The following is a 57671-nucleotide window of genomic DNA, read 5'->3' as shown; positions in this document are numbered from 1 at the left end:
GACCATTACTTTTTGCTTTATACATAGCCTGATCGGCTGCCTTTAAAAGCTGTTCAGTATTTTCACCATCATTAGGAGCGCAAGCAATGCCTATGCTTGCACTAATAAATAACTCTTCGTTTTCAAGATGCAAAGCTGACGATAGACTAAGTAAAATATTACTCGCAATTTGATTAATATGGCGCGTACTTTTAATGTGACTAAATACAATAACAAACTCATCTCCCCCAATTCGTGCCACAAACTCAGCGTTTTTTGCCGACTGGACTATACGCTGAGATACGAGTTTTAATAAGTTATCGCCATAGTGATGGCCTAATGTGTCATTAATATCTTTAAAGTGATCAATATCTAAAAGCATGACAACCAATTGATTATCTGGAGTAACAACATTTGAAAACCGTTGATTTAATCGCTCCTTTAACTCTAAACGATTTGGTAAGTCAGTTAGGTGATCAAAATGAGCTTGTCGCCAAATGGTTTCATCAGCTTGTTTTTTTTCTGTGAGGTCTGTGAATATCGCGATACGACGAATAGGTGCGTTGTTTGTATCATAAATAGTATCGATTGTGAGCCACTCAGAGTAAAGCTGCCCGTTCTTTTTACGGTTAATAACCTCGCCTTGCCAGCGGCCTGTTTGCTGTAATTCAGACCACATTTTATTGTAAAAATTCTTATCATGTTTTCCTGATGAAAGAATTGAAGAGGACCGGCCAATAACTTCTTCTTTACTATATAAAGTCGTTTTACAAAACGCAGGATTTACATCAAATATAATGCCCGTTGGATCGGTGATTGCCATGCCTTCACTACTGTTGTTATACACTAGTGAGGCAAGGTGGAGTGCTTCTTCATTTACTTTTCGTTGTGTTATATCTCGTAGCACAACAACGTATTCATTTTTACTTTGCATTGCGCTAATACGTGCTTCAAAGCTGCGTTTAGGATCTGATTTTTCGAGTGTGAATTCTAAATTGCTCGAAACATCAAGTTTAGATAACTGCGATAACAAAAGCTGAACATTGCTGTGTGAAAGTATTGATGATAAATGAGGTACTACAGTGCTGTTAGGATTTACTTGAGGCTTAAACTGTCCTGTTATGTTGAGAATATCGCCATGGATGTTAATTCTAACGTAACTATCGGGCAGAGTATTAAGCAAGCTAGTAAGCTCATCATGCTTGTTTTTTAAATTAGCCTCAGCTGTTAACCGAGTTTGCGCCATTGATTTAAAACGCTGATAGAGAGTATTTAGCTCTGGATTATTGGGTTGTATTTTTTGTGCGGGCATCTCGCCCTTAGCCAATACGTTTGTTGCATTTGTTAGATTATTAATTGGGTCAATAATGCTGGTTTTAAGTAGTTTACGTGCAATTAAAGACAGTATCAGCAGCGATAAAATAAACACACCAATCGCTATAAAAAAATTATTATTTATTTGCTTTAAAGCATGCGTGACAGGAAGTGCGATATGTATATTTAAGCTGTTATTACTCGGATCCCTGTAAATAACAGAGTGGTGAAGCATTCGTGCTTCACCTTCAATAGATTTTATTTTTGTTGATGCCTCATTATCAATCGAAGAATCAGTTGCTAATAAAGTCTGTGCAATATTATCGCCAAGCGCGGCCGTTGTAGGTGGATAACGCGCTAAAATTTTTCCGTTAGAATCAGCAATTGCAGCAATAGAGCCTGGCGGAAGTTCAATGTCATTAAAAGCATTGTTCCACCAGTCAAGCGCAACAACGATAACTACAACGCCCTGAATTACATTTTTTTTATTAATAATAGGTAACGCAAAATTAAGAGTGTTTTTTTGCAGACTTCGGTCGTGCTGAAAATAACCTACCGACAATTGGTTACTTTTTAAGGCGTTTTGGAAATACGCCCGATCGGCAATATTAATTGTTTTGGCTAACCCGCTTGTTGTACATATAACAATGCCATTTGGATCTATAATCCCGATATTGGCAACATGTGCGTAAATAGATCTAAATTGATTAAAATAATTAGGGCAGGTCGTTGCTAGATTTTCTTTCTTACTTTCCTCTTTAGCCAAATAACGCGCTAAACGGTCAATATCATCAACTAAGTGCTTTTGCTGTAAAATTAATTGCTTAGCAATATTTTCTACTTTTTTTTCGCTTTGCTCAATAGAGTGATCGCGTTCAAGCAGCAGTGTAAAAATAATTACAGCGGTGCCCGGAATACTTAGCAATATAAGTAAACGATAAAGCTGATGTTTGAGAGAATAAGTAAAAATAACCATTCCTTAGTTTTGTATTTTGCAATAACAATTGTAGCCAAATTCACTCCAAATAACCATAGTAATTATAAGGTTGAAAATGTAACCAATGAATCATTATAGTTCTATTTTTTGGAATGTTAAGGTCGATTTAAAGACATAGTTGTTTTGTTTAATGAATGATTTAATAGCCTCATAAACTTATTCTTTAGAGTGAATTAAAAAATGAAAATATCAAAAATACTTACAGCTTATGCAACTCAAGATGGCGACGGCGTAAGCATTAGCCGCATACCAGGGTTTGATGGTAAATATTTAGATCCATTTTTAATGATTGATGAACTTAAGTCAGACGACAAAAAAGATTATATGGGAGGCTTTCCTGAGCATCCGCACCGAGGTATTGAAACGTTTACTTATATTCTAAAAGGTGGCTTTGAACATCGTGACCAAATGGGTAACAGAGAAGCAATTAAAGCAGGTGATGTGCAATGGATGAGTACAGGGCGCGGCGTCATGCACAGTGAAATGCCACTCGCGGATGCTGTAGATGGACTGCATGGCTTTCAAATTTGGATCAACATGCCAAGCGCAGAAAAAATGCGTGATTCACGTTATCAAGATACTACTAAAAACCCAGCTCCGAGTTTTACAAATACGCAAGGTGTGACGTTAAAAGCACTTGCGGGATCGTGGCAGTTCGAAAGTGAAACGCTTACAAGCGCTCTGCAAAGTTTAGCTGCTAATGCGGCGCTCGCTGATATTACATTACCCGCTGGTAAAAGCATGAATTTAGAACCTATTAGCCAACAAAAAGTAATGCTTTATATTCATAGCGGCTCACTAATAATGAGCGACAATCAAACAATACCAACGGGCAAGTTACTTATTTTAGAACCAGGTAGTGATATTAATATTAGCTCTGAACAAGGCGCTGGTGTATTGGTTTTAGCCGGCGATCCACTCAATCAACCGATTGCTCATATGGGGCCGTTTGTAATGACGACTCAAGCTGAAGTACAGCAAGCAGTGCGTGATTATCAAAACGGCGAGTTTGGCAAAATTTAACGGTATTTTTAGGAGAGTTTTATGGGATTATTAGTTAACGGTCAATGGCAAGATAAATGGTACGACACCGATTCAAGTAACGGTAAGTTTGAGCGCGAGGCGGCGCAGTTACGTCACTGGGTAACTGTTGATGGTAGCGCTGGAATAACGGGCGAGGCCGGTTTTAAAGCACAAGCGAACAGGTATCATTTATATGTATCACTTGCGTGTCCTTGGGCGCATCGAACGCTTATATTTAGAGCGTTAAAAGGGTTACAAGATTTAATTACGGTGTCGGTTGTTAGCCCTGATATGCTTGATAGTGGTTGGGCTTTTGATACGCAAAACCACAGTACTGGTGATGCTTTATTTAATAGTAACTACTTACATCAAGTGTATACAAAAAATAATCCTAAGTATTCCGGGCGAGTCACCGTACCTGTATTGTGGGATAAAAAGTTAAATAAAATTGTCAGTAATGAGTCTGCCGATATTATACGTATGTTCAATAGTGCATTTAATGAATTAACAGGTAATAAAGATGATTACTATCCTGAGACGCTGCAACCAAAAATTGATGAATTAAACGCGTTGATTTATCCAAGTATAAATAATGGTGTTTATCGTACGGGGTTCGCAACAACTCAGGATGCGTATGAAGAGGCATTTAATGATGTATTTAAAGCACTCGATACAGTAGAGGGGATACTGAGCAAGCAGCGGTATTTAACAGGGGATAACCTCACAGAGGCAGATTGGCGATTATTCACCACTCTCATTCGGTTTGATAGTGTGTACGTTGGTCACTTTAAATGTAATTTACGCACAATTGAAAGCTATCCTGCTTTGAGCGGATACCTTAGAGAGTTATATCAGGTTAAGGGAGTAGCAGAGACAGTTGATTTTTACCACATTAAACGTCATTACTATTTTAGCCATACAATGATCAATCCAACACAAGTTGTGCCAAGTGGCCCAAGTGTTGGTTACTTATCTGATCACGGTAGAAATGTTTAACGTTTAAGCAAACAACCTAACAAGCCAGCCGTATTTTCTTACCAAGCTGGTTTCGCCTTTTCCTGCTTGTACAGCTGCACCGGCTAAAAAGGCACTTGTTAGTCCCACTTTAGTTGCGGCAAAACGCTTTAGTCTATATTGAAACGCTGCATGATGTTGGCGTTTTAACTCACTGCGCGTATCCGTTTGCTTACTCAGAGCATCAACGTTTTCATTAGGTGCTTTAATTAAGTAGTTAACTAACATAGTAATTTCCTTATAAGTTAAACAGTTGTTTTAAGCTTTTAAGTGTTTTACTAAAGCCAATTTTATTGCTTAGGTAAACCGTATTTTTCCAAAGCCATGCTAAACAAGCAACTTGCAGCAAAGTAGCTGTTGCAATACTTAGCCATACTGACCCAAAAAGATCATATACACCGTATCCAACAGCACCTAGAAATCCTGCCCACAACAAAACCAAACCACTGGCAAAACAGCCTAAGAATATAGTGATCAATGCAAGCGATCTAAGCGATAACCGCCATTCAGCTTTAGCAAGCTGATGGGTGATCTTTCCTTGAGTTTGGTAATCATCCTTGAGCTGCTTAGAGTACTCTAAAAGCTTTGCAATATGATCTTGCCAATCGTCCTTTTGGCTCTGCTGCTCAGTTGTTTGGTTTTGCGCTTCACCATCCTTGGCTGCGCTTGTTTGTGGGTTATTCATCACTTATTACTTACGACGAAATAGTGATGTAATCAGCATACCCGCAGCAAAAGCAATACCCGCGGTTGCTAATGGATTTTCAGAAGCAAATGCACGGGTTTTAGCTGTACATTCACTTAACTTTTCGCGTGCAATAAGCTGTTTTTCGCTTAGTGCTTCTGCTGAACTCGAAGCGCCTTTACGAACACTGCTTTCAGCTGTTGCTGCTTTGCTAGAAAGTGCATCTACAGCATCGTGCGCCGCTGATGTTGCTTTCTCTGTAAGAGGTGATTCAGTATTTGTTAGTTTAACGTCAGGCTTAACATCTGAAGTTGTGTTTGGTTTCGTATTTGTTGCAGTAGCCATAATCAATCCTTAATAAGTTAAAAATTTAAATAGTGATTTAGATGATGCAATGATTAAACCAAACTTGTTATTTGTTTTAACCTATTGATTTTATTGGTTTTTGTTGTTTATATATAACTTTTCATATTTGGTAATTTAAAGCAAACAGTAACTATTACTACACGGTTAGGTAAATTTTACAAAGGGAGTGAAAATGCTTAAAAAGTTGTAAATATTCATTGGTTATTCAGTAAGCAAAGCGTGTAAACAGAAAGTTATAAAAAACAGAATAGATATTTTTTTCATCACAATCCCACTTTTTCCCACGTAATTCAAACGCTTCGCTTGAGCCCTTATTTTTTCTAGCTTTGGGACTTACTAAAGCTGGTCAGCTTACTTGACAAAATGGCTTGTCAAGCCCTAAACTGGAGCACTGTGGTAAAAAGTGGTTTTTAGTGGATCACACTGGATAAAAATAAACAAAAGTTGAATAAAACAATTTTAAAGTAGGTTTTTTATGTTTCGTGGCGCGAGTTCACTGAGTTTGGATGATAAGGGGCGTTTTGCGGTACCGACTAAGTACCGAGAATCTCTATTGTCTGAAGATCAGGGAACGGTTATTTGTACCGTCGCATTAAATGAGCCGTGTTTATGGTTGTATCCGCTGGCTGAGTGGCTCGAAATAGAAAGCCGTTTATCTAAAATCTCCAATATGAACCCACGAGCCCGTCGAATGCAGCGTATGTTGCTCGGGAATGCTACTGAATATCAACTTGATAAAAATGGTCGAATTTTGCTTGCGCCGTCACTGAGGGCTCATGCATCACTTGGCAAAAAAATCATGCTAGTTGGTTTGATGAATAAATTTGAAATTTGGGATGAGGCGCGTTGGCACGAGCAAATGCAGCAAGATACTGAGCTTGAAAGGCTTGGCGATTTTGAACCTAACCAAGATTTAGATAATTTTACACTCTAACAGCACAAAAAAAGGCAAATAATAGCTAATGACAGCGCAATTTGAACACGTATCCGTATTAATGGACGAAACCATCGATGCCCTCGCAATTAAGCCAGACGGTATATACATGGATGGTACGTTTGGACGTGGCGGCCACTCTGGACAAATTTTAGCACGCCTAGGTGATGAAGGTCGCCTGCAAGCAATTGACCAAGATCCACAAGCGATACAATCAGCCGAAAAATTTGCTGATGATCCACGTTTTGCGATTGCACATACTCGTTTTTCAAATTTATACGAAGTAGCAGAGCAGAACGATCTCATTGGTAAAGTGGATGGCATTTTATTAGACATTGGTGTCTCGTCGCCACAACTGGATGACGCTGCGCGTGGTTTTAGTTTTATGAAAGATGGGCCACTTGATATGCGCATGGACCCAACAACAGGTCGCAGTGCTGCACAGTGGTTAGCAGAAGCCGAGTTAGATGATATTACCCACGTAATAAAAAAACTGGGCGAAGAAAAGTTTGGTAAACGCATTGCACACAAAGTACTCGAAGTTCGTGAGCACACGCCAATCACAACAACCAAGCAACTTGCTGACCTTGTTGATGAAGCAGTACCGGTAAAAGATAAGTTTAAGCACCCTGCAACACGTACTTTTCAGGCGATTCGTATTTATATCAATAGCGAGCTTGAAGAGATTCAAACAGCGCTACAGTCTGCAGTTAAAGTGCTAAAGCCAGGCGGACGTTTAGTGGTGATTTCGTTTCACTCACTAGAGGATCGTATTGTAAAACAGTTTATTAGAAAACAGAGTAGGGGAGAAGTGTTACCCAGAGGTCTGCCTTTAACTGATGCGCAAATAAATAAAAACCTGACGTTAAAAGCAGTGGGTAAGGCTATTAAGCCAAGTACTGTTGAAGTAGAACGTAATCCACGTTCTCGTAGTTCTGTACTTAGGATTGCACAGAGGTTGGGATGAGTAAAAAAGCGAGCTATCGTCAACCCAATTTATTCTTTGAAATATTAAAAGGCCTAGGTGCTAACAAGCTAACCTCGGCCTTGTTGGTTGTGATATTCGCTTCTAGTTTAGCTGTTGTGCAAACAACACATTTAGCTCGTGGGCAACTTATAAAGCAAGATCAATTATTACAAGAACGTGATGAACTCGATTTAGAGTGGCGCTACTTACTTGTTGAAGAAGAATTTTATTCGCAACATGCGCGCATTGAAGAAGTTGCTATATCACAATTAAAAATGAAACGACCTACGAGTCAAGATGAGCAGGTAATAATAGTACAATGAGAAATAGAGGCAAAAAACCAGTCACTAATTTAATCACATGGCGCTTTATGCTGGTGTGTACAGTTGTGTTTATGGTGTTTGTAACACTCGTATCTCGCGCTGCTTATTTACAAGTGATAGAACCCGATAAAGCACGTTCAGAAAGTGATAAACGTACGGTACGTGTTGAAAAACTGCATGTGCAACGCGGAATGATTTTTGACCGCAATGGTAAAGAATTAGCGGTAAGTGTGCCTGTGGTAAGTGTATATGCTGATCCTAAAGCATTACATAAATCGCTTGTTTCTAAAGTAATCAAACAAGCACGCAAAAGCGGCGAAGATCACTTATCTTTAACTGAAAACACTGTTGAGCTTGATAAACGTACTGCACTTTATTATAAAAACGATTTACGCTGGCGTGAGCTTGCAGATGTGCTGCGTATTGATCCTAAAAAGATTAATTCTCGACTCTTAAACGATCCTTCGCGTCGCTTTGTGTATTTAAAGCGCCAAGTTACTCCTGCTGTAGCAAATTATATTGGTGATTTACGCCTCCCTGGTATCCATTTACTAGATGAATCTAAACGCTACTACCCTGCAGGTGAAGTTACCGCGCATGTTATTGGTTTTACCAATATCGATGGCAAAGGCATTGAAGGTATTGAAAAACTATACGAAAACGCTTTAACGGGCGAGGAAGGCCGCCGTACCATTCGTAAAGACGCACAAGGGCGTGAGGTAGAAGTACTTGACGAGCGTGAACGTGTAGAGCCAGAAAGTATAGAACTAAGTATTGATCAACGAATTCAAGCCATTGCGTACAAGGCCGTAAAATCAGCTGTACTGACTTATAAAGCCACATCGGGCTCAGCTATGGTAGTTGATGTTAAAACCGGTGAAGTACTGGCAATGGTAAATAGCCCTTCATTTAATCCAAACAACTTAAGCGATGCTGCACCTCATAAACGTCGTAACCGCGCAATTACAGATTTGTTTGAACCAGGCTCAACTGTTAAGCCTCTAGCCATTTTGGCTGGGCTAGACTACGGCGCCATTCAGGCAGATGACACGATTGATACCTACCCAGGTTGGATGCGTTTAGGTGGTAGTTTAGTTAGAGATACCCGCAATCACGGCGAACTAACACTGCGCGAAATACTAAAGTACTCCTCAAACATGGGAGTTGCGAAGGTTACTCAGTTAGTGCCTAAAGATTATCTTGTTGGCTTATACCAAAAAGTAGGCTTTGGCAGTGATACTGGTACTGGAATGGTAGGTGAAAGCAGCGGTTTGTTTTATCCAAACCGTCGTTGGTCTGACTTTGAAATTGCCACTTTATCATTTGGTTATGCAATTTCGGTAAGTACTGCGCAAATGGCGCGCTTTTATACCATGTTAGGCGCTGGTGGAGTTAATCGACCACTGACTATTTTAAAGCAAGACAATATACCTGAAGGCGAGCGTATTTTTAAACAAAAAGACGTAGAAGCCGTAGTGCACATGATGGAAAGTGTATTTGAAAAAGACGGTACTGCTCGCAACATAAAAGTTGATGGGTATCGTGCAGCTGGTAAAACAGGTACATCTAAAAAAGCCGTAGCAGGTGGTTATGGTGATGAATATGTAGGTTATTTTGCAGGTGTAGCGCCGGCAAGTAATCCTCGCTTAGCCGTGGTAGTTATGATTAATGAACCAGGTGGTGATGTGTACTATGGAGGTGCCACCGCTGGCCCTGCATTTGCAGAAATCATCTCTAACGCATTAAGAATATTAAACGTAGCGCCTGACAAGGAAGAGGTTGCGTACGTACAAGGTAAAGATAACGATGCGTGATTTAAAGGATATTTTAAAATACATCGAAATAGATGCGCCCTCGCAACTGGTAAAACATTTACGCCTTGATAGCCGTGAAGTAACGCCAGGTGATGTATTTGTTGCTATTAAAGGCCATGCACTTGATGGCAGTCAATTTATTAATAAAGCAATTGAAAATGGCGCAACAGCTATTATTGCTGACAGATTATGTGAATTTGAAACAAGTTTTGAGCCGCTATATTTAGTTTCGGAGCTTGATAAAAAGCTTCCAGAATTAGCAAGTCGCTTTTATAGCCAGCCAAGTCAGGCTCTTGATTTAATTGGTGTGACAGGTACAAACGGTAAATCGACAACCACAGCAATGATTGCCCACTTAGCGCAATTTTGCAGTACTGATTCGGCTATTATTGGCACTTTAGGTTATGGTCATCCTGATAACTTAATTCCACTGATTAATACCACACCTTCAACGGTTGATTTACAGCATATTTTGAGCGATTTAAATTCGCAGCATAAAAAGCTGGTAGCCATGGAAGTGTCATCTCATGGATTAGTGCAGCAGCGTGTTGCTAAATGCGCGTTTAAAGCGGCTGTGTTTACTAATCTTTCGCGCGATCACTTAGATTACCATGGGGATATGGCAAGTTACGGTGATGCGAAACTAATGCTTTTCCGTGATTTTGAGCCGCAAGTTGTAGTGCTTAATCAAGATGATTCTCAAGCTGAGCAATGGCTTGAAAAGTATGATTTTAATAACCTAATCTGTTATGGCCGCAAAAACTTAGCCCCTAAGAATGCTCAGTACGTTTATTTTTCTGATGTTGAATATTCAAGTGAAGGTATTTCGGCGCAGTTATCGACTAGTTGGGGTGATATGTCGATTAAATCGCCTCTGTTTGGCGAATTTAATTTATATAACTTAACGGCCGCGATCGCTACATTACTAGGGCTTGATTATCCGCTTGAGCAATTAGTTGCAGGTTGTGCGCAGTTACAGCCAGTAGCAGGGCGAATGCAAGCATTTAGCCAAGCAGGCATGCCGACGTGTGTTGTTGATTACGCACATACACCCGATGCACTTGCACTTGCATTACAAGCATTGCAGCTGCATGTGCCAGGTGGTGTAAGTTGTGTATTTGGTTGCGGTGGTGACAGAGATAAAGGTAAACGCGCATTAATGGCGCAAGCTGCAGAGCAAAACGCTAATAAAGTTATTATTACCAGTGATAATCCTCGCTCAGAAAATCCTGATGACATTATTGCAGATGTAGCAGGTGGTTTAACCCATCCTCAAAATGCACATTTAGAGGCTGATAGAGCAACTGCAATTCGTTTTGCTATAGAAAATGCTACAGCTGATGACGTTATTTTGATTGCAGGTAAAGGCCACGAAGATTATCAAATTATAGGCGATAAGCGAATCGACTTTTGCGATCGCCGGTATGTACAAGAACAACTAAAAAAAGCAGTAAGAGGGATAACACAATGATCCCAATGGATTTTGATTGGTTAGCTAATGTGCTAACAACCGATTATCAAGGTGATAATCAACACGTGCTTAATATAAATACTGATACTCGCACAGTGTGCGATGGCGAAGTGTTTTTAGCACTGAAAGGGCCAAATTTTGATGGGCATAAATTTATAGCTGAGGCTAAACAAAAAGGCGCTATTGGCGTTATTGTTCAGCACAAAGTTGATGTAGATATTCCACAATTTATAGTAAGCGATACACGTATTGCACTAGGTGCAATTGGCACCGCTGTTATGGCGCAAGTGGCGCCTAAAACAATAGCAATTACAGGGAGTGTAGGCAAAACCACCGTAAAGGAAATGTGTGCGGCAATTTTGTCGGTTCACGGTGATGTATTAGCTACTAAAGGTAATTTTAATAACGATATTGGCGTCCCACTTACGTTATTGCGCTTAGAGCCTCAACATCGTTTTGCGGTTATTGAACTGGGTGCAAATCACTTAGGTGAAATTGCTTACACCACTGCAATGACAAAACCAGATGTAGCCGTTGTATGTAATGTTGCAGCAGCCCACTTAGAAGGTTTTGGTAGTTTAATGGGCGTCGCAAAAGCTAAAGGTGAGATTTTTGATGGCCTTAAAGATGACGGCGTTGCGATTGTTAACTGCGATAGTGAATTTAGCCAATATTGGTTAGATAAGCTTGAAGGGCTTAATGTTAAACGTTTTTCTACAACTGAAAAACTAGATATTTGGGCAGAGAACATCACACTTGATGCCAATGCGCGTGCAAGCTTTACGCTCTGCACTAAAAACAAGCAAGTACCTGTTACTTTGGCACTTCCGGGTAAGCACAATATTAGTAATGCACTTATCGCTGCTGCACTGACCAGTGAATTTAATGTAACCCTTGAAGAAATAGCCAATGCACTTGCCACAATGGGGGATGTAAAAGGGCGCGTTAATTTAATTGAAGTGTCTGATTTACTCACCGTGGTTGATGATACCTATAATGCCAATGTTAAGTCGGTAAAGGCTGCGATTGACTTGTTAAGTGATATGCAAGGTCACCGCATTTTAGCGCTGGGAGATATGGGTGAGCTAGGTGAAGATGCACGTAAGTACCATCAAGAAGTTGGCGAGTATGCACTTGAGCAAGGGATTGATGAGTTATTTACATTAGGTGTATTAAGTAAATACGCAAGTGATGTGTTTGAACTCCCTAATCGCCACTTTTCGAGCCGCGAACAGATGCAGCAAAAAATTCAAGAAAGTATTAATAAAGTGAATACTAAAACAACAATAGTAGTGAAAGGATCGCGCAGTTCTCGCATGGAATTATTAGTAACCGATTTAGTTAATGGCCAGCAACAAGCCATCAATGGAGTATCATAATGTTAGTTTGGCTGGCAGAGTATTTAACACAGTATTTTAGTGGTTTTCATGTTTTTTCGTATTTAACGCTACGTGCCATTTTAGGTATTTTAACTGCGCTAATTATGTCTCTTTATTTAGGACCTAAGTTAATTCGTGGTTTGCAACGTATGCAAATAGGTCAAACAGTACGCGACGATGGTCCGCAATCGCATTTGTCTAAGTCGGGTACACCGACTATGGGCGGCTTACTTATTTTAGCGGCCATTTTTACCAGCACGCTACTTTGGGCCGATTTATCAAATAAATACGTATGGGCAACACTGTTTGTAATTGGCTCTTTAGGTATTGTTGGCTTTGTTGATGATTACCGTAAAGTTATTCGTAAAGATCCAAAAGGCTTAATTGCTAAGTGGAAGTACTTTTGGCAGTCGGTCATTGCATTAGTTGTAGCTACCGCTTTGTATTTTACCAGTGCACAAGCATCTGAAACATCACTTGTTGTTCCATTTTTTAAAGACGTATTACCGCAATTAGGTTTGTTTTATATCGTGCTTACGTATTTTGCCATAGTAGGTACATCAAACGCGGTAAACCTGACCGATGGTTTAGATGGCTTGGCGATTGTGCCAATTATTTTAGTGGCTTCGGCACTGGCAATTATTGCTTATTTAACAGGTAATATTAACTTTTCGGCTTACTTACATATTCCACATTTACCGCTGGCGAGTGAGCTTGTGGTTGTATGTACTGCCATTGTGGGCGCAGGGCTTGGTTTTTTATGGTTTAACACTTACCCAGCACAAGTATTTATGGGCGATGTTGGTTCATTAGCACTTGGTGGTGCATTAGGTATTATTGCTGTTTTAGTACGCCAAGAGTTACTGCTTATTATTATGGGCGGTGTATTTGTAATGGAAGCACTATCGGTGATATTACAAGTGGGGTCGTATAAATTACGCGGTCAACGTATTTTTAGAATGGCGCCGATTCATCATCATTATGAATTAAAAGGTTGGCCAGAGCCTCGCGTTATTGTGCGCTTTTGGATTATTTCTGTTGTGCTAGTGCTTGCTGGCTTAGCTACTTTAAAGATTCGATAAATGCAGTATTTAAACGAGATAAAAAACAAACAAATAACAGTGCTCGGACTCGGTGTAACCGGTCTGGGCATTGTGCGTTTTCTATTATCTCATGGCCTCACACCAAAGGTCGTTGATAGCCGAGTAACCCCGCCGGGGATTGATTGGTTAAAAGAGCACGCTCCAACTCTAGATACCCACTTTGGTAATTTAGATGACGCAGAGCTCTGTTCAAGCGATATGATTATTATAAGCCCTGGGCTTAGCTTAAAAATACCAGCTGTTGCAGATGCAATTAACGCAGGTGTTGAAGTGATTGGCGACGTTGAGTTATTTGCACGTATTAATACAAAACCTGTTGTTGCAGTAACGGGCTCTAACGGTAAATCAACCGTGGTTACGCTCGCTTATGAAGTGTTAAAAGAAGCCGGCTATAAAGTTGCTTTGGGTGGGAATATTGGCACAGCGGTACTTGATTTACTCAATGATGATTTTGATGTGTATGTGCTTGAGTTATCGAGTTTTCAGTTAGATACCACAACGAGTTTAAAACCAGTAAGTGCAACGGTATTAAATGTGTCAGAAGATCACCTTGACCGCTACGACAGTTACCAAGCTTATATAGACTCAAAGCTAAGTATTTATAATTTCGCAGAGCTTATTGTTGTCAACGCAGACGATAGTCAAACACATCCAGTTGAACGCGGTACAACCCCTTTAATTAGCTTTGGTGCTCAACAAGGTGATTACCATTTAGCGCAGCACAATGGCGAAACTCACTTTATGGTTAAAGGCGATGCCTTTTTACCTGTTGATACGCTTGCGGTAGTGGGTAAGCACAATTATTTAAATGCGCTTGCAGTAATGGCGCTCTTAAGTCCGTTTGAAGTCAGCAAAGAGCAATATAAAAATGCGTTAGGTCAATTTAATGGATTGGCTCATCGCTGCCAATTTGTAGCTGAGCTTAACGGTGTAAAGTATTTTAACGATTCAAAGGCAACTAATGTTGGAGCGACCATTGCTGCAATAGATAGTTTAGCTAGTGACGGTGAAAATCTGATTGTTATTGCTGGTGGCGATGCCAAAGGTGCTGATTTAAATGCGCTTAAACCCTACATAGAACAGCATGTAAAAGCATTAATTTGTTTTGGTAAAGATGCAAGTGACTTAGCTGCGATTACCAATAAGAGTTATTTAACTAACAATATGGAAGAAGCCGTTACTTTGGCCAAAGTACTTAGTAGTACAGGCAATATTGTTTTATTAGCACCCGCATGTGCCAGCATTGATATGTATAACAACTATATGCAACGCGGTGATGACTTTGTTCAGTGTGTAATGGCAGGGGCGTTATGATTGCTTTTGCCGATATAAGAGACGCATTAACACCTAAGCCTTCGGCGCAGTTATACGATGTACCGCTATTGTACTGCGTAATAATGCTAATTGGTGTTGGTTTTATCATGGTGACCAGCGCATCAATGCCTACCGCAGAGCGGTTATTTGATGACCCGTACCATATTACCATTCGCCACAGCATGTTTTTAGCAATGGCTTTTGTGCTTTTTTGGATAAGCGTTTGTGTGCCAATGGAGTGGTGGAAACGATCAAACCCTTATCTATTAATACTAGGCATGGTGCTATTAATAGCGGTATTGATTATTGGGCGTGAAGTAAACGGCGCTAAACGATGGATACCTATTGGACCTGTTGGTTTTCAGGTGGCTGAGGCCGCTAAGTTGTACTTTTTTAGTTATATTGCGGGTTATTTGGTAAGAAAACGCGAAGAAGTACAAGAAAATATTAAAGGCTTTGCAAAGCCAATTGCTGTATTTGCAGTGTATGCACTGCTTATTCTGCTGCAGCCAGATTTAGGCACAGTGGTTGTTATGTTTGTAACAACGGTTGGTTTACTGTTTTTAGCTGGCGCTAAATTATGGCAGTTCTTTGTACTTATTCTAACTGGCGTCGGTTTGGTTGTATTACTGATTATTGTTGAACCATATCGAATGGCGCGTGTTGTCGGCTTTTTAGACCCTTGGGATGATCCTTTTGGAAAGGGTTACCAATTGGTTCAATCGCTAATGGCTTATAGCCAAGGTGGTTGGTTTGGTCAAGGCTTAGGTAACAGTGTACAAAAACTACAATATTTACCTGAAGCACATAACGATTTTATTTTTGCCGTTATAGGTGAAGAACTTGGCTTAATAGGCGTTGTAAGTATTTTAACGGTATTAGCTACTTTAGTATTTAGAGCCTTATTAATAGGCCAACAAGCCCTTAAGTGCGGCAAGGAATACGAAGGCTACTTTTCATTTGCCATTGGTATTTGGTTTGCATTTCAAACCATGGTGAATGTAGGTGCGAGCGCGGGTATTTTACCGACGAAGGGTTTAACCCTGCCGTTTATTTCTTATGGCGGCTCAAGCTTATTAATTATGACTATTGCCACGGGTATTTTATTACGCGTAGATTTTGAAACCAAAATGGCAACCAAACAAGCCACCTCACGCGGAGGTAAGCGATGAGTAAAAAATTAGTAGTAGTGGCTGGTGGAACTGGCGGACACATTTTTCCCGGTATTGCAGTGGCCGATTATTTAAAACAGCAGGGCTGGCAAGTTAGCTGGATCGGCACACCAGATCGAATGGAAGCGAGCGTTGTACCTAAGCACAATATAGATATTGATTTTATTAACGTTAAAGGTGTTCGTGGTAACGGATTAAAGCGTCTTATTAAAGCCCCATTCATGGTAATTAATGCAGTATTGCAGGCGCGTAAGGTATTGAAAGAGCAGCGTCCTGATGTAGTACTTGCAATGGGCGGTTATGTTACGGGTCCAACGGGAATTGCAGCAAAAAGTTTAGGTATCCCGCTGGTTATTCACGAGCAAAACGCTGTAGCGGGTATGAGCAATAAACTGCTAGCCAAGGTGGCTACACGAGTATTAGCTGCATTTCCAAATGCTTTTGCACAGGGTCAAGCCGAGCTAGTAGGTAACCCAGTTCGCCAAAGCGTTATGAATATAGCCAAACGCGATGTATCAAGCCCTATTAATATTTTAGTAGTGGGCGGCTCGCTTGGTGCACAAGTGCTTAATCAAACATTACCAGAAGCATTTAAAGTACTAAATAATACAGCTCCAATAAGTATATGGCATCAAACAGGTAAGGGTCATTTAACTACCGTAGAAGCAGCTTATAAAATGCATGCTTTTACAGGCAGTAATACAAAAATAGCTGAATTTATTGATGATATGGACGCAGCGTATAGCTGGGCTGACATTGTTGTTTGCCGTGCTGGTGCGTTAACTGTTAGCGAAATTGCAGCGGCAGGTAAAATGGCCGTTTTTGTTCCGTTTCCACATGCCGTGGACGACCATCAAACAGCGAACGCACAATATTTAGTGATGGCTAATGGCGCATTATTAATGCCACAAGGGCAGTTTAATAAACAATCAATTGTTGAACTATTAAGCCCGTATTTAGCCCAACCTTCATTAATTACTGAAATGGCTACAAATGCAAAAAAACAAGCCATTTTAGATGCCACAGCAAGCGTAGCAACGCACTGTGAGCAAGTAACAAATAAGAGAAAATAAGTGAAAGAAACGTCAGTACAAGAAAAACACACACGCCCTGCAATGCGCCGAATAGAAACCATTCACTTTATTGGTATTGGTGGAGCAGGTATGGGCGGTATTGCTGAAGTACTCGCTTTTGAAGGCTACCGTATTACAGGTTCTGACATTGCCCATAGCGCTATGACAGATCGTTTAATTAAAGCCGGTGCAGAAGTATTTATAGGCCATCATGAAAATAACGTGAAAGATGCCAATGTAGTCGTTGTTTCAAGTGCGATTGATGAAACAAATCCTGAAATTATTGCAGCTAAAGCCGCAAGAGTTCCTGTTGTTCGCCGCGCAGAAATGTTGGCTGAATTAATGCGTTTTCGCCACGGTATAGCAATTGCGGGTACGCATGGTAAAACAACGACAACAAGCTTAATTGCGAGTATTTATGGACAAGCAGGGCTTGATCCAACCTTTATTATTGGTGGCTTGTTAAATAGCGCAGGTAGTAACGCAAAAGTAGGCAAAAGTGATTTCTTAATTGCAGAAGCTGATGAAAGCGACGCGTCGTTTTTACACTTACAGCCAATGGTATCAGTGATCACAAATATTGAAGAAGATCACATGGATACTTATGGCGGCAGTCTTGAAAAAATGAAAGACACTTATGTAGATTTCATCCATAACTTGCCGTTTTATGGTTTAGCTGTTGTATGTATTGATTCTGAAGTTGCTGCTGAACTTATCCCGCGCTTTGGTCGCCCAGTTATTACGTATGGCGAATCGAAGGATGCTGATTATCGCATGAGCGACTTTAGCCAATCAGCTAATACATGCACATTTACAGTAACTAACAAGCAAGGTGAGTGTTTAACTGCCACGTTGAATATGCCAGGTAGACACAACGCACTTAATGCAACCGCTGCGATTGCTGTGGCAAAAGATCAAAATATTGCGAATCATGCAATTTTAGAAGCGCTGCAGAAGTTTGAAGGTATTGGTCGTCGTTTTCAACACTATGGTGAATTCGAAAACGAGCGTGGCAATGTCATGTTAGTTGATGATTACGGGCATCATCCTTCAGAAGTTGCAGCAACAATTGCAGCAGTACGTGAAGGTTGGCCTGATAAGCGTTTAGTAATGGTATATCAACCTCATAGATTTTCCCGTACACGCGACTTATACGAAGATTTTGTAAAAGTACTTGCTGATGTAGATCAGTTGCTACTGCTTGATGTGTATAGCGCTGGTGAAGATCCTATTATTGGCGCAGACAGCAAAAGCTTATGCCGTAGCCTTCGTCAACGTGGCAAAGAGCCGCTGCATGTAGCAACAAATGCAGAGCTTGCAGGCGTTTTGGCCGCAAATTTACAAAATAATGATTTAGTATTAACCCAAGGCGCTGGTAATATAGGTCAGTTAGTTAAAACATTAGCTGCGACGGGTATGTCGATAGAAAAACTTAAGCAAGGTGAAGTATGACTCAGGTAAACACACAATTTGGTAAAGTAGCGGTACTGCTAGGTGGTAACTCAGCAGAACGTGAAGTGTCTTTACGATCGGGTCAGGCTGTTTTAAATGCGCTGCAAAATAGTGGCATTGATGCAATTGCATTTGACCCGCAAAGTCGTTCTTTGTGGGAGTTAAAAGAATTAAATGTAGAGCGCGTTTTTATTGCTTTGCATGGTCGTGGTGGCGAAGACGGAACTGTACAAGGTGCGCTTGAATTTATGAACCTGCCTTACACGGGCAGTAATGTACTGGGTTCAGCACTTGCTATGGATAAAGTACGTTGTAAGCACTTATTTAAATCAGCGGGTTTAAGCACTGCACCTTATGCCGTAGTTGACGCTAAAAAAGGCTTTGATGCTGCAGCTATTATGGGTGAGTTTAAAAAGGTAATGGTTAAGCCATCGCACGAAGGCTCAAGCATAGGTATGGCGCAAGCAAGTACAGCACAAGAACTTGAAGACGCACTAGCTAATGCATTTAAGTTTGATAATCAAGTGCTTGTAGAGCAGTGGATCACGGGACGTGAATTCACAGTTACAGTGCTTGGCGATGAAGTACAACCAGTCATTGAAATGACTACGCCAAATGGTTTTTACGATTACCAAGCTAAGTATCAATCAAATACAACGCAGTATCATTGCCCTGCAGATTTATCAGAGCAAGATACTAAGTACTTACAAGCTATATCGCTAGATGCTTTTGATTTAGTGGGCGCAAGCGGCTGGGGCCGTGTTGATGCGATGCAAGACGAGCAAGGTGATTTTTACCTGCTTGAAGTAAATACAGTACCAGGCATGACTGAAAAGTCGTTAGTGCCAATGGCGGCAAAAGCGAATGGGGCAACTTTTGAACAATTAGTTGTTCGCATTTTAGAGCAAACGCTTTAATATGCATCCCCTTTTAGAAAAAGCTCAGGAAATCAAACTGAAACTTAATTGGTCTCTGATTTTTGGTGTGAGCTTTTTTCTGATAGTTGTAATTGGCTTAGTGCAAATTACAACAGGTGTATCGGATTGGTTAGTTGAAAACAAAGATGCTCAAATTAAGCACCTTACAGTGCAAGGGCAGCCTAAATACACAGATGAAACGGCAATTATAAAAGCGATTAAAAAAGCCGATTTAAGTAGTTTTTTTGAACTCGATGTCAAGCATGTGCAGCAGCTAGTTCAAGACTTACCCTGGGTTGCTACCGCTTCGGTGCGTAAACAATGGCCTGATACTATACAAGTATATGTTGTTGAACATGAAGTAGTAGCACATTGGAATAGCGACTTATTGCTCAACCAAAGTGGTCAGGCATTTCAAGCCAGCAGCGATAAGTTAGATCATGACTTACCGCAGTTATACGGCCCAGAAGGCAGCGAAGAAGAAGCGTGGATTGCTTTTAAGCAATTTGATGAAATGCTAAAAGTTAACGGCTTAACGTTAACAAGTTTGGCATTGTCGGAGCGCTTTTCGTGGCAACTATGGTTAGATAACGGAATACGTTTAAATTTAGGACGTAAAGATAAAGCCAAGCGTGTACAACGTTTTATAGACGTTTATCCACGAATGGAACAACGTGCAGATGCACAAGTAGATACAATAGATTTACGGTATGATACCGGCCTTGCAGTCAGCTTTAAGCCAGTGCAAGAAGAACAATTACAAAATAAGAGTAAGGCATGACTAAGTCAGCAGAAAGAAACCTAGTAATAGGGTTAGACGTTGGCACCTCGAAAGTGGTTGCCACGGTAGGTGAAATCACCGCAGATAACAAGCTCAGCATTGTTGGTGTGGGCAGCCAAGTATCTCATGGTATGGATAAAGGCGGCGTTAACGATTTAAACTTAGTGTCTGAGTCTATTCGCCGAGCAATAGACGAAGCCGAGTTAATGGCTGATTGTCGTATTAGCTCTGTGTATTTGGGTATTTCTGGCAAACATATACAGTGTCAAAATGAAAGTGGCGTGGTGGCAATTAATAACACTGAAGTCACTGACGAAGACATTGAAAATGTAATTCATATTGCGCGTTCTGTGCCTATTTCGGCAGAACGTAAAATGCTGCATGCATTGCCGCAAGAATACAGTATCGACATGCAAGAGGGCATTAAAAACCCACTTGGTATGAGTGGTGTTCGTATGGAAGCGCGTGCACACATTATTACGTGCTCAAACGATATGGCAAAAAATATCGAGAAATGCGTAGAGCGCTGTGGTCTTGAAGTCGATCAACTTATCTTTACTGCATTAGCGTCATGTTATTCTGTACTAACAGATGACGAAAAAGAGCTAGGTGTTGCAGTACTTGATATTGGTGGCGGCACTATGGATATCACCATTTATATTAATGGCGCACTTCGTCACTCTGCGGTTATTCCAGTGGCGGGTAACCAAGTTACTGGTGATATTGCAAAAATATTTCGCACACCTATATCACATGCCGAGTCACTCAAAGTACAATACGCATGTGCTAGTAGCCAAATGGCAAGTAGCGAAGACACAATTGAAGTACCAAGTGTAGGCGGACGACCAGCAAGGTTAATGTCGCGCCATACATTATCTGAGGTGGTAGAGCCTCGTTTTAGAGAATTATTTGAGCTTGCGATGGAAGAAATTCGTCGTTCAGGCTTAGAAGACCAAATTGCGGCAGGTCTCGTTATTACAGGCGGAACTGCTAAAATGACTGGCGCGATGGAAGTGGCAGAAGACATCTTCCAAATGCCAGTAAGAATAGGCAAGCCAATCGGGATGGTTGGTTTGACAGACTATGTAGATGATCCTTCGTACGCAACCGCTGTTGGTTTGTTACAATACGGGCGTACCATGCAATCGATGAATGCACAAAAGTCGAAAGCAGAGGATAACAATAATTGGTGGAACCGCATTACTAAATGGTTCCAAGGCGAGTTTTAAGACTCAAGTCGGAGAGTAAACATGTTTGATATAATGGAACAACACAGCGAAGAAGCTGTAATAAAAGTAATCGGCGTGGGCGGTGGTGGCGGTAACGCTGTTGAGCACATGGTAAAACAACAAATAGAAGGCGTGCGTTTTATAGCCGCTAATACGGATGCGCAAGCATTACGTAACTCTGCTGCCGATATTACAGTTCAGCTAGGCACGCAAATAACCTCTGGGTTGGGTGCGGGCGCAAACCCTGAAGTAGGCCGTAAGTCGGCTGAAGAAGATGCAGATACAATTCGTGCCAGCCTTGAAGGCGCCGATATGGTATTTATTGCAGCCGGTATGGGCGGTGGTACAGGTACTGGTGCTGCACCGGTAGTTGCTAAAATTGCTAAAGAACTCGGTATTTTAACCGTTGCAGTTGTAACACGTCCTTTTGATTTTGAAGGTAAAAAACGTGCAGCAGCCGCTGAACAAGGCATTAACGAATTGTCAGAAATTGTAGATTCACTTATTACAATTCCGAACAATAAATTGCTTAAAGTTTTAGGAAAAGGGACTACACTTCTAGATGCCTTCGCTAAAGCTAATGACGTATTATTTGGTGCGGTACAAGGTATAGCAGAGCTAATTACACGTTCTGGTTTAATTAATGTGGATTTCGCCGATGTTAGAACTGTAATGTCTGCAATGGGTACTGCAATGATGGGAACGGCGTCTGCGTCAGGTCCTGATCGTGCACAAGAAGCAGCAGAAGCGGCTATCTCAAGCCCACTACTAGAAGACGTTGATTTAACAGGTGCTAAAGGTATCTTAGTTAATATCACCGCAGGTATGGACATTGCGATTGAAGAATTTGAAATTGTTGGTAATCACGTTAAAGCACTTGCGTCAGAAAACGCAACGGTTGTTGTTGGTGCGGTAATCGACCCAGAAATGACTGATGAGCTACGTGTAACGGTTGTTGCAACTGGCTTAGGCGGCGATCGTCGTCCACAGTTTGGTATTGTTGATAACGGCTTTAAAAAAGCATCAGGTTCTGATGTTGCAAGCACATCAAACCAAACGAGCAGTATGTACGTACCAAGCTTTGCAAGCCAAGATACAAACACTGAAGAAAACACCGCTAAAGCGCAAACGCAAAGCAAAGAAAAAGCGCCTACAACTAGTTCAAGCAGTGCATCAAGCTCTTCAGCACAAAATAGTAAAAAAGCGGATAAATCAGAAGGTGGTGATTATTTTGATATCCCCGCTTTTTTACGTAAGCAGGCTGATTAACATTTAATAATACTTTTGTTTGAAATATGTACAAATATTGAAAGGCAAAAGGATTTATGTTAAAATCCGCCATATAACTGTAACTGATTTAAAAGTGAGCATACCTATGATTAAACAGCGTACGATTGCAGAAGTAGTTAAAGCCATAGGAATTGGACTTCATAAAGGTGAGAAGGTCACAATAACTCTCCGACCTGCGAGCGCAAATACTGGGATTGTATTTCGTCGTGTCGACCTTGATCCGGTTGTTGATTTTGAAACAACACCTGAAGCCGTTGGTGATACGCAGTTGTGTACCTGTTTAATTAACAAAGATGGTGTTCGCTTATCGACTACTGAGCATCTTATTGCAGCCGTTGCTGCAATGGGAATTGATAATCTAATTGTAGAATTAGATAGCTCAGAAGTGCCGATTATGGATGGTAGTGCATTACCATTCATATATCTGTTACAAAAAGGCGGAATTGAAGAGCAAAACGTTGCTAAACGCTTTATCCGTATTAAAGAAAAAGTACGCATTGAAGAAGGTGATAAGTGGGCTGAAGTTGAACCATATGATGGTTTTCATATCGACTTTGAGATTGCATTTAACCACCCAGCTATCAATGAAAGTCGCCAACGTATTGGGTTGGATATAACAACGCAAAGCTTTATTGAAGAAATTAGCCGTGCGCGTACTTTTGGATTTATGAAAGATATTGAATACATGCATGCAAACAACCTAGCGCTAGGTGGTAGCATGGATAGTGCTGTGGTACTTGATGAGTTCAAAGTTTTAAATCCTAACGGTTTACGTTATAGCGACGAGTTTGTTAAGCACAAGATATTAGACTGTGTTGGTGACATGTTTATGACAGGCCATAACCTTTTAGGTAAAGTAACTGCATTTAAATCGGGTCATGATTTAAATAATAAATTACTTCGTAAAATTATGGCTACAGAGTCAGCATGGGAGTGGGCAACATTTGAAACGCCTGTGACGATGCCTGCACCCGGTCTTGAGTTAGCTCCAGCCTAAAAGCAGTAAAAGAGCAGCTCGAAAAACAGTTATAAAAAATGACGCTAATTAGCGTCATTTTTTTGTGTGAAATTTAATAGCTCTATACTTTATTATAGCTCCAAAAGAGCTTGTAACTGATTTAAACTAGCTACGGTATAGGTTGGCTTTATTCCGTCGGCTAATTGCTCACCAGGGTGCTGTAACCAGCAAGTATCAATACCAACATTGTTGCCGCCAAGTATGTCACTTGCAGCAGTATCACCCACCATAAGTATCTCGCTTTTATCTGGGTTACCCATTAGCTCAAATGTGTGCTCGAAAATCGCTTTATTCGGTTTTGCTATACCTACAAGTTCAGATATAACTAACCATTCAAACATATCTTTTAAGCCAGTATGCTCAAGGCGTACGGTTTGTAAGCGGGCAAATCCGTTAGTAATAATACCTAATCTAGCATTTGGCTTAAGTTTATTTAAAAGCTCAATAGCACCAGGTAATGGCTCGCAAATTTGCGCCATAGAATCTAAAAAAGCATCGTTTAGCTCTTTTGCTGGCACATTAAGTTTTGAAGCCCACTCATTAAAGCGTGTTACTTGTAAGTAATCTGCGCTAATAGTGCCATTTTGATAATCAACCCACAGCTGCTTATTGGTTTTTTGATAATGAATATAATCGTCTTGGCTAAAATCTACGTTGTAAGCTTTAAACATGCGAGTCATGCCCGCTAAAATATCAAACCTAAATAAGGTTTCGTCTGCATCAAACAATACATAGTTGTACTTCATTAAACTTCCTAAATTAATTTGTTTGGCCGTATAGCTCAGGGTGTAAAAAAGGCGCCATAGCTAAAGTGAGTGCTTGTGTATAGGTACTTTCGCGCGTGGCATGATTGTTGGTAAGTAGACCAATAGCGCCACCTTTTTGTTTAACGTTGGTGGTATTAAATGCTTTGTCCATTACATCGCCAAGTTCTTCACCTTTAAGTAATGCATTATAAAGTACTTGGGGTAGAGGAAGGTTGCTGCTACGCCCTACAACTTGATTTAAGGCATTATCAATAACTACGTAAGCAAAGGTTGCTGCACCATAGTTAAATTGCTCTGCACCACCTTCCATTGCAACGTAATAGTGAGCTTGGTGGTGCTCTTTGCAATAATTAACACGGTTTTGCGCGCCAATACGTGTTTCGTCTTCGCCAATAGGCTGATCGGGCACGTCTGAGGGAGCATTCACACCTTCACAGTCAATGATACATTCTGGAAAATACATAGTAAAAATATGTTTAGCGGCATTTATTTTTACAGGATTTTTAGAACCGACAATAATTTTTAATTGTTGTGACATGCTGATCTCACCTTGAGCAAAATCAGCAGTGTACGTGAGTTAGCTTTAACAAAAAAGAGTCGGTAATCAAATAGGTAAATCGAGTGGTGCTAGGTTTTCCAGTGCACGCTTTTTCAAAATAATATCTTTAATTAATGGGGTAAGTACAAGCTCCATAGCCAAGCCCATTTTACCGCCTGGTACTACAAGTGTATTTATACGAGACATAAAACTGCCTTCGATCATCCGTAAATAATAAGGAAAATCAACATCATCAATACCCCTAAAGCGAATAACTACAAAGCTTTCATCGAGTGATGGAATATCTTTGGCGCTAAATGGATTTGAGGTATCAACAGTAGGCACCCGCTGAAAATTAATATGGGTACGAGAAAACTGCGGGGTAATATGATTTATATAGTCATCCATACTGCGCACAATAGAGCCCATAACCGCTTCGCGAGAATGGCCTCGTTCGGATGTGTCGCGTATTAATTTTTGAATCCACTCAAGGTTAATAATTGGAACCATGCCTATTAATAAATCGACATGCTTTGCAACGTCTACATCTTGATCAACTACGCCGCCGTGTAACCCTTCATAAAACAATATATCAGTATTACTATCAAGGTCTTGCCAAGGAGTAAATGTACCCGGTAATTGATTATATGGGACGGCTTCATCAAAGGTGTGTAAGTATCGGCGTAACTTACCTTGGCCTGTTTCACTATAGTTTTCAAACAACGCTTCTAAAGCACCAAAGTCATTTGCTTCTCGGCCAAAGTAACTAATATGTTTATTTTCTTGTTGTGCTTCACGTACTTTTTTATCCATTTCAGGGCGAGTGTAACGATGAAAGCTATCTCCTTCGATAAAAGCCGCTTCAATATTAAGGCTACGGAAAATATGTTTAATTGCATTGGTTGTGGTGGTTGTACCCGCACCAGACGAACCCGTAATCGCAATAATAGGATTTTTAGCTGACATGTTAATTCTCTTTTTTAGGACCAGGTTTTATAACCAGACTAAACTTAACATTATTTTAAGCCGTTTGGGTATCTTAAGAGTTGACTGACTTAGCTCAAGTGACGTCATCAGCAAATAACGTTATCATGAGGTGCTTAAAATTAAAACGAGAGAAAGCATGAAACTTATTAAACCATTACTTGGGATATTTTCTATAGCAGCGCTTAGCCCAATTATGGCGCAGGCTAGCATGCCAAAAAGCCAAGTATTACTTGCTGATTTAAATACGCCTTATGGGGTACAAGTTAATATAGTGAGTGATAAAAACAGTTATAACAACCAACCGCACTTAACAAGTACAGGTTTATACTTTACTCATGAGGTGATTGCAGGTGAGCAAAGCCAAACCGATATTGCTTATTACGATTTAACATCAAAAAAAGTTATTAATATCAGTAACTCTCCCGTAAGCGAATATTCACCAACGGTTATGCCAAGTGGTGATGCAGTATCAGCGATTGTTGTAGAGGCAGATGGTAAGCAAAAACTGTGGCAATACCCACTCAAAAGCGAAGATGCGCCAAGTCGTATTTTTGATTGGATTGAACCTGTTGGGTACCATGCATGGGGTGTTCAAAATGATTTAGTAATGTTTATTTTAGGAAAGCCTCACACTCTTCAATATACTTCTGTTGCACAAGCTAAGGGGAAAATAGCTGCCAGTAATATTGGCCGAACGCTTATTTATAACAACTCTACAGCTGCATTTTTATTTAGTTACACTAAAAACGAGCAACATATTTTAGCGAGTTTTAATCCACAGGATAAACAAGTTGAAGACCTACTAAGGTTACCTGCTCAAGTTCAAGATTTTATTTTGAAAGATGATGCAACTATCGCTTATGCTATTAAAAACCGCGTTTATCAGCGTAAACTTGATGGAAGTAATGAAGTATCGCAATGGCTTAATTTAAGCACCTACTGCGAAACAAATATAACAAGAATGAGTTACAACAATGAAAAACTCGCTTTTGTATGTGATATAACGCAGTAAAGCAGACAAATAAATTCAGATTTTATTGTGTGTATGCGTTAATCTAATACGCAAATTAACTAATAGGGATTACACGTGGCTTATAGTGCAGACGAGCTGACAGAACAGCTCATTAAATTACAGTGTAGAAGTAATTTTAAGATTAAAAATATTGCAGAGTACATGTTAGTAAACTCTAAAGAAGCATTTTATACCCACAGCGAAAGCGGCAAGGGGAAAATAGTAATTCGCCCAGCATTTGAGGTGTTTAGCGATGACTTTAGTGATATTGATGGCGTAACTCGTGCGCAAGGCTACTTTCATAGCAGCGAGATGACACGCTTTCCTACACGTATTTTTAAAAGTGCTCAGCCTATTCACTACGGTGTTGCGTTTAAAATAAATTCTGAGCAAGCAGCCAAAGATTTTATAGCTAAACTTACAATGATTATTGGTAATTAATAAAGCAAAAATATAAACGTAAACATAAACGTAAACATAAACGTAAAAAGCCGCCGAATTTATATTCAGCGGCTTTTGTGTTTTTATAGCTTAATAAACTTAAGGGTTACTTACTTTTTAAGAAGCTATTAACCGATTCTAGTTCACGTGTTTTAAGCGCGATACAATCGTTTGTGCTTTCTTCAAGCTTACTTAATGTACGAGCGTAACCGGCTACATCGGCTACTTTTTCGTTAAAAAAGGTCTTTGTTTTAGCTAAGCTTTCTGCATTACAACTCGCCGTTGTAAAGTACGGCAAGTTAGGAATAAAGAAAGGCGGTAAGCTTGCTGTTACTTTATCGTAGTTACTGTAAACCCAGTCAATAAATAACGCTTGGCGCTCATCTGTATAACTTTGACCTGACAAAATAGTACGCATGTCAGATGCAGTTACTTCATCCGTTAAGCTATAAGCTAATACCGCTTTTTGTAATTCAGGTTTGCCAAAAAAGCCCATTGCAGCAAGCATGTTAGTGCGTACTTGTGGATCTTTCGTTGTTTTAAACGTTGTCATGAATTGATCAAGCAGCGCTTTGTCACCATGAAAAGCAGCAAGAGTTAAGTACGTACCCGCTAAGTAAGGATCTACTTTTTGTGGATCATTTAAATAAACTTGTGTTTGTTCTTTCGCTTTACTGATTACGTTTTGATCTTCACCATCAAAACCTAAGCGTGATACAACGGCCGCACGAAGTTGTGCAATAGCTCCGTCTTCTCCCGCCTTAGCTTCTAAACCATATTTCTTAGCTGCAGGCGTTACTGCATTACGAATAAATTCAGGCCATAGGTCTTTATTGCTATCGTCTTTAAAAGTACGTTGTTGCGATACTAAGTAACCTAGCGCGGTATTTGCTACGCGAGGGTGGCTATCGCTTACGAACACTTCAAGTGTTTGCATTAACTTAGCAGCAGATATAACACCAGCGTCAAGTAGTGCATCAGTAGCCGATAACAACGCTAAGCGTTCACGGTCACTCAGTACGCTTGGCGCCTTTTTAACAAGTGCGCTAAATTGTGCGTCATCCATTACCCAGCGGTAGTAGCCTAGTGCACCCTGATCTGGATAAATCCATTCTGGCTCAAAGTCTAAGTCTAGCGTTTGGCTTTGTTTATTAAGTAATACATTTGCTGTTTTTACTTTATCGCCAGCACCATATTTAATTGCAACCGGTACATTCCATAACTGCTCTGGCGCATCAACGCCTGCATTTACAAAGCGGCTTTGTGAAATAGTTACTTTGCTGCCTTGTTGAGTTACTTTAACTAGTGGGAAAGAAGACTGTTCAATAAACGATTTTAAAACACTCGCTACGTCTTTATTTGATGCTTTACCAAGTGCTTCCCATAAGTCGGCCGCTTCTGCGTTTTTATATGAAAACTCTTTTAAGTAGCTTTGAATACCTTTTTGAAATGCATCTTCGCCAATCCAGTTTTCAACCATAGCAAGTACTGAGCTGCCTTTACTGTAAGCAAGACCTAAACCATCCATAATGTCAGCTTCGGTTTTAATTGGCTTACGAATAGGCTTGGTGCTTAGGCGTGCATCAAGTGCCATTACGTTGTTTTGTGGCAGGTCTAAGTGCGATTCAAACTCAGGGTTAAGCTGCTTAGTAATTTTTGCAGCCATCCAGCTAGCAAACGCTTCGTTTAACCATAAGTCGTTCCACCATTTCATGGTTACTAAGTTACCGTACCATTGGTGAGCAAGTTCGTGAGCAATAATTGATACATTACGTTGTTTTTTACTGCGTGTTGCGGCAGCTAAATCAACCAATAAAATATCTTCTCTGTAGGTCACTAAGCCTGAGTTTTCCATTGCGCCAAATGGAAACTCTGGTACCGCTACTGAGTCTAATTTTTTGTAAACGTAAGGGATACCAAAATACGCTTCAAGTGCGCCCAGTACTTTTGGCATATTTTCTTTTGCGTATTGGGCTAAGTGAATTTTACCTTGAGGGGTAATTACACGACCAGGAATTGGCATGCCTTTAATTTCTAATTCTTCAAACGGGCCAACAGCCATCGCTACTAGGTATGAAGGGATTGGCGGTGTTTTATCAAAAAAGTGTGTGGTCATATCGCCATTAACTGTTGTTTTTAACTCTGGCGTATTTGAATATACTTTTTGTGATGTAGGCGCAGTAATCGTTAGCTGAAATGGAATTTTGTAACTTGGCTCGTCAAAAACAGGAAATGCACGGCGTGCATCACTCATTTCAAATTGAGTAAATAAGTAAGGAGTGCCTTGGTCTAATGTTTTGTATAAACCAACACTTTGACGGTTATATGGCGCTGAAAAATCAACTTTAAGTGTGTATTTACCTGGTTGAATTTGCTCATCACAGCTAAATTTTACTTTACCTGTTTTAAGCATTTCATTGTTTAAATCACAGTTTTCATCACCAAGCAGTTGCGCCATTTTAACAGCGTAAGCTACGCCATTTAACTCAATGTATTTTGTTGGTTTTAGTACTTCTAGGGCAATCTCAGTCATCCCTGTGAATGTATCTTGGCTCGGGTCGAGTGTTAACGACACCTGTTGTGAACTTGGTTTTGCGAGTTTTTCAATAACGAATTCGTTAGCGTTTGCAGCACCCATTGCCAAAGCAACGCTCACTGTTAAGAGGCTTTTAAGAAACATAGTGATCCCTAGATTGTTGTTGTTAGAAACTACCCTAAATAGGCTTTTTTATGCTCATATAATTAGGGGGTTAGATATCCTAACAGTTTTTTTAAATAGAGTAATTGATTATAACGGTGACTTTAAGGGGAAATAGTAACAAAGTTTGTCAGTGGCTTTCGCGCGTTATAAAACGCTGCCAATGCAGGTGTGAGTTAATAATACGTATTTGTTGGACAACGGTATTTAATAAGTGGGTATCGCTAAACACATCGTGTGGATACTCGTTAAAACCCATCAAGTAATTAAAGGCGTCTTTAGAGTTAGCTTGTAGGGCGTATATACGCACTTGTTGCTCAAAGTTAAGACGAAGACTGCTTATTGCTGTTTTCATACCGAGTTGATCTACGTTTGGTATATCACATTTTTGCAGATAACCGGCTCGCTCACCTTCGCCTGAAAACCAAATGCGGACTTTTTCACTGTACCTGCCAGTTTTAGCCGGTAAGTCGAACATTAATCGGTGTTGGTTTTGCGATTTGATGAACGTTATATATTCATTAAATCCAGCATTTATAAGTGCTTGATGTACAGGAACTAAGCGAGGTTTTATTTTACCGTGGGTATGAAAATTAAAGCATAAGACGTTTTTTTCAAGGGACAGATCGTCAAGCGTTAAATAACCAATCTCATCGCTATAAGCACCACTATAATATGCAATTAAAGGGAGCCAAAAATGCCAGTGTTTTGGTTGCTCTCGTGCAACTTTAAAATCACCGTATATATATCCATTATAAAGAGTGTGCAGTTCCATGGCTGAAAAGGGCCGGCGACCAAGATGGGTTTTCAACGTAATACCTTGAAAATAATGATGTGTTTTATTTTATACCCAACTAGCAGTAGATGCTAGTCGGGTTTTATCCGCTTTTAGAGTAAAGCGTATAAAGTATTATTCACTCAATGCGCGAGCTAAACCTGTAGGTTCAATTTCTGCACATACTTGGTCGTCATTCCAATTGATACCAACAAGTGCGTTATCTTCATTTAAGTCTTCAACCCATGCATCTAAAAATTCATCAAGGTTGATTTCTACTGGGCTGTAATCTTTCCACTCTTCTTTACACTGTGCTTTAGCTGCTGCTTCACTTTCCCAAAGCAGTAGTACGTCAGTTTCGTCAAATTGGTTAGAATCGCACACTACAAAGCCATTATCTTCTGCACCAAGTGCCCAAATTACTTCGCTAACACGTACTTTTTCTACGAAGTTAACTAGTTGTGATTCAATTTCGATATCGCTCATGTGTTTACCCTTTTAAATTAGTGACGAGGATTGGTGTCTATTGCTGCTTGGCGCTCGTCATATTGCTTATGAAAAGCAACAAGCGCTGAATGCTGACTAAAGTCAGCTAATTCGCGAAAGCAAATCCAATCAAGCAGGCAGTATAAACTGATGTTGAGGTATTCACAGCTTTTAAATTCTTCATCGCTTAAATGGGTATTTAAAAAGCTTAATGTTTGTTCAATACGTTCGTTTTGCAGATTAAAAAATAATTTATCGCTTTTGGTGTCAAATCCAGAACGTTTACATAACACCATTTCTACTAACGAATCGTTACAAGCATTTATAGTCGTAAGTAAGTGCTCTTGAGGCCACGTTAGTTTTGGCTGACCTGTTTTTTCAAGTAAATAACGCAATATAGAATTAGAGTCACTAAGAGTTAAGTCGCCATCTACCAGTATTGGGATTTTTCGAGCTGGATTTTTACTGGCCATAGTAGGGCGATCTTGCTCAGAAAATATATCGAGACTTACAAGCTCTAGTTTGCAGCTGTTTTGTTGTGCCCAAATTCTAATGCGGCGCACGTAAGGTGAAGGTACAGAACCAATTAATTGCATAATTACTCCATAAAAAAGCCGCATAAGCGGCTTTTATCAAATGTTACTTACAGTACAGTTAAATTTATTCTGAACGGCTAGTAACTTCAAGTAAATGATAACCAAATTGAGTTTGCACAGGGCCTTGTACTTGATTAATTGGTGCAGAAAACACAACTTTATCAAACTCTGGAACCATCATACCAGGGCCAAACTCACCAAGAGCACCGCCATCCTGACCTGAAGGACAATTAGAATGTGCTTTTGCTAGTTCAGCAAAGTCTTCGCCTTGCTCAATTTTTGTTTTTAAGTCTAAGCATTGTGCTTCACTGTCTACAAGTATATGTCGTGCGCTTGCTACTGTCATAAAATCTCCCGAGTATAGTGTGGTGTTTTTTTAACCGAATTGAAATATCATTCTAGTTAGTTTCAACTAATTGTACCAGTATAAACTTATTTATCAGAAAACGCAGTTTCAATTGCAGTAATCATTTGCTCTGAATTAGGTGCCACTTTGCTGTTAAACCGTAAAACTGTTTTACGATCAGCAGACACTAAGTATTTATAAAAGTTCCAATTTGGAGAGCTAGTTTGCTCATTCAAATATTTAAAAATTGGATTTGCTTCGCTACCACGAACTTTGCTGGTGGCAAACATGGGAAAAGTTACACCATAATTTACAAAGCATACTTTCGCTGTTTCTTTTTCATTGTCTTCTTCTTGAAAAAAGTCATCAGAGGGGAACCCTAATACGACTAAACCTTGCTCTTTGTATTGTTGATATAGCGCTTCAAGGCCTTTAAATTGATATGTAAAACCACAATTACTTGCCGTGTTTACTATTAACAAAGGTTTATTTTTAAATTGGCACAAGTTAATAGATTCTTTTGAGCGAAGCTTTCGTATATCTACATTGGTAAAATCTTGGCAGTCCTGTGTAGAGGTTTTATTTATGATTGATGGTGTTTGAGCTTGAAGGGGAGCATTAATAAGTAAAGCCGTTAAACCTATTATAATTATTTTAAGCATTACATTACCTAAACTTTACGATTGTTTGATTGGATAATCATACGCTAATATGGAACAAATTGATCAACCCTCTAATGACCTATGACAATCCGTTTAGCAACTATTAATGATCTTAATGAAATTGTAGCCATTTACAACGAAACTATTGCAGGGCGAATGGTAACTGCAGATACGCAAGAAGTGAGCGTTGACGAAAAGCGTGACTGGTTTAATAGCCACAACGATAAAAGGCCTATTTACGTTTACTGCGAAAATAACCAAGTACTTGCTTGGGTAAGTTATAAATCGTTTTATGGGCGCCCAGCTTACGACGGCACAGTAGAAATGAGCATTTACATTACCAGTAAAGCGCAAGGTAAAGGGCTTGGTAAAAAGCTAATGATATTTGCTCAAACACAAGCTAAGCAATTAAATATTAAAGTATTACTCGGCTTTATTTTTAGTCATAACTTACCGAGTGTTAAATTGTTTAAGCATTTTGATTTTGCAATATGGGGTGAGTTGCCAAGCGTTGCCATAATGGATGATAAGGCGTATAGCCTTACTATTTTTGGAAAACATCTGGAATAAATTATTTTTCATAATGTTGTAATATTTTTTTACAAAATAAGACGAAGGGTTTATGCCAATTAAATAAAAATAGTCTACGCTATTAACATATTAAGTTTATTAATTTGAAGTGTAGCTTGATGATTCGAAAAATATTAATTGTTGATAGTAGCAGTGTCATCGCAATGCGTGTGAAAGTGCTTTTAGAATTAATAGGATGTGAAGTCGAATTAATTCATTTCAGCATGCTAGACATGTATACCAATATAGGCGACTACGACTTAGTTGTTGTTGCCCATGGTGTGCCTGTTGATTCTATAAAACCGCTTGTTAGCCAAGTAGCGCAAGAGCGTTTTATGCTGCTTGCTCCAAAAGCACAAAGTGGTGAGCAACTAACTGCGTTTAGTGAGCTAAATCATGTTGCGCCTGACGCAACCGTGATATATCCATTTTTTTCTAATAAAGAAATTACTTCTCTTTTAGAGAGCCTACTAGAATTAGGCTCTAATCATATTTTGCAATTACCCGCTATTTTACTCGTCGATCATGTTCCTGAGCGCCTCGAAAAAATGAAAAGCAGCTTGATCGGTGCTCATATCGAGACCCATACAGCAACCACCTCTGCAGAAGCTTTAGAAATTACGAAAGAAAAGCAAATCGATATACTAATAAGTGATTTTGTTTTAGATGACGGAACCGGTTTAGAAATTTTTTCAAACTTAAAAATAATGCAACCACATTGCCGTTGCTTATTATTTACCTCACGTCCCGATCAAGTTTCAATGATTGAAGCTATTCGTCAAGGTGTAGAAGACGTACTTATTAAGCCATTGAACGACAGCTCATTATTACAATCAATACATAAACTGTGGCAAACAGAGCTATTAAAACGCCATAACGCAGAACTTGTCGAAAGGCTACAAGATACAGTTGATGCCCTGATTGAAAAAGACAGCCTACTTCAGGTTATTTATAAGCATACGCCCGATGCAATTATGTTGTTTGAGAAATGCGGTAGAGTGATAGAAGCTAATGATGCTTGTTTAAAACTATTTAACTTACCGTTTAACGAACTAGAAGGTAAATCAGTATTTAGCTTTTTAGATGATGATTCAACGTTAGGTATTAAAAATAAAATTTCGACATTAAATAGTAATCGCCAATTTAGCTGCGACTTACGTTTATCTAAAACTGCAGGGGGCTATATACCGTTAGTGGGATCTTTTAATGAGATAGATCACCATGGTGAAATAGCACTTGCCGTAATATTTAAAAATGTAACCCACCTTAAGCAAAAAGAAGATTTACTACTTGAAGCAAAAGATATCCTTGAAGAGCAAGTAAGAGCGCGTACTTCACAGCTTGAACATGCAAAAAATATTGCTGAAGCTGCAAATTTAAGTAAATCAGAATTTTTAGCAAATATGTCGCATGAACTTCGCACACCAATGCATTCGATTTTAAGTTTTTCACGTTTTGGTTTAAGCAAATTAGAAACTGGAGATTTTGCAAAAGAGAAACTAATTAAATACCTATCGCGAATAGAGAGTAGTGGTGAGCGTTTACTGTCGTTACTAAATAATTTACTCGACCTATCTAAGCTAGATGTGGGTAAGTTTCCATTTAATCCTCGTCCATATAATTTAGCGAACATTATAAAAACAAGTATTGATGATGTATCTGGTACGGCAATGGAAAAAGAAATTGAGGTTGTATTCACCGCGCAGCCGCTACCTGTAATTTCGCAGTGTGATGAAGAGCAAATAAACCAATTACTTCGAAACGTATTAGGTAATGCACTCAAATTTAGTGAACCAAAAAGTAAAATACAGATAAATTTAGAGTCAGATAGTCGATTTGCTACCATAGAGGTTACCGATAGTGGGGTCGGTATACCAGAAGATGAGCTGGAACATATTTTTACTAAGTTTGTACAAAGCAGCAAAACAAATAGCGGTGCCGGTGGTACCGGATTGGGCCTTGCATTGTGTAGAGAGTTTGTGTCTTTACATCAAGGTGAGATCACTGCACGTAACAACGAAAATGGTGGTGCAACTATATCTATACAGGTGCCATTAGAAATAAATCTAGATGATCATTTGGCTGAAGATCAATTAATACAACACAGTAATTAATTGTTTTTTGGCAAGCCAAGTAACTTTTTGAGAATTTGAATGGATGATAAATTATGGCCTTAACTAAAATACTTGCCGTTGATGACGAACCCTTTAACCTTGAAATTATTGAGGAAATTTTAGAGGATCTTGATTTTGAATTACAAGTAGCAACGAGTGGTCCTGAGTGTTTAAACATGGTTGAGGGCTATATGCCTCAGGTTATATTGCTCGACGTAAGTATGCCGCAAATGAACGGCTATGAAGTATGTAAGGCACTTAAAGCAAACCCAAATACAGCACACATTATTGTTATGTTTGTGTCTGCTCGTGGCACAGTTGAAGAGCGCATGGAAGGCTACTCGGTTGGTGCAGAAGACTATATTGTAAAACCCTTTGGCCATGATGAACTTAAGTCAAAGCTTAAAAATTTAAACCAAGTACTTGTTGAAAAACAAAGCCTTGAAAAGCAAGTTGAAGATGCTACATCAACTGCATTTAATGCCATGGCTAACAGCAGTGAAATGGGGCAGATAGTTAACTACGTTGAAAACATAGGCTTTATTAACGACCCTCAAGAGCTAGGTAAAGCGCTTATAGATTGCCTACAATCTTTTGATTTGCAAAGTAATGTTGAGTTTAGAGAGAACGATGAAATTAGTCACTTTGCATTAAGTGGCGTGTGTTCACCTATTGTGGTGGAGCTATTTGAAATGCTTAAAAACAAAGGGCGTTTACATGAATTTTCGCATCGAATTTTAGTTAACTATGAATTGATTAGCTTACTTATTTTAAATATGCCTGATCACGATCCAGATAAGCACGGGCGTATACGCGACCACGTATGTTTTATTGTCAGTGTTACCGAGCAGCAGCTACGCGCCATCATGACTAAGAAAATGCTTGAATCACAACAAGCAAAACTTAATGCCGTAGCAAGTACAGTTCACAGTAAGTTTCATGGCTTAATTAGCTTATTGAATGACAACCGTCAAAACAACGAAAAAGTGTTTAAACAGTTACAAGAAGAGCTCGAAGAACGTATCCCATCAATGGGATTAGATGAAGATCAGGAGGTGTTTATTTATAAAAAAGTAGATGAAACTATCCAAAACTCAGTGGCCAGAGAGGAGTCTGTTAAAAAGGTAAAAGCAGCTTTTGCTGAAATTGAGCAAGACCTGTCATTGCTTTTAAAGAGCTAAATATACTTAATCAAATAATGTTACTTTAAGGCTTACTCCAACTGCATTATGCATCTCTGGGTAAGCCTTTTTCTACGATTCTGATTAACCTAGCCGTTTTACGAATTTGTAATCGTTGTTTATCGTTTTGTTGAGCAAGCGCCCATTCAATATGTTCTAAAACAAGCTCGCTGCATATTTGGCTTTTATCTTGTAAGGCATGAATAATAGCCGGGCTAAACTCTGCATTACCTAAACCGACCGCTATATTACGTAACCAACGTTCGTGACCTATGCGGCGAATAGGGCTGCCTTCGGTATTTTTTAAAAATGTAGGCTCATCCCAAGCAAATAGCTCAAGTAAATCTTTATTTTTTAATTGAGTACGGGGATGAAAGTCATTTTCATCCGTTATTTGTCCATAACGATTCCAAGGGCATACCAACTGGCAATCATCACAACCATATATACGGTTGCCTAATAAAGTTCGGTATTGTTCGGGTATGGGGCCTTGGTGTTCTATCGTTAAGTACGATATGCATTTACGTGCATCAACAACGTAAGGCTCTACAATTGCACCTGTTGGGCAAAGAGTGATACAAGCAACACATTTTCCGCAGCCTTCAAACGTGTTCTCTGCATCTATTGGTAGAGGTAAATCAATAAATAGCTCGCCTAAAAAAAACCACGATCCTGCTTCTTGGTTAATTAATAAAGAATGCTTACCACGCCACCCTAAACCGGCTTTTTCGGCAAGTTGACGCTCAAGTACCGGGGCTGAATCTACAAATGGCCTAAAGCCATATTCGCCAATTTCTTGCTCTATTTGTTGGCCAAGTTTTTTTAAACGATTACGCATTAATTTATGGTAATCACGACCCAGTGCATAACGACTTATGTATGCTTTTTCTTTATTTTTTAAGGTTTTTGCAAAGCCAGCATCGGGAGGGAGATAATTCATTTTTACGGATATAACACGCTGTGTACCTGGTACTAATTCAGCAGGGCGAGCGCGTTTCATGCCGTGAGCAGCCATATAATCCATCGAGCCGTGGTAGCCAGCATCAAGCCAGCGTTGCAATTGGGCTTCGTGCTTAGATAGGTCAATATCAGTAATACCTACTTCGCTAAAACCAAGCTCTTGCCCCCAGGTTTTTATTTGTAGGGCTAATTTTTCATAGTCTGGGGTAGGGTTGCTCACACACTTCACACACTTAAATTAATAGCTGCGTAATTTACCATATTTCTCTGAGCTCGAAAACGCTTCTTAGCGCACGAAGCGCTTTAACTGTTGTTGGGTCTGTAAGCTTAACTGTTGAGATTGCTCGCTATCGGCTAATGCCGTATCTATTTGCTGTTTAGCTTGCTCACCTAAAGCTACTATTTGCTCTACCGATTGGTGAGTATTAGTTTGAGTGCCCTCAAGCATATGTACAGCACTGGCTATTTGTTGTAGTTGTTGTTGGTTGTGCTCAAACTCACTAAGCATTTTTGTAAAACCCTCGGAGGTTGCACTAATTGAGCTTTGTGCATTATTGGAGTGAATCATTAATTGCTCTGACTCTTTATTTGTCTCGTTTACCAAATCATTCATCTGATTTATAAAGTCGCTTATTTGCCTAGTTGCGCCACTTACCTTTATTGAAAGTGTGCGTACTTCGTCTGCAACTACGGCAAATCCTCTGCCAGCTTCACCCGCTCTAGCTGCTTCTATTGCGGCGTTAAGGGCTAACAAATTAGTTTGATCAGAAAACTCTTCAACCATTTTTAAAATACTACGAATGTTTTCACTGTTCTCTTTCAGTCCCGCAATTGTATTTGAAAAGCTACCTAGCATATTAGTAATAAGTTTAACCTGCTTTACTAAAGCAGCGAGCTCTGATGCAGATAGTTTTACAAAGTTAAGGTGTTCATTATTAACGTTATGCACGCTATCTGTATTATTTACTATGTTTTGTAAGCTTTGGGTTATTTGCATACTGGCATTAATAATACTGTGGCTTAACTGTATTTGTTGCTCACTTGATTGCTCAGTATTTTTCATCGATTCAGTGACTTGTATATTACTGTGTGCACTAGCTTGAGCACTGTTATATGTTGTGCTGAGTAACTCACTTAAATGGGCAGTAAATATATTATATTGTGAACTTAAATCTTTAAATTCGTCATACGAAAAGTGGGGAAGTTTTGCTGCTAAATTTGCATCTTGTTGGTTTATTTTTATCAAAGTATCGCGCATAGCAGTAACAGGGCGAACAATTAAAAAACGCATATAAAAAAGAGTAAAAATAAAACCAGATATAATAACAAGCGTAAGTAGCCAAAATAGCCCTGTACTTTGCTGTTGTTCGCTTAAGCTCTGATGCAGCCAAAATAACGTAATTGCTTGGAACAATAATACAAAACTCAAATTACCGACTATTTTACGCGTTAACGTAAAAAAGAATGTTTGCTCTATATAGTTATAAATTTTCATAAAACTACTCATTATGCTTAAGCCCTACGATTCTTATTTTAGTTAGGGAGGTGTAAGTTAGCTTCTTTGTAACGATAACAAGTAAGCTTTGGTTCGCGCTGGGTAATTTGTAAAAATTCCGTCTATGCCATACTCAAGCATTAGCGCTATATCTTGTTCTCTATCGACCGTATAAGCATAAATCTTTAAGCCTCTTTTTTTTGCATCATCAGCAAAAGCCTTATTTATAAAGGTTTTATCTGCATGTACGCTATAAGCGTTTAAATCACTTGCAAACTTTGCATAGTTAATTGGAATAGAAGAAGTAAGGGCGCCTATTTTAAGCCATGGTAGCTTGCTTTTAAGCCACTGTAGTTGATGATGATCAAACGATGATACTAAAATATTCGCTTTCGATATTTTGTTAGCTTCAATGTTTTCTTCAAGTTGAGCCACAAATCTTTCTAGTTCAAACGTATGTTTAAGCTCAATATTTAATAAAGATTTATTGTTATTCCAATCAAACAGCTGCTGAAGAGTGGGAATTTTTTCACCATTTCCAGCATCAAGTTTAGAGAGTTCATGTGCCGTAAAGTTACTCACCCTACCTTTACCGCTGGTGGTTCTATCGAGCCATGAGTCGTGTATTACCATGTAATCATCTAAGGAACTTTGAATATCTACTTCAATACCATCAACACCTACTTTTAACGCTTCTAAAATAGCGCTTTCGGTGTTTTCAGGAAAATCCCCACTGGCACCACGGTGTGCAAATACTTTCATTGTCGAGCCTTTTTAGTGATTGACCACGTTTCAAAACAAGCGGCACTAACTATGAGTGCTCCACCAACTAACGTCATAACAGTAGGACGTTCATGAATAATTACTATAGCCAGTATGGTGCCATAAAGTGGTTGTAAGCAAGAAATTAACCCCGCAGTTGCCGCTGATAAATGCTTTAAACTTGCTGCAAATAATGAATGAGGTGTAGCTGTAAAAATAACACCCGCTATGGCAATTAAAATTAGGTCGTGATTACTAACCTCATATACCGGCACTTCTATAAATGCGCACAGCATAATGCTTGCCACTAAGGTTTGATAAAACATAGTTTGCGGGCCACCATATTGGCTAAAGTAGCGCTTATGGGTAATGTTTCTGATTGAAAAAAACAATGCCGATATAACACCTGTTATTACACCTAAGGTCACATCGTCGCCTAAATTCGCACTTGGGACTAATAAGTAAATACCTAAAACAACCACGGCCGCACTTATTATATCTTTTGCTTTTGGCCTGCTTTTATTAAATAAGGGCTCTAAAAACACCGTCATTACGGGGTAGCTAAAAAACGCCAACATCCCAATTGTTATACCGGCCATTTGCATACCAGCAAAATAGGTAACCCAGTGAATACCCACCGCAACACCTAAAAATAACGCAATAAGGTAGTCTTTAGGTTTGTTGAGTTTAATTTGTTTTTTTTGAAAATACAGCATGGCTAAAATAGCCATTCCTGCAATTGCAGTTCTGTAAACGGTAATATCTAAAGCATTTAAACCAATAAGCTTGGCAAATAGAGCGGTTCCGCCAAAAAGTAATACCGCTATGTGCAAATAAATTAAACTTTGCTGCTGAGATTGCATTTAATTTCCTTGTTGTACTTTTTGAACATATTAACATTGCTTAAAAATTCTTAAGATGAATTTTTTTATCGCATGACAAATGTCATAAAAGTTGATGACACTTCACACTCTTATTATTTTTATACGCTGGCATAGTTACCTTACTCAACAGGGGATAATTATGAATTCTTTAATTTTAATCAGCTTAACTATTAATGAAGTGCTAGAGGCGTTAAGTTTTACGATTACGTACGCAGATTGCTTTATGCTGGCATGCATTTTTATGTTATTTATATTTATTAATAAAAATAGTCCTATAAGTAAAAATAATATGCCTGAGGTATTAGTATGAGCTCGCTTAACTCCTTTTCTCAACAAAGTGATAAAGGTTTTTGGAAATATGGGCATTTAATTTTTACAGGCTTTTATTTACTCCCATTAATAATTAATTTTGCGAGCTTTACTGCTAACCAAATAACGATGTCTTTAGCCTTTTATGTTGCTTTTATTCTTTTATATGTAAAAGCAATAAACTGCAAAAGTGCAGGGGTGACCAAGTTGTTTGTAGCCATGCTATTAATTTGTTTTTGCGCCACTTTTTACACCACAGGTACTCCTACTTTATTTGGCTTTGCAGCGTACGTAGCAGGCTATGCATACAGCTACCATCAAAGAATTTATGCTGCACTCGCGATTATATCTACGGTTTTATTAAGCGCATATATTGGTGATATAGGGAAGGTTCAATACTTTTTAGCCGTTGCTTTGATTTTATGTGCAGCCTTATTTAGTTACGGTATTGCAGCAAAGAGAGAAAGCTTATACAAAAAGCGCGAACAAGAAAGCGCTAACCAATTAGAGCAATTAGCAGCAATTGCTGAGCGTGAACGGATAGCCCGCGACTTGCATGATATTTTAGGCCACTCATTGTCATCTATTGCTTTAAAAGCTGAGCTTGCCAATAAATTAAACCAAGGTGAGCGTTACGCTCAAGCAAATAGCGAAATTGCACAAGTGGCCGATCTTGCAAGGCAGTTACTTAGTGATGTAAGAAGCGCCGTTAGTGATTTAAAACAGCTTAACCTTGTTAGCCAAGTAGCACAGTTAAAACAAAGATTAATAGAACAAGACTTTAACGTTTCATTTAATGTGGTTTTAAATACTCTACCCGCTAAAGTCGAGGGCATCGCCGGCCTTATAATTAAAGAAGCCGTTACCAACTTGCTACGCCATAGCAGCACAAAAAATTGCGAAATAAATATAGAACAAACAGCGCAGCAGCTACTCATTACCGTTATTGATCGTGCACCGTGCTCTACATTAAATTCGGGCAATGGCCTAAATGGTATTAAAGAGCGAGCAGAGCAACTCAATGGCAGTGCAACATTTACCTGTGGCGATATTTTTACTTTAAATGTAATGCTACCAATTTTAGCTAAGGATTTACAATGATCAGAGTGTATTTAGTGGAAGATCAAGCGCTTGTGCGCGACGCAGTAGCAGCATTGTTAGGACTCGATTTTAATATTGAGATTATTGGGCAAGCAAGTAACGGGCAATATGCACTTAATGCAATTGAAGCGCTTGATAGTGATTTACATCCCGATATAATTTTAACCGATATAGAAATGCCAACCATGAATGGTATAGAGCTGAGTGAAAAAATAGCCACTAAGTTCCCCGCTATAAAAATGGTTATTATGACCACATTTTCTCGTGCGGGTTATATTAGGCGAGCGCTTACGGCAGGCGTTAAAGGTTTTATTTTAAAAGAAGCACCCAGTGAAGAGCTAATAAATGCGCTTAAAAAAGTAATGCAGGGGCAAAAAGTGATAGACCCAGAGCTTGCTATTAATGCATTAGACGACGCAGATCCACTTACCGATAAAGAACGCAAAGCACTTAAACTTGCAAGCGACGGCCTTAAAACAAGCGACATAGCCAAGCAGTTATTTATAAGTGAAGGTACCACACGTAATTATTTATCAGACGCTATTGCTAAGCTAAACGCCACTAACCGTATAGATGCTGCGCGTATAGCTAAACAAAAAGGATGGCTTTAAATAGTGGGTTTATAAATTATAAGCAAAGTATTACTATGTTATTTAAAAGTAACGAACAGCGCTTAAAGTTAGCTTAAAAAGCGTTAAAAGAGGGTTTAATGGCAAATCTAATAGAACTAACAACTAAAAATAACACCGCTATACTCACCATGAATACCGCTGAAAACCGTCACAATCCAGCGTTTTTGGCTGAGTTTAATTTACACCTTGACCACATTGAAGCAGATCAAAATATTAAGTCAGTTATTTTAACGTCCTCGAGTGACAAAAACTGGTCATTAGGCATAGACCTTCAATGGATGTCTAATCCAAGTATTTTACCTGCAGCTATTTCTGACTTTATGATTCAAATAAGTGACTTGTTTAAGCGCATAGTTACTTTTCCTATGCCTATTATTGCTGCGTTAAACGGGCATACCTATGGCAATGGTGCTGTGCTTGCGTGTGCGTGCGATTTTAGATTTATGAAATCAGACAAAGGCTTCTTTTGTTTTCCTGAAGTGGATGTGATGGTGCCGTTTGTACCGTCGATGTTTCCTATAATTAATAAAGCAATTTCGCAAACATTCTTTAATCGTTTAGCTATGTCAGGAGAGCGTGTTGGTGCACAGCAGTTGCTAGAGAACAAAGTAGTTGAAGCTGTGTTTGCAAATAACGACGAACTACAAGCGGGTGCACTTGAGTTTGCCCAGCAATTTAATAAAAATCGTTGGATTTACGCTCAAAATAAAACACAAATGAATAAGCAAATTTTGCTTACAATGAAAGAGGAAGACCCAAGCTTTATTGATAATATAAGTAAACTGCTGTGGAAAAACCTACAAAAAAAATAGTATAAGAAAAGGTTTTAGCATTACTACGATATGACTAAACACTTTGCAGTTAAGGGGTCGTTAAGCCCCATTGCGCTAGATTTTTAAACTATACAGCAAGATAAACAGCAAGGTAAAAGTGCTTTCTTAAAAGTTTAATCGCTTTTACCTGTCTCATTATAACTATATGGGTTAAAATACCTACATAACCAACTAACAAGATAGTGAATGTCAAACCAAGATCCAAATCTCAGTCGAGAACAAGAAAAGTACGAAAACCCAGTCCCTAGTCGTGAGTTTATACTTACTCACCTTCAAGAGCGTTCAAAACCTGCTAACTACGCGCAATTATGTGAAGAACTAGCAGTAAACGATGACGAACGCCAAATAGCATTTAAACGCCGCCTTCGCGCTATGGAGCGTGACGGACAGCTGTATTTTAATAAATTTAAATGCTATGCCCTAATTGACGAAGCCGGTTTAACCAAAGGCAAAGTAATAGGCCACAGAGACGGTTTTGGCTTTTTAGAAGTTGAAGGCGAGAGTAAAGATTGGTTTATTGCTAAGCACCAAATGAATATGGTGTTACATGGCGACATTGTACTAGCTAAAGGCACTAAACGTGGCTCTGGCTCAAAATGCGATGCACGTATTATAAAAGTGCTTACTAACGAGCGCGCGCCAATTGTTGGCCGTTACTTTGTTGAGCATGGTGTTGCCGTTGTGGTAGCTGAAGACCCGCGCATAACGCAAGATATAATGATTTTACCAGGCAACGAAAACGGTGCCCGCCATAACCAAATGGTGCAGGTTAAAATCACTCAAAATCCAAGCCGTAACATGAACGCGGTAGGTAAAATTATTGATGTACTTGGTGAGCATTTAGCCCCAGGTATGGAAATCGAAGTCGCACTGCGCAATCACGATATTCCACATGTATGGCCAGAAGAAGTTGAAGCACAAGTTGCTCACCTAGGTGAGTTTGTTGAAGACGCTGACAAACAAGGCCGCGTAGATTTACGTGACTTACCACTTGTAACTATTGATGGCGAAGACGCTCGCGACTTTGATGACGCCGTATACTGTGAACCTAAAAAATCGGGTGGCTGGCGCTTATGGGTTGCCATTGCCGATGTATCGCATTACGTAGGAATGAACACGCCGCTTAACAAAGAAGCAATTTTGCGTGGTAACTCAGTGTATTTCCCTGAGCAAGTAATTCCGATGCTACCAAAAGTGCTTTCTAACGGATTATGTTCGCTTAATCCAAAAGTAGATCGCTTATGTATGGTTGCCGAAATGACCGTATCGAGCGCGGGTAAACTTTCGGGCTATAAGTTTTACGAAGCGATAATGAACTCGCATGCACGTTTAACTTACACCAAAGTAAATGCCATTTTACAAAACGACGAAAAACTACGCGAAGAATACTCAGCCGTAGTGCCACATTTAACTGACTTACAGCAAATGTATATGGCACTTAAAGCTGCACGCCAAGACCGTGGTGCCATTGAGTTTGAAACCCTAGAAACACGTTTTGTATTTAACGCTCAGCGTAAAATAGAATCAATAGTGCCTGTTATTCGTAACGATGCGCACAAACTCATTGAAGAATGTATGATTTTAGCCAACGTATCGGCGGCTAAAATTCTTGAAAAGCACGAAGCAAGCGCGCTTTATCGTGTGCATGACGAACCAGACAGCGAAAAACTAGGTAACTTTACTAAGTTTTTAGGCGAGTTAGGTATTCAAAGCACATTAAGCGACGAGCCAACACCAAAAGAAATAACCCAAGTATTAGCGCGACTAGGTGACCGCCCAGAAGCCGAGCTTATTCAAACTATGCTACTGCGTTCAATGAAACAAGCTGTATATCAGCCAGATAACATTGGTCACTTTGGTTTAGCGTTATCGGCTTATGCGCACTTTACATCGCCAATACGTCGTTACCCAGATTTAGTAGTACATCGTGCTATTAAAGCAGTTATAAAAGCACAAGGTCAGCAAACGTCTGGCGAATACGCTTATACCGACGACGAAGTTGATCAACTTGGTGAGCAGTGTTCTACCACAGAGCGCCGCGCCGATGATGCAACTCGCGAAGTAGCCGACTGGCTTAAATGTGAGTTTATGCAAGATCATGTAGGTGACGAGTTTGACGGTGTTATTTCATCGGTCACTAACTTTGGTTTGTTTATTCGTTTAGACGATTTACAAATTGATGGGCTTATTCATGTTACTAATTTAGGCGACGAATTTTTTGCACATGACGCTGCAAAACACACCCTAATAGGTGAGCACTCTCACAAAGTTTATCGCCTTGGCGATAAAGTAACAGTAAAAGTTGCGTCGGTTAGTTTAGACGATCGCCGTATCAACTTAACGCTTAAAGGCGATGTTGCACAAGACAGATACTCACGTCGTCGTGCGCCAAAAAAAGGTTCAGGTAAATCTGAGCATGCGCCAGCAAGTGTGCGTTCGCAATTAAAAGCAGGCAAAGTACCGGGTAAAAAGTCGCACAGCGATGACAAACCAAAAGGTAAAAAAAAGCCAGCAAATAAAGATAAAGGCAAGCCTGCAAATAAGTCTGCAACTAAACCCGCAGATAAAAAAGCAGCAGACACTGCCGTAAAGAAAAAGCCGAAGAAGAAGGCAGTTAAAAAGCCTAAAAGAGCTGGCAAAAATGCCCGTAAAAGTACTAGCCCAGGAGCAGATAATACGTGAGTAATGAATTAATTTTTGGCTTTCACTCTGTTGAAGCAATTTTAGAAAGCGAACCAGAGCGCTTTGTAGAAATTTACGCCCTTAAAGGTCGTGACGACAAACGCTCAACTCCGATTATTGATGAAGCACGTAAGTTTGGTATTTCAGTACAGTTTATGCAGCGTAAAGCCCTTGATAGCAAATCAAAGGGTGAGCAGCATCAAGGTATTATTGCCAACGTAAAAGCAGCGCCAACGTTTAACGAAAAAGATCTTGATGCAATAATCGCTCGTGAAGACACACCGTTTTTACTTGTGCTTGATGGTATTACCGATCCGCATAACTTAGGCGCATGCCTACGTAGTGCAGACGCTGCTGGTGTTCACGCTATAATTGTACCTAAAGATCGCTCTGCCAAGCTTAACGGCACAGCACGTAAAGTTGCTTGTGGCGCAGCCGAAACAGTACCGCTTATTCAAGTGACTAACCTTGCACGCACGCTTCGCGAAATTAAAGATGCAGGCGTATGGGTTGTAGGCACTGCTGGCGAAACTGATAACCACGTATTTGATGCAAGCTTAACGGGGCCAATGGCGATTGTTATGGGCGCAGAAGGCGAGGGCATGCGACGCTTAACGCGTGAGCATTGCGATATGCTCGTTAAAATCCCAATGGCGGGTACTGTTTCAAGCTTAAACGTATCGGTAGCCACGGGTATTTGTTTGTTTGAAGTATTGCGCCAACGTAACGCAAATAACTAATATATAAAACGATAAGTTTTATGTATTAAAAAGCCGAGATTGAAATTCAATCTCGGCTTTTTTGTATCTGTAATTTGCGCTTTAACTTTGCACCAATTGTATTGAATTGGTGCTCTATTATAGCGATAGGGAAATAGCTCTATAGCAAGGCAAAAATAACGAAATATAGTTGTTCTTATATGAGTTATTTTTAACGCAGCTAGTGAACCATTTCTCCTATACAAAGCGCAGGTAAACGGTTTAATAACAAGGCAATAATTTAGATGTGTAGTGTTCTTACATAAAAAATTATTAACGCTGTTAGTGAACCATTTCTCCTATACAAAGCGCAGGTAAACGGTTTAATAACAAGGCAATAATTTAGATGTGTAGTGTTCTTACATAAAAAATTATTAACGCTGTTAGTGAACCATTTCTCCTATACAAAGCGCAGGTAAACGGTTTAATAACAAGGCAATAATTTAGATGTGTAGTGTTCTTACATAAAAAATTATCAACGCTGTTAGTGAACCGTTTAACCAGCTTTCAATTTAGAATGAGTAAGTGTAGCCCATCTGTACAGTACGTGGCTTACCTGGTTGAATGCCACCGTTTGAACGGTTAGCAACGTATGTTTTATCAAACAAATTATCAACGCTTAGGTATACTTTTTGATTCTCATCGATTAAGTATTTAGCAGCTAAATCCCATACTACGCGGCTATCAATTGCGTTTAAGCCCGACTGCGTTAAGTTAGCATGCGCATCAGATACGTAACGTATTTGGCTGTTAACTACAAACGCAGAAAACTCAGCACCTAACGATAACGCTACTTGGTTTTCTGGTACGTAAGGCATTGCATCGCCTTTTTCTACCGTGCCCCAAATTTCTGAATCAAAATCGTTTTTAAACTCAGAGTCTGTGTAGGTATACGTTAATTTAACTGGGAACATAGCTGTATCAGTTGCAAACGTACGTGCTGCACTAAATTCAAAGCCCGCTACTTCTACTTCACCGTAGTTGTATTGGTCGCCAATGTTGTCGTCGCTACAACCAACCGCTGCAGTACAGTTACCGTGCATGTTGCTGTAGTCAGAGTAAAACGCAATTACTTCACCGCTAAAGCCATCCATATTAAAGCGAGAGCCAAACTCAATGTTTACACTTTCTTCTTCTTCTTGGTCAGCATTACCAGGTGCTGCTGGTGCATAACCTTTTTGAATGCCCGCAAGTAGCGTTACGTTTTCGTTAAGCGTGTAAGTAGCACCTAGTGACGGCACTAAAATTTCAGTGTCGTTCGACACATCTTTAGTTAAACCGTTGCTGCGTGTTGGATCTGATTTAGACCACTCTTCACGCGTAATAGTAATGTCTTCATAACGAAGACCTGCACTTACTACTAATGCATCAATTGTCCACTCGTCTTGAATAAACAATGTACTTGCTTCTGCGCTATCTACACGGTTGCTGTCAGAGCCCGGAACGCCTTGCTCTGTAAGCGTTAAGCTTAGGTCTTGATTAAGTGTGTATTTGTCTTCCCATTGAAAACGATCCATTTCGTCTTCGTGGTAACGTACGCCAACAGTTACATAGTGATCGCCTGCAGGAATATGTAATTCAGACTGAATACCTTTAGCTTGGTAATCGCGGTTATTAGCTTTAATACCAATACCTTCAATACCTTCGCTTGTCGGGTTTGCTTCAAATTCACTGTATTGCTCAAGGTAGCTTTCGCTTACTTTGCTGGCTTTATACCAGTTACGATGAAAATCGTTTAAGTAAGCCGTAGCTAAAAATTCATAGCCATCACCAAAACGGTACGCGTAGTTAAGTTGGTATGCGTTATGGCGAGTATTCATTTCATCGTTTTGCGATGCAGCATAACGACGGTAAGGACTTTCTTGATAGTCTTCGTCAGTTAAGCCCATGTATGTTTCGTCTGATGTTTCGTCAGAGTACTTAATTTTTAGCTCAAGATTATGCGCATCGTTTTGACCAAACGTATGGCCAAACTTTAATAGTAAATCTGTTTTTTCAAAGCCGGTGTTGTCATTACCTACTGGCAGCTCTTTAAAGCCGTCTGCGCCGTAAGTAAATACTTCAATTAAGCCTGCTGTGTTGTTTTTTTCTTTACCGAAGTAAGCGTGACCTTTGTAGTAACCATCACCACCAAGGGCTGCATCTACCATACCCTTTGAGCTATTTGGCTCCGTAGGTAAGCTGCGCGAAAGTAAGTTTAAAACACCGCCCGTAGTACGCGGGCCATACTTAACTGATGCCGCGCCTTTTAATACTTCAATAGACTCCATACGACCCGTAGTAGGGAAGTAGTAAGCAGATGGTGCTGAATATGGTGCTGGTGCAACCAATACACCGTCTTCCATTACTGATATTTTATCGTTACGGCCAGTACCTGTACCGCGCATACCAATATTAGGACGAAGGCCGTAGCCGTCTTCTTCTTGCACGTAAACGCCCGGAACAGACGCTAAAACGCGAGAAATATCAGTAAATTTGAATTTTTGAAGTTCTTCATCAGAAATAAACGTAGCCGAACCAGGAATATCGTTAATTGCTTGTTCTGAGCCAATAACGGTAATTTGTTCAAAGCGTTGTTCTTTATTGCTGGTGTTTTTTGCTATTGCAGTAGCACTAAAAGACAAAGCAACCGCAGTTGCAAGGGTAGATACTAAAAACTTAGGGTTCATTGTGTTCCTAATCATGTCAATTATCTTAATTGGCGTAATTTGAACACGTTAACGAATACGAATCAATGTTATTAAGTATTTAATTATTCAGTTTAATAGAACTAAAAGCACCTACTTATGCAACTTTGTTAACTAAATTATTTCTTTTGTATTACTTTGTAATTGCTTTACTCGTTATAAAGTTTTGATTAGCTATAACCTAAACGTAGCGCTATAAACTCCGCGAGCTTATCTACTGCATGATCCGATTCACCCGAACTTTTAATTAAACTAATACCAATATTACCAAGAGTGGGTAAATGTTTGGTTTGAACTTGATAGTTAAGCTCACTCGGTACTGTGCTTTTAGCAAGTACGGTAATACCTAAGCCTTCTTTTAATGCAGCAATAAGGCCGGTTAAATCGGCGTTGCTATATACAATTCGGTATTTTATGCCCGCACTTTTTAATGCATCAATTGCACGGCGACGATAAATACACCCCTCTGGTGCGGTAACTAGCGTAACCACGTCGTTTTGCGCAAGTGACAGGTCGCCCACCCACACTAACTCGTCTTGCATAAAAATAGGAAACTTATCAGAGTTGAGTCGCTCATTTAGCGCAAGTACTAAATCGAACTGATCTTGGCGAGAAGCCGAAAGTAAATGTTTACTTAAACGCGACTTAACTTCTAACGACACCTCAGGGTAGAGCGCCACAAAGTCGCCAATAATTGAGGGTAAAATACGCGCAGCAAACTCGCTCGGAATACCCAAGCGCACTTTACCTGCAATGTTTTCTGATGTGAACTGCTGCAAAATAGCATCGTTGTGTTGCATCATTTGTTTTGCCATAGGCAATAATAGCTCGCCGTACTGGTTTAATACTTGGCGCTGTCCTTGTTTTTTAAATAGTTTATAGCCAAGCACGTCTTCTAAGCGCTTTATTTGCAAACTGACAGCAGGTTGCGACAAGCCAAGTAAATCGCCAGCTTTAGCAAAGCCACCTATTTCAACTACCATTACAAAAGTACGTAAACCGTCTGTTGATATGTTTTTCATATTTAAAATTACAATTTATATAGCTATATATATAAGTATTATTTATCAATTGATAAAAAATTACAATTTGTTGTTGGTAGGCGTGGGCAATATACTTTTGTAATCGAAAATACACAGGTGTTTGTTATGACTTTTAACCCAATAATGTTTGCCCGCCACAGCAACGCAAGTAGTGCGGTTACTAACGCTTTGCAAACTAACAACAATCACGTTGTAATGGATTTTAGCGGCACCGAAACCAGTGTATTTTTAAGCACTATTTTAGGCCTTGATTTAACTAAGCTTACCGCCAGCGGTTTAGGCTTAAAGGGCACGCTTGATGGCGACTATAATTCTGACTACAGCTTTGCTGTTTATTACTTTAGCGAAACCGCCTTTAGATTTGTATTACCGCATAGCGCAAGCCTTCAACTACAAGCGCTTATAAACGAGCAACAGCTACGTTTTGATATTGATTATGTAGTACGCACCGACCTAGCAAGCTTTATTTTAAGTGGCGACAACGCGTTTGATACTCTAGTAAATGCTTTTAAATTAACACCAGGTTTGCGCCTTTCTGACGCGCAACTATGCTACGGTGCGCAAAGTGGTGATGTATTTATTACCGCCATTGATAAAAACGACGAACAACACTTTGTATTAGTAGCTAAACAACAAGAATTACAAAAATGGCAAAGCTACATGCAAGCGCAAGGTTTTGCACTTATGCATAGTGAAGCCGCATAACGAATACAAACAACAGGTGAACATAACAATGTTTACCTGTTTTTAATTACGGTTAAGTAAAAACTAATTTAAGCCACGCCCTAAACAGGGTTAATTTAAACGTGAAGGAATGTTATGACTTCTAAAACTGTACTACATGCTAAGCACCTAGAAGCGGGCGCTAAAATGGTTGATTTTCATGGCTGGGAAATGCCAATCAACTACGGCTCACAAATAGAAGAACACAATAGCGTACGTACCGATGCAGGTATGTTTGATGTATCACACATGACTATTGTTGATATTGAAGGGCCTCAAGCAAAAGCATTTTTACGTAAGCTAGTAGCTAACGACGTTGCAAAATTAACCGTACCAGGTAAAGCGCTTTACACCGGCATGCTTAACGAGCAAGGCGGTGTAATAGACGACTTAATTATTTATTTCTTTAGCGAAACCTTTTACCGCCTAGTTGTTAACTCAGCAACGCGCGAAAAAGACCTAGCGCATTTAGCTAACGTATCGAGCGACTTTGACGTAACTGTTACAGAGCGCCCTGAGTTTGCAATGATTGCAGTACAAGGCCCTAACGCTAAAGCAAAAACAGCCACTCTTTTAAATGCCGAGCAACAAGCAGCTGTTGAAGGTATGAAGCCGTTTTTTGGTGTTCAAGTAGGTGATTTATTTATTGCCACAACGGGTTATACTGGCGAAGACGGTTACGAAATAGTAGTACCGAACGACCAAGCAGCCGATTTATGGCAGCAACTGCTAGACGCAGGTGTTAAGCCTGCTGGTTTAGGTGCACGCGACACGCTACGTTTAGAAGCTGGTATGAACCTTTACGGTCTAGATATGGACGAAAGCGTATCACCACTTGCTGCTAACATGGCATGGACCATTGCATGGGAACCAGAAGATCGCGACTTTATTGGCCGTGACGTACTTGTTAAGCAACGCGCAGAAAAAAGCACTGACAAACTAGTTGGCTTAGTGTTTGAAGAAAAAGGCGTTTTGCGTAGCGGTTCTAAAGTAATTGTTGACGGTGGGATAGGTATTATTACGTCTGGTACTTTTTCACCAACACTTGGTTTTAGTGTAGCCCTTGCACGTGTACCACGTTCAACAGGCGATACAGCTCAAGTAGAAATGCGTAAAAAATTAGTAAACGTTAAAGTAGTAAAGCCTAGCTTTGTACGTAACGGTAAATCAATAATTTAAATAATTTGGTTATACCAATCACAATAATTATTGCGATTGGTATCCTCCCAATATAAACCAAAGGACAAATAAAATGAGCAACATTCCTAGCGAGTTAAAATACGCACCTTCACACGAGTGGGTTCGCAGTGAAGGCGACGGTACATTTACTGTTGGTATTTCTGAGCATGCACAAGAGCTTCTTGGCGACATGGTATTTGTTGAATTACCAGAAGTTGGCGACGAAGTAGACGCTGGCGAAGACTGTGCAGTAGCAGAGTCAGTTAAAGCAGCATCAGACATTTACGCACCTATTAGTGGCGAAATTGTTGCTATTAACGAAGAACTTGAAGATTCACCTGAAACAGTAAACAACGACGCTTACGGCGACGGTTGGTTATTCCGTATTAAAGCATCTGACGAGTCTGAGCTAGACAACTTATTAGACGCTGAAGGTTACTCGCACACTATCGACGAAGAATAATCATTTTTTGTAGATAACTAAAAGCCCCGTTTAATGTATAAAAATGGGGCTTTTATGATTTTACAGCTCACCACCCCATACTGAGTGAACTGTTAAATCGTCAAATATTTTAATTAATGCTAGTTACCCATTAGCATTTAGGATCATAGGAATCTGGATTCATGTCAAACGCCAAATCTCTTGAAGAACTAGAGCAAAAGCAAGATTTTATTCGCCGCCATATTGGGCCAAGCCCAGCACAAGTAAGCGATATGCTAAGTGCTTTAGAAGTATCGAGTGTGCAAGAGCTCATTGACCAAACTGTACCGGCTAGCATTCGTCTAGAACAACCGCTAACAGTTGGCGAAAGCCGTACTGAAGTTGAAACACTAAGCTACCTAAAATCAGTAGCCAGCAAAAATAAAGTTTTCAAATCGTACATTGGCCAAGGCTACCACCCAACTAACGTACCGCACGTAATTTTACGTAACGTACTAGAAAATCCAGGTTGGTATACAGCGTACACACCGTATCAGCCAGAGATTGCTCAAGGGCGTTTAGAATCATTATTAAACTTCCAAACTATGACCCTAGATTTAACAGGTCTTGATTTAGCAAGTGCATCACTACTTGACGAATCAACAGCGGCTGCAGAGGCTATGGGCCTTGCAAAACGCGTATCAAAAGCAAAAAAAGCCAATGCCTTTTTTATTGCAGACGACGTACACACACAAACAATCGACGTAGTAACAACGCGTGCCGAGCAGTTTGGTTTTGAAATAATTGTAGGTAAAGCAGAAGATGCCGTTAACTTTGATATTTTTGGCGCATTGTTCCAATACCCAACTACATCAGGCGAAGTGGTAGACATAACAGACCTAATTGCTGGCGTACAAAGCAAAAAGGCCATTGCCTGTGTTGCTGCCGACATAATGAGTTTATTACTATTAAAAGCACCGGGTAAACTAGGCGCAGACGTAGTACTTGGTTCGGCTCAACGTTTTGGCGTACCTATGGGTTACGGCGGTCCACACGCTGCATTTTTTGCAACACGTGACGCATACAAGCGTTCATTACCAGGTCGTATTATTGGTGTATCTAAAGACCGTTTAGGTAACGACGCACTACGTATGGCAATGCAAACGCGCGAACAACATATTCGCCGCGACAAGGCCAACTCAAACATTTGTACAGCGCAAGTATTACTTGCCAACATGGCAGCGTTTTACGCGGTGTACCACGGCCCACAAGGTTTAAAAACTATCGCGCAGCGTATACATCGCTTTGCTGATATTTTAGCAAGTGGTCTTAAAGCTAAAGGCATCGCACTTAAGCACAGCACGTGGTTTGATACGCTAACAGTAGTAAGCGACAGCAAAAACGACGTAACAGCACGTGCAATTGCAAAAGGCGTAAACTTTGCAACAAACCACGAAGGCGAGTACTCAATTTCGGTATCAGAAACAACAACACGTGCCGATGTAGCTGAGTTATTCGATATTATTTTAGGCGAAGGCCATGGCCTAAGTGTTGACACTATTGCAGCCGACGTTGAAACAAATGGCAGTGAGTCAATTCCTGCAAGTTTAGTACGTGATGACGAAGTACTAACGCATCCAAACTTTAACAGCTACCACAGCGAAACAGACATGCTTCGCTACATTAAGCGACTAGAAAGCAAAGACTTATCGCTTAATCACTCAATGATCTCGTTAGGCTCATGTACCATGAAACTAAACGCGACTGCTGAGATGATCCCAATTACGTGGCCTGAGTTTGCAAACCTTCACCCATTCTGCCCGCTGGATCAAGCCGAAGGTTACCAAATAATGATTGGCGAGCTTCACGACTGGCTAGTAAACATTACCGGTTACGATGCAGTATCACTTCAACCAAACTCTGGCGCGCAAGGTGAATACGCAGGTTTAATCGCGATTCGTAAATATCACGAATCACGCGGCGATGCACACCGTAATGTATGTTTAATCCCAAGCTCTGCGCACGGTACTAACCCTGCATCAGCGCAAATGGCGAGCATGAAAATTGTGGTAGTTAACTGCGACAAAAACGGTAACGTAGACATGGCAGACCTTAAAGCGAAAGCTGAGGAAGTGTCTGAAAACTTATCGTGCATCATGATCACATACCCGTCTACGCACGGCGTATACGAAGAAACAATTCGCGAAATTTGCGACATTATTCATGAGCACGGCGGCCAAGTTTACATGGACGGCGCTAACATGAACGCGCAAGTTGGCGTAACAAGCCCAGGCTTTATTGGCTCAGACGTATCGCACTTAAACTTGCATAAAACGTTTTGTATTCCACACGGTGGCGGTGGTCCAGGTGTTGGCCCAATTGGTGTTAAATCGCACCTTGCGCCATTTATGCCAAACCATAGCGTAATTAACGTACCAGGTACTAACATTGGTAATGGTGCGGTATCGGCAGCGCCTTACGGCTCAGCCGCTATTTTACCTATTTCATGGGCTTACATCACCATGATGGGCAGCGAGGGCTTAAAACAAGCCACTGAAATGGCAATTGTTAATGCTAACTACTTAACGCATGAGCTAAGCAAGCACTTCCCAATTTTATACCGTGGTCGTAACAGCCGTGTTGCTCACGAATGTATTGTTGACTTACGCCCGCTTAAAGAGCTATCAGGCATTACTGAAATGGACGTAGCTAAGCGTTTGCAAGATTACGGTTTCCATTCACCAACTATGTCGTTCCCAGTAGCTGGCACATTAATGATTGAGCCAACTGAGTCTGAATCAAAAGGTGAGATTGACCGCTTTATCGAAGCAATGGTGTCAATTAAAGGCGAAATTGAAAAAGTAATCTCTGGCGAATGGTCAATCGAAAACAACCCGCTAGTGTTTGCACCGCATACACAAGGCGACGTGTTAGGTAACGAATGGGACCGCGCATACGACCGTTTTTACGCTGCATTCCCAGTGCCTGCAGTGGCTAAAAACAAGTTCTGGCCAACCGTTACACGTATTGATGACGTATACGGCGACCGTAACTTAGTATGTTCATGCCCAGCGGTTGAGACTTATCGCGACTAAGAGCAGAGACTGATTTTTGAACTTTAATGGGTAGTAAGTTCCATTATAGTTTGGGAATTTATCAAAATTATAAAAGCCGTTGCAGCAATGCAACGGCTTTTTTGTGTGTGGTGATTCGCTATAAATTATATGGGCGTAGGTTGGGAAGAGTGAAACGAAACCCAACAAATCACAAATATACTTACTCGCTCACAACCAAGAGTATGTGTTATTTATTGTAGGCGTTAAGCTTGCTGGCGCGTTGATTGTTAAATCAAAATTTGGTATCCCTTAAATAATATTGCACGTATGTAGCCTTTGGGCTACAATTATTTTATGAAATATCGTATTAAGAAAACCGACGAGTTCGATAAATGGCTTAAAAAGCTCAAAGATCGTCAAGCTTTTATGGCAATAGCTAAACGTATTACACGTGCCATAAATGGTAACTTTGGCGATAGTGAATCTGTTGGTGGTGGCATATCTGAAATGCGAATTTTCGTAGGGAAAGGCTATCGTGTTTATTACATAATTAGAGGCGGTGAAATTATTTTACTACTCAATGGTGGCCATAAAGGTACACAAGGTAAAGACATTACCAAAGCAAAAGCCCTTTTAAGAGAATTGGAGTAATTACTATGGCGCTACAAACATCAGATTTTAACCCGTTTGACTATATGGAAACACAGCAAGAAATTAATACATTTTTAAAAGAGTGTTTAGCTGATGATGATCCAAATACCTTTATTGAAGCACTTGGCTTATTAGTTAAAAAACATGGCGTGAGTGATATTGCTAAAGCAACGGGGCTAAACCGTGAAAGCTTATATAAAGCAGTTAACGGTAAAACCAAGCCACGTTGGGAAACTATTTTTAAAGTGATGAAAGCACTTAACTTTCGCCTTACAACACAAGTTGCATAGGCTAGGTAGAGTGAAACGAAACCCAACGAATCACAAATATACTTACTCACTTAAAAGCCAAGAGTGTGTGTTATTTGTTGTAGGCGTTTAGCTTGCTGACGCGCGGGCGGTAGCCCGAATAAGTATTTGAATGGGTGTTTGAGGTTACTATTACAGATAACGCGAATACGTTTGGTACTTTTTAATGATTAGAAACCTTATTCAAGGTTTTGTCGCGCTGGCGACGGCAGCCAAAGAGGGGCTGCCGCTGGTCCCTCTCTGGACACTCTCAGCGCACCCGAGCATCACGCTATTTCCTTCAATGCACAATTGATGTGAACGTAAACGGCGAAGATAGGCCATCCATGGCCTAGTTCCGCCTTATCGCGCATCCATGCGCGACATTACTCATCAATTGCTTATTTTCAGGGCGTGATG

Annotated in this window: 53 protein-coding genes (1 of these 53 only partly in view); 34 read left to right on the top strand and 19 right to left on the bottom strand. The window is 39.9% G+C overall.

All coding sequences use genetic code 11. The features are described from left to right. On the bottom strand, positions 1–2269 hold the 5' portion of the coding sequence (locus I6E85_RS07230) for an EAL domain-containing protein (RefSeq protein WP_197236764.1). Its footprint begins 836 nt before the window's first position; the window shows 2269 of its 3105 coding nt (coding positions 1–2269); the start codon lies at positions 2267–2269; the stop codon falls past the left edge of the window. 201 nt (positions 2270–2470) lie between these two features. Between I6E85_RS07230 and I6E85_RS07225 the strand changes: the two genes are divergently transcribed. After that, positions 2471–3313 (top strand): pirin family protein, encoded by an 843-nt coding sequence (locus I6E85_RS07225; protein WP_024609124.1) that lies wholly within the window; start codon positions 2471–2473, stop codon positions 3311–3313. Positions 3314–3334: 21 nt separating this feature from the next. Continuing rightward, positions 3335–4309 carry a glutathione S-transferase family protein gene (locus I6E85_RS07220; protein WP_197236763.1) on the top strand — a complete coding sequence of 325 codons (975 nt, stop codon included), beginning with the start codon at positions 3335–3337 and terminating at the stop codon, positions 4307–4309. 3 nt (positions 4310–4312) lie between these two features. Here the strand turns inward: I6E85_RS07220 and I6E85_RS07215 are convergent, their stop codons facing one another. From I6E85_RS07215 to I6E85_RS07205, 3 genes are read right to left on the bottom strand one after another with little or no spacing between them, the layout of a single operon-like run. Continuing rightward, a complete protein-coding gene (locus tag I6E85_RS07215; RefSeq protein ID WP_024590207.1) occupies positions 4313–4555 on the bottom strand; it encodes a hypothetical protein in 243 nt (80 codons plus the stop codon). Between the two features lie 10 nt (positions 4556–4565). Continuing rightward, complete coding sequence (locus I6E85_RS07210) at positions 4566–5012, bottom strand: hypothetical protein (protein ID WP_024590208.1); 447 nt, start codon at positions 5010–5012, stop codon at positions 4566–4568. Between the two features lie 6 nt (positions 5013–5018). Next, positions 5019–5357: a hypothetical protein gene (locus I6E85_RS07205; protein WP_010554292.1), complete on the bottom strand. Its 339-nt coding sequence runs from the start codon at positions 5355–5357 to the stop codon at positions 5019–5021. Between the two features lie 496 nt (positions 5358–5853). Here I6E85_RS07205 and mraZ point away from each other — a divergent pair, with 496 nt between their 5' ends. The 16 genes from mraZ to lpxC all read left to right on the top strand — a co-directional run bounded on the left by mraZ (position 5854) and on the right by lpxC (position 23594). Beyond that, on the top strand, positions 5854–6312 hold the full coding sequence (gene mraZ, locus I6E85_RS07200) for a division/cell wall cluster transcriptional repressor MraZ (protein WP_197187820.1): 459 nt from the start codon (positions 5854–5856) through the stop codon (positions 6310–6312). Between the two features lie 28 nt (positions 6313–6340). Next, positions 6341–7279, top strand: a complete 939-nt coding sequence (gene rsmH, locus I6E85_RS07195; protein WP_008167099.1) for a 16S rRNA (cytosine(1402)-N(4))-methyltransferase RsmH — start codon at positions 6341–6343, stop codon at positions 7277–7279. Beyond that, complete coding sequence (ftsL, locus tag I6E85_RS07190; protein ID WP_007582915.1) at positions 7276–7602, top strand: cell division protein FtsL; 327 nt, start codon at positions 7276–7278, stop codon at positions 7600–7602. The genes rsmH and ftsL overlap by 4 nt, the downstream gene beginning before the upstream one ends. Further along, positions 7599–9416, top strand: a complete 1818-nt coding sequence (locus tag I6E85_RS07185) for a peptidoglycan glycosyltransferase FtsI (RefSeq protein WP_010554293.1) — start codon at positions 7599–7601, stop codon at positions 9414–9416. Before ftsL ends, I6E85_RS07185 begins: the two co-directional genes overlap by 4 nt. Then, on the top strand, positions 9409–10887 hold the full coding sequence (gene murE, locus I6E85_RS07180; protein WP_197236762.1) for a UDP-N-acetylmuramoyl-L-alanyl-D-glutamate--2,6-diaminopimelate ligase: 1479 nt from the start codon (positions 9409–9411) through the stop codon (positions 10885–10887). The genes I6E85_RS07185 and murE overlap by 8 nt, the downstream gene beginning before the upstream one ends. Beyond that, positions 10884–12266: a UDP-N-acetylmuramoyl-tripeptide--D-alanyl-D-alanine ligase gene (gene murF, locus I6E85_RS07175; protein ID WP_197236761.1), complete on the top strand. Its 1383-nt coding sequence runs from the start codon at positions 10884–10886 to the stop codon at positions 12264–12266. The genes murE and murF overlap by 4 nt, the downstream gene beginning before the upstream one ends. Further along, on the top strand, positions 12266–13348 hold the full coding sequence (gene mraY, locus I6E85_RS07170) for a phospho-N-acetylmuramoyl-pentapeptide-transferase (protein ID WP_007582922.1): 1083 nt from the start codon (positions 12266–12268) through the stop codon (positions 13346–13348). Before murF ends, mraY begins: the two co-directional genes overlap by 1 nt. Then, a complete protein-coding gene (murD, locus tag I6E85_RS07165) occupies positions 13349–14683 on the top strand; it encodes a UDP-N-acetylmuramoyl-L-alanine--D-glutamate ligase (RefSeq protein WP_197236760.1) in 1335 nt (444 codons plus the stop codon). After that, positions 14680–15855 carry a cell division protein FtsW gene (gene ftsW, locus I6E85_RS07160; RefSeq protein WP_007582927.1) on the top strand — a complete coding sequence of 392 codons (1176 nt, stop codon included), beginning with the start codon at positions 14680–14682 and terminating at the stop codon, positions 15853–15855. Before murD ends, ftsW begins: the two co-directional genes overlap by 4 nt. Continuing rightward, positions 15852–16928 (top strand): undecaprenyldiphospho-muramoylpentapeptide beta-N-acetylglucosaminyltransferase, encoded by a 1077-nt coding sequence (murG, locus tag I6E85_RS07155; RefSeq protein ID WP_024590212.1) that lies wholly within the window; start codon positions 15852–15854, stop codon positions 16926–16928. Before ftsW ends, murG begins: the two co-directional genes overlap by 4 nt. Further along, a complete protein-coding gene (gene murC / locus I6E85_RS07150; RefSeq protein WP_197236759.1) occupies positions 16929–18380 on the top strand; it encodes a UDP-N-acetylmuramate--L-alanine ligase in 1452 nt (483 codons plus the stop codon). Further along, positions 18377–19297: a D-alanine--D-alanine ligase gene (locus tag I6E85_RS07145; RefSeq protein ID WP_197236758.1), complete on the top strand. Its 921-nt coding sequence runs from the start codon at positions 18377–18379 to the stop codon at positions 19295–19297. The genes murC and I6E85_RS07145 overlap by 4 nt, the downstream gene beginning before the upstream one ends. A gap of 1 nt (position 19298) precedes the next feature. Continuing rightward, positions 19299–20078: a cell division protein FtsQ/DivIB gene (locus tag I6E85_RS07140; RefSeq protein ID WP_024590214.1), complete on the top strand. Its 780-nt coding sequence runs from the start codon at positions 19299–19301 to the stop codon at positions 20076–20078. Further along, a complete protein-coding gene (ftsA, locus tag I6E85_RS07135; protein ID WP_007582937.1) occupies positions 20075–21307 on the top strand; it encodes a cell division protein FtsA in 1233 nt (410 codons plus the stop codon). Before I6E85_RS07140 ends, ftsA begins: the two co-directional genes overlap by 4 nt. Before the next feature lie 21 nt (positions 21308–21328). Further along, the gene (gene ftsZ / locus I6E85_RS07130) at positions 21329–22576 is read left to right on the top strand and encodes a cell division protein FtsZ (protein ID WP_007582938.1); all 1248 of its coding nucleotides are present in this window, start codon (positions 21329–21331) and stop codon (positions 22574–22576) included. A 106-nt stretch (positions 22577–22682) separates the two neighbouring features. Continuing rightward, positions 22683–23594 carry a UDP-3-O-acyl-N-acetylglucosamine deacetylase gene (gene lpxC, locus I6E85_RS07125; protein WP_007582940.1) on the top strand — a complete coding sequence of 304 codons (912 nt, stop codon included), beginning with the start codon at positions 22683–22685 and terminating at the stop codon, positions 23592–23594. 92 nt (positions 23595–23686) lie between these two features. Here the strand turns inward: lpxC and yjjG are convergent, their stop codons facing one another. From yjjG to I6E85_RS07110, 3 genes are all read right to left on the bottom strand, one after another. After that, positions 23687–24361, bottom strand: a complete 675-nt coding sequence (gene yjjG / locus I6E85_RS07120; protein WP_165724736.1) for a pyrimidine 5'-nucleotidase — start codon at positions 24359–24361, stop codon at positions 23687–23689. Between the two features lie 13 nt (positions 24362–24374). After that, the gene (gene yjjX, locus I6E85_RS07115; RefSeq protein ID WP_197236757.1) at positions 24375–24920 is read right to left on the bottom strand and encodes an inosine/xanthosine triphosphatase; all 546 of its coding nucleotides are present in this window, start codon (positions 24918–24920) and stop codon (positions 24375–24377) included. Positions 24921–24986: 66 nt separating this feature from the next. Next, complete coding sequence (locus I6E85_RS07110) at positions 24987–25886, bottom strand: phosphoribulokinase (RefSeq protein ID WP_007579904.1); 900 nt, start codon at positions 25884–25886, stop codon at positions 24987–24989. Positions 25887–26043: 157 nt separating this feature from the next. Between I6E85_RS07110 and I6E85_RS07105 the strand changes: the two genes are divergently transcribed. Further along, on the top strand, positions 26044–26919 hold the full coding sequence (locus tag I6E85_RS07105; RefSeq protein ID WP_197236756.1) for a hypothetical protein: 876 nt from the start codon (positions 26044–26046) through the stop codon (positions 26917–26919). A gap of 75 nt (positions 26920–26994) precedes the next feature. Beyond that, on the top strand, positions 26995–27360 hold the full coding sequence (locus tag I6E85_RS07100; RefSeq protein ID WP_007579906.1) for a hypothetical protein: 366 nt from the start codon (positions 26995–26997) through the stop codon (positions 27358–27360). Between the two features lie 106 nt (positions 27361–27466). On the opposite strand, the gene I6E85_RS07095 is transcribed toward I6E85_RS07100, so the two are convergent. The 6 genes from I6E85_RS07095 to I6E85_RS07070 form a co-directional block, all read right to left on the bottom strand. Beyond that, positions 27467–30040, bottom strand: coding sequence for a M1 family metallopeptidase (locus I6E85_RS07095; RefSeq protein WP_197116502.1), 2574 nt, complete (start codon positions 30038–30040; stop codon positions 27467–27469). A gap of 148 nt (positions 30041–30188) precedes the next feature. After that, the gene (locus tag I6E85_RS07090) at positions 30189–30869 is read right to left on the bottom strand and encodes a hypothetical protein (protein WP_024590219.1); all 681 of its coding nucleotides are present in this window, start codon (positions 30867–30869) and stop codon (positions 30189–30191) included. Between the two features lie 99 nt (positions 30870–30968). After that, complete coding sequence (locus I6E85_RS07085) at positions 30969–31319, bottom strand: DUF2750 domain-containing protein (protein ID WP_007579911.1); 351 nt, start codon at positions 31317–31319, stop codon at positions 30969–30971. 17 nt (positions 31320–31336) lie between these two features. Next, positions 31337–31915, bottom strand: a complete 579-nt coding sequence (locus tag I6E85_RS07080; protein WP_007579913.1) for a glutathione S-transferase family protein — start codon at positions 31913–31915, stop codon at positions 31337–31339. A gap of 64 nt (positions 31916–31979) precedes the next feature. Then, entirely contained in the window at positions 31980–32261 is a 282-nt protein-coding gene (locus tag I6E85_RS07075; protein ID WP_002958009.1) for a peptidylprolyl isomerase, read from the bottom strand. A gap of 86 nt (positions 32262–32347) precedes the next feature. After that, positions 32348–32923, bottom strand: a complete 576-nt coding sequence (locus I6E85_RS07070) for a glutathione peroxidase (protein ID WP_024590220.1) — start codon at positions 32921–32923, stop codon at positions 32348–32350. Positions 32924–33004: 81 nt separating this feature from the next. Here I6E85_RS07070 and I6E85_RS07065 point away from each other — a divergent pair, with 81 nt between their 5' ends. The 3 genes from I6E85_RS07065 to I6E85_RS07055 all read left to right on the top strand — a co-directional run bounded on the left by I6E85_RS07065 (position 33005) and on the right by I6E85_RS07055 (position 36788). After that, the gene (locus I6E85_RS07065; RefSeq protein ID WP_007579917.1) at positions 33005–33493 is read left to right on the top strand and encodes a GNAT family N-acetyltransferase; all 489 of its coding nucleotides are present in this window, start codon (positions 33005–33007) and stop codon (positions 33491–33493) included. A gap of 119 nt (positions 33494–33612) precedes the next feature. Further along, positions 33613–35607 (top strand): ATP-binding protein, encoded by a 1995-nt coding sequence (locus tag I6E85_RS07060; protein ID WP_024590221.1) that lies wholly within the window; start codon positions 33613–33615, stop codon positions 35605–35607. A gap of 53 nt (positions 35608–35660) precedes the next feature. After that, positions 35661–36788: a PleD family two-component system response regulator gene (locus tag I6E85_RS07055; protein WP_024590222.1), complete on the top strand. Its 1128-nt coding sequence runs from the start codon at positions 35661–35663 to the stop codon at positions 36786–36788. A 46-nt stretch (positions 36789–36834) separates the two neighbouring features. On the opposite strand, the gene queG is transcribed toward I6E85_RS07055, so the two are convergent. The 4 genes from queG to I6E85_RS07035 all read right to left on the bottom strand — a co-directional run bounded on the left by queG (position 36835) and on the right by I6E85_RS07035 (position 40868). After that, positions 36835–37968 carry a tRNA epoxyqueuosine(34) reductase QueG gene (gene queG, locus I6E85_RS07050; RefSeq protein ID WP_024590223.1) on the bottom strand — a complete coding sequence of 378 codons (1134 nt, stop codon included), beginning with the start codon at positions 37966–37968 and terminating at the stop codon, positions 36835–36837. Between the two features lie 66 nt (positions 37969–38034). Further along, a complete protein-coding gene (locus I6E85_RS07045) occupies positions 38035–39255 on the bottom strand; it encodes a methyl-accepting chemotaxis protein (RefSeq protein ID WP_024590224.1) in 1221 nt (406 codons plus the stop codon). Positions 39256–39300: 45 nt separating this feature from the next. After that, positions 39301–40005 (bottom strand): glycerophosphodiester phosphodiesterase family protein, encoded by a 705-nt coding sequence (locus tag I6E85_RS07040; protein ID WP_024590225.1) that lies wholly within the window; start codon positions 40003–40005, stop codon positions 39301–39303. Then, on the bottom strand, positions 40002–40868 hold the full coding sequence (locus I6E85_RS07035; protein WP_007579930.1) for a DMT family transporter: 867 nt from the start codon (positions 40866–40868) through the stop codon (positions 40002–40004). The genes I6E85_RS07040 and I6E85_RS07035 overlap by 4 nt, the downstream gene beginning before the upstream one ends. A 327-nt stretch (positions 40869–41195) precedes the next feature. Between I6E85_RS07035 and I6E85_RS07030 the strand changes: the two genes are divergently transcribed. The 5 genes from I6E85_RS07030 to rlmB all read left to right on the top strand — a co-directional run bounded on the left by I6E85_RS07030 (position 41196) and on the right by rlmB (position 47186). Further along, on the top strand, positions 41196–42299 hold the full coding sequence (locus I6E85_RS07030) for a sensor histidine kinase (protein WP_197236755.1): 1104 nt from the start codon (positions 41196–41198) through the stop codon (positions 42297–42299). Then, entirely contained in the window at positions 42296–42910 is a 615-nt protein-coding gene (locus I6E85_RS07025) for a DNA-binding response regulator (RefSeq protein WP_024609138.1), read from the top strand. The genes I6E85_RS07030 and I6E85_RS07025 overlap by 4 nt, the downstream gene beginning before the upstream one ends. A 98-nt stretch (positions 42911–43008) precedes the next feature. Beyond that, positions 43009–43743 (top strand): enoyl-CoA hydratase/isomerase family protein, encoded by a 735-nt coding sequence (locus I6E85_RS07020; protein WP_024609139.1) that lies wholly within the window; start codon positions 43009–43011, stop codon positions 43741–43743. A gap of 207 nt (positions 43744–43950) precedes the next feature. Then, positions 43951–46446 carry a ribonuclease R gene (gene rnr / locus I6E85_RS07015; protein WP_197236754.1) on the top strand — a complete coding sequence of 832 codons (2496 nt, stop codon included), beginning with the start codon at positions 43951–43953 and terminating at the stop codon, positions 46444–46446. Then, positions 46443–47186 (top strand): 23S rRNA (guanosine(2251)-2'-O)-methyltransferase RlmB, encoded by a 744-nt coding sequence (rlmB, locus tag I6E85_RS07010; RefSeq protein ID WP_007378377.1) that lies wholly within the window; start codon positions 46443–46445, stop codon positions 47184–47186. The genes rnr and rlmB overlap by 4 nt, the downstream gene beginning before the upstream one ends. 530 nt (positions 47187–47716) lie before the next feature. On the opposite strand, the gene I6E85_RS07005 is transcribed toward rlmB, so the two are convergent. Together I6E85_RS07005 and I6E85_RS07000 are read right to left on the bottom strand one after the other, a co-directional pair. Then, the gene (locus I6E85_RS07005) at positions 47717–49873 is read right to left on the bottom strand and encodes a TonB-dependent receptor (protein ID WP_197236753.1); all 2157 of its coding nucleotides are present in this window, start codon (positions 49871–49873) and stop codon (positions 47717–47719) included. Between the two features lie 188 nt (positions 49874–50061). Next, positions 50062–50913, bottom strand: coding sequence for a LysR family transcriptional regulator (locus I6E85_RS07000; protein ID WP_007579940.1), 852 nt, complete (start codon positions 50911–50913; stop codon positions 50062–50064). A gap of 126 nt (positions 50914–51039) precedes the next feature. On the opposite strand from I6E85_RS07000, the gene I6E85_RS06995 reads away from it, so the two are divergent. The 6 genes from I6E85_RS06995 (at position 51040) to I6E85_RS06970 (ending at position 57254) form a co-directional block, all read left to right on the top strand. Further along, positions 51040–51639 (top strand): hypothetical protein, encoded by a 600-nt coding sequence (locus I6E85_RS06995; RefSeq protein WP_197236752.1) that lies wholly within the window; start codon positions 51040–51042, stop codon positions 51637–51639. Between the two features lie 114 nt (positions 51640–51753). Beyond that, a complete protein-coding gene (gcvT, locus tag I6E85_RS06990; RefSeq protein ID WP_182736215.1) occupies positions 51754–52836 on the top strand; it encodes a glycine cleavage system aminomethyltransferase GcvT in 1083 nt (360 codons plus the stop codon). Between the two features lie 73 nt (positions 52837–52909). Further along, positions 52910–53299, top strand: coding sequence for a glycine cleavage system protein GcvH (gene gcvH, locus I6E85_RS06985; RefSeq protein WP_024590231.1), 390 nt, complete (start codon positions 52910–52912; stop codon positions 53297–53299). Positions 53300–53460: 161 nt separating this feature from the next. After that, a complete protein-coding gene (gene gcvP, locus I6E85_RS06980) occupies positions 53461–56352 on the top strand; it encodes an aminomethyl-transferring glycine dehydrogenase (RefSeq protein WP_197236751.1) in 2892 nt (963 codons plus the stop codon). A 315-nt stretch (positions 56353–56667) separates the two neighbouring features. Beyond that, a complete protein-coding gene (locus tag I6E85_RS06975; RefSeq protein WP_197236750.1) occupies positions 56668–56964 on the top strand; it encodes a type II toxin-antitoxin system RelE/ParE family toxin in 297 nt (98 codons plus the stop codon). A gap of 5 nt (positions 56965–56969) precedes the next feature. Next, entirely contained in the window at positions 56970–57254 is a 285-nt protein-coding gene (locus I6E85_RS06970; protein ID WP_170071711.1) for an addiction module antidote protein, read from the top strand. The last annotated feature ends 417 nt before the right edge of the window (positions 57255–57671 follow it).

It is taken from the genome of Pseudoalteromonas sp. NZS71, assembly GCF_015864715.1.
In the GTDB taxonomy this organism is placed as follows: domain Bacteria; phylum Pseudomonadota; class Gammaproteobacteria; order Enterobacterales; family Alteromonadaceae; genus Pseudoalteromonas; species Pseudoalteromonas arctica.
The sequence above is the reverse complement of the archived record's forward strand: the minus strand, read 5'-3'. Positions and strand labels throughout refer to the sequence as shown.

What these genes read in the sequence shown, in the direction of transcription:
- I6E85_RS07225 (WP_024609124.1), top strand. Translation starts at nt 2,471, where the DNA reads ATGAAAATATCAAAAATACTTACAGCTTATGCAACTCAAGATGGCGAC.
- I6E85_RS07220 (WP_197236763.1), top strand. Translation starts at nt 3,335, where the DNA reads ATGGGATTATTAGTTAACGGTCAATGGCAAGATAAATGGTACGACACC.
- I6E85_RS07215 (WP_024590207.1), bottom strand. Translation starts at nt 4,555, where the DNA reads ATGTTAGTTAACTACTTAATTAAAGCACCTAATGAAAACGTTGATGCT.
- I6E85_RS07210 (WP_024590208.1), bottom strand. Translation starts at nt 5,012, where the DNA reads ATGAATAACCCACAAACAAGCGCAGCCAAGGATGGTGAAGCGCAAAAC.
- I6E85_RS07205 (WP_010554292.1), bottom strand. Translation starts at nt 5,357, where the DNA reads ATGGCTACTGCAACAAATACGAAACCAAACACAACTTCAGATGTTAAG.
- mraZ (WP_197187820.1), top strand. Translation starts at nt 5,854, where the DNA reads ATGTTTCGTGGCGCGAGTTCACTGAGTTTGGATGATAAGGGGCGTTTT.
- rsmH (WP_008167099.1), top strand. Translation starts at nt 6,341, where the DNA reads ATGACAGCGCAATTTGAACACGTATCCGTATTAATGGACGAAACCATC.
- ftsL (WP_007582915.1), top strand. Translation starts at nt 7,276, where the DNA reads ATGAGTAAAAAAGCGAGCTATCGTCAACCCAATTTATTCTTTGAAATA.
- I6E85_RS07185 (WP_010554293.1), top strand. Translation starts at nt 7,599, where the DNA reads ATGAGAAATAGAGGCAAAAAACCAGTCACTAATTTAATCACATGGCGC.
- murE (WP_197236762.1), top strand. Translation starts at nt 9,409, where the DNA reads ATGCGTGATTTAAAGGATATTTTAAAATACATCGAAATAGATGCGCCC.
- murF (WP_197236761.1), top strand. Translation starts at nt 10,884, where the DNA reads ATGATCCCAATGGATTTTGATTGGTTAGCTAATGTGCTAACAACCGAT.
- mraY (WP_007582922.1), top strand. Translation starts at nt 12,266, where the DNA reads ATGTTAGTTTGGCTGGCAGAGTATTTAACACAGTATTTTAGTGGTTTT.
- murD (WP_197236760.1), top strand. Translation starts at nt 13,349, where the DNA reads ATGCAGTATTTAAACGAGATAAAAAACAAACAAATAACAGTGCTCGGA.
- ftsW (WP_007582927.1), top strand. Translation starts at nt 14,680, where the DNA reads ATGATTGCTTTTGCCGATATAAGAGACGCATTAACACCTAAGCCTTCG.
- murG (WP_024590212.1), top strand. Translation starts at nt 15,852, where the DNA reads ATGAGTAAAAAATTAGTAGTAGTGGCTGGTGGAACTGGCGGACACATT.
- I6E85_RS07145 (WP_197236758.1), top strand. Translation starts at nt 18,377, where the DNA reads ATGACTCAGGTAAACACACAATTTGGTAAAGTAGCGGTACTGCTAGGT.
- I6E85_RS07140 (WP_024590214.1), top strand. Translation starts at nt 19,299, where the DNA reads ATGCATCCCCTTTTAGAAAAAGCTCAGGAAATCAAACTGAAACTTAAT.
- ftsA (WP_007582937.1), top strand. Translation starts at nt 20,075, where the DNA reads ATGACTAAGTCAGCAGAAAGAAACCTAGTAATAGGGTTAGACGTTGGC.
- ftsZ (WP_007582938.1), top strand. Translation starts at nt 21,329, where the DNA reads ATGTTTGATATAATGGAACAACACAGCGAAGAAGCTGTAATAAAAGTA.
- lpxC (WP_007582940.1), top strand. Translation starts at nt 22,683, where the DNA reads ATGATTAAACAGCGTACGATTGCAGAAGTAGTTAAAGCCATAGGAATT.
- yjjG (WP_165724736.1), bottom strand. Translation starts at nt 24,361, where the DNA reads ATGAAGTACAACTATGTATTGTTTGATGCAGACGAAACCTTATTTAGG.
- yjjX (WP_197236757.1), bottom strand. Translation starts at nt 24,920, where the DNA reads ATGTCACAACAATTAAAAATTATTGTCGGTTCTAAAAATCCTGTAAAA.
- I6E85_RS07110 (WP_007579904.1), bottom strand. Translation starts at nt 25,886, where the DNA reads ATGTCAGCTAAAAATCCTATTATTGCGATTACGGGTTCGTCTGGTGCG.
- I6E85_RS07105 (WP_197236756.1), top strand. Translation starts at nt 26,044, where the DNA reads ATGAAACTTATTAAACCATTACTTGGGATATTTTCTATAGCAGCGCTT.
- I6E85_RS07095 (WP_197116502.1), bottom strand. Translation starts at nt 30,040, where the DNA reads ATGTTTCTTAAAAGCCTCTTAACAGTGAGCGTTGCTTTGGCAATGGGT.
- I6E85_RS07085 (WP_007579911.1), bottom strand. Translation starts at nt 31,319, where the DNA reads ATGAGCGATATCGAAATTGAATCACAACTAGTTAACTTCGTAGAAAAA.
- I6E85_RS07080 (WP_007579913.1), bottom strand. Translation starts at nt 31,915, where the DNA reads ATGCAATTAATTGGTTCTGTACCTTCACCTTACGTGCGCCGCATTAGA.
- I6E85_RS07075 (WP_002958009.1), bottom strand. Translation starts at nt 32,261, where the DNA reads ATGACAGTAGCAAGCGCACGACATATACTTGTAGACAGTGAAGCACAA.
- I6E85_RS07070 (WP_024590220.1), bottom strand. Translation starts at nt 32,923, where the DNA reads ATGCTTAAAATAATTATAATAGGTTTAACGGCTTTACTTATTAATGCT.
- I6E85_RS07065 (WP_007579917.1), top strand. Translation starts at nt 33,005, where the DNA reads ATGACAATCCGTTTAGCAACTATTAATGATCTTAATGAAATTGTAGCC.
- I6E85_RS07060 (WP_024590221.1), top strand. Translation starts at nt 33,613, where the DNA reads ATGATTCGAAAAATATTAATTGTTGATAGTAGCAGTGTCATCGCAATG.
- I6E85_RS07055 (WP_024590222.1), top strand. Translation starts at nt 35,661, where the DNA reads ATGGCCTTAACTAAAATACTTGCCGTTGATGACGAACCCTTTAACCTT.
- I6E85_RS07045 (WP_024590224.1), bottom strand. Translation starts at nt 39,255, where the DNA reads ATGAGTAGTTTTATGAAAATTTATAACTATATAGAGCAAACATTCTTT.
- I6E85_RS07040 (WP_024590225.1), bottom strand. Translation starts at nt 40,005, where the DNA reads ATGAAAGTATTTGCACACCGTGGTGCCAGTGGGGATTTTCCTGAAAAC.
- I6E85_RS07035 (WP_007579930.1), bottom strand. Translation starts at nt 40,868, where the DNA reads ATGCAATCTCAGCAGCAAAGTTTAATTTATTTGCACATAGCGGTATTA.
- I6E85_RS07030 (WP_197236755.1), top strand. Translation starts at nt 41,196, where the DNA reads ATGAGCTCGCTTAACTCCTTTTCTCAACAAAGTGATAAAGGTTTTTGG.
- I6E85_RS07025 (WP_024609138.1), top strand. Translation starts at nt 42,296, where the DNA reads ATGATCAGAGTGTATTTAGTGGAAGATCAAGCGCTTGTGCGCGACGCA.
- I6E85_RS07020 (WP_024609139.1), top strand. Translation starts at nt 43,009, where the DNA reads ATGGCAAATCTAATAGAACTAACAACTAAAAATAACACCGCTATACTC.
- rnr (WP_197236754.1), top strand. Translation starts at nt 43,951, where the DNA reads ATGTCAAACCAAGATCCAAATCTCAGTCGAGAACAAGAAAAGTACGAA.
- I6E85_RS07005 (WP_197236753.1), bottom strand. Translation starts at nt 49,873, where the DNA reads ATGAACCCTAAGTTTTTAGTATCTACCCTTGCAACTGCGGTTGCTTTG.
- I6E85_RS07000 (WP_007579940.1), bottom strand. Translation starts at nt 50,913, where the DNA reads ATGAAAAACATATCAACAGACGGTTTACGTACTTTTGTAATGGTAGTT.
- I6E85_RS06995 (WP_197236752.1), top strand. Translation starts at nt 51,040, where the DNA reads ATGACTTTTAACCCAATAATGTTTGCCCGCCACAGCAACGCAAGTAGT.
- gcvT (WP_182736215.1), top strand. Translation starts at nt 51,754, where the DNA reads ATGACTTCTAAAACTGTACTACATGCTAAGCACCTAGAAGCGGGCGCT.
- gcvH (WP_024590231.1), top strand. Translation starts at nt 52,910, where the DNA reads ATGAGCAACATTCCTAGCGAGTTAAAATACGCACCTTCACACGAGTGG.
- gcvP (WP_197236751.1), top strand. Translation starts at nt 53,461, where the DNA reads ATGTCAAACGCCAAATCTCTTGAAGAACTAGAGCAAAAGCAAGATTTT.
- I6E85_RS06975 (WP_197236750.1), top strand. Translation starts at nt 56,668, where the DNA reads ATGAAATATCGTATTAAGAAAACCGACGAGTTCGATAAATGGCTTAAA.
- I6E85_RS06970 (WP_170071711.1), top strand. Translation starts at nt 56,970, where the DNA reads ATGGCGCTACAAACATCAGATTTTAACCCGTTTGACTATATGGAAACA.